The organism is Amycolatopsis mongoliensis, assembly GCF_030285665.1.
Lineage (GTDB): Bacteria > Actinomycetota > Actinomycetes > Mycobacteriales > Pseudonocardiaceae > Amycolatopsis > Amycolatopsis mongoliensis.
The window spans coordinates 2,972,834-3,030,004 of record NZ_CP127295.1; the positions used below are offsets into that span (position 1 = coordinate 2,972,834).

A 57,171-nucleotide genomic window follows, 5' to 3' on the forward strand; every position below is an offset into this window, starting at 1 on the left:
GAGATGAGCGGAGAGCAGGACAGCGTGGCAGGAGCACGGACCAAGAAGACCGGAGCCTCGGCGGACAACGGCGCCGGGCACCGGCGGCTGGTGATCGTCGAGTCCCCGACGAAGGCCCGCAAGATCGCCCCCTACCTGGGCGGCGGTTATGTCGTCGAGTCCTCCGTCGGGCACATCCGCGACCTGCCGCGTGGTGCCGCCGACGTGCCCGCCCAGTACAAGGGCGAGTCCTGGGCGCGCCTCGGCGTCGACGTCGACAACGGCTTCAAGGCCCTCTACGTGGTCACCCCGGACAAGAAGTCCAAGGTCACCGAGCTCAAGAGCCTGCTCAAGGACGTCGACGAGCTCTACCTCGCGACGGACCCCGACCGCGAGGGCGAAGCCATCGCGTGGCACCTGCTCGAGACGCTCAAGCCGAAGGTCCCGGTCCGCCGGATGGTCTTCCACGAGGTCACCGAGCAGGCCATCCGCGCGGCCGCCGACTCGACCCGTGAGCTGGACGCCGACCTCGTCGACGCCCAGGAGACCCGCCGCATCCTCGACCGCCTCTACGGCTACGAGGTCTCGCCGGTGCTGTGGAAGAAGGTCATGCCGAAGCTCTCGGCGGGCCGCGTGCAGTCGGTGGCGACCCGGATCGTCGTCGAGCGGGAGCGCGAGCGGATGCGCTTCACGTCGGCGTCGTACTGGGACATCTCGGCGACGATGGACGCCGGTGAGGAGGCCTCGCCCCGGAACTTCCCGGCCCGGCTGGTCGCCGTGGACGGCGCGCGCCTGGCCACCGGCCGCGACTTCGGCTCCGACGGGCAGCTCAAGGCGTCGAACACCGAGGTCCGCGTGCTGGCCGAGGCCGACGCGCGACGCTTGGCCGAGGGGCTCAAGCAGCGTGACTTCAAGGTCGCGAGCGTCGAGGAGAAGCCGTACACGCGGAAGCCGTACGCGCCGTTCATGACCTCGACGCTGCAGCAGGAGGCGGGCCGCAAGATGCGGTTCACCTCGGAGCGCACGATGCGGATCGCGCAGAAGCTGTACGAGAACGGTTACATCACTTATATGCGTACCGACTCGACGACTCTCTCGGAGTCGGCGATCTCGGCGGCGCGCAGCCAGGCCACGCAGCTGTACGGCAAGGAGTACGTCTCGCCGTCGCCGCGCCAGTACACGCGCAAGGTCAAGAACGCGCAGGAGGCGCACGAGGCGATCCGCCCGTCGGGCGAGGTCTTCCGCACTCCGGGCCAGGTCGCGAGCGAGCTGGACACCGACGAGTACCGCCTCTACGAGATGATCTGGCAGCGCACGATCGCCTCGCAGATGGCCGACGCCAAGGGCACGACGATGTCCGTGCGCATCGTCGGCAACGCGACTTCGGGCGAGGAGTGCACCTTCGCCGCTTCGGGCCGCACGATCACCTTCGCGGGCTTCCTCAAGGCGTACGTCGAAGCGGTCGACACCGAGACCGGTGGCGAGGCCGACGACAAGCAGAGCCGTCTCCCGGTGCTCGAGAAGGACCAGGACCTCACCGCGACCGAGCTGAGCCCGGACGGGCACACCACGTCGCCGCCGGCCCGCTACTCGGAGCCGAGCCTGGTCAGCAAGCTGGAAGAGCTGGGCATCGGCCGTCCGTCGACGTACGCGTCGATCATCAAGACCATCCAGGACCGCGGCTACGTCTGGAAGAAGGGCTCCGCGCTCGTTCCTTCGTGGGTCGCGTTCGCCGTGATCGGCCTGATGGAACGGCACTTCGAGCGGCTCGTCGACTACGACTTCACCGCCGGCATGGAGGACGAGCTCGACCGCATCGCCAACGGCGACGAGCAGCGCGGTCAGTGGCTGTCGAAGTTCTACTTCGGCGGCGACATGGGCGTCGACGGCTCGATCGGCCGGCTGGGCGGGCTGAAGAAGCTCGTCGAAGGCAGTGTCGAGGACATCGACGCACGGGAGATCAACTCGATCCCGCTGTTCAGCGACGCCGACGGGCACACCGTCGTCGTCCGCGTCGGCCGCTACGGGCCGTACCTGGAGCGCGAGGTCGACGGCGAGTCGCAGCGCGCGAACCTGCCCGAGGACCTGCCGCCGGACGAGCTCTCGCAGGAGATCGCGGAGAAGCTGTTCGCGACCCCGCAGGAGGGCCGCACGCTGGGCAACGACCCGGTGAGCGGGCACCCGATCGTCGCGAAGGAAGGCCGCTTCGGGCCGTATGTGACCGAGGTGCTGCCGGAGATCGAGATCCCCGAGGACGCGACGGCAGCGCAGAAGAAGGCCGCCAAGGCGAAGGCGCCGAAGCCGCGTACGGGCTCGCTGTTCAAGTCGATGGACATCGAGACCATCACCCTCGAGGACGCGCTGAAGCTGCTTTCGCTGCCGCGCGTGGTCGGCAAGGACCCGGAGTCCGGTGACGAGATCACGGCGCAGAACGGGCGCTACGGGCCGTACCTGAAGAAGGGCACGGACTCGCGCTCGCTCGCGACCGAGGACCAGCTCTTCTCGATCACCGTCGAAGAGGCGCTGAAGATCTACGCGGAGCCGAAGCAGCGTGGGCGTTCCGCCACGGCGAAGCCGCCGCTCAAGGAACTCGGCGAGGACCCGGTGTCGAAGAAGCCGATGGTGGTCAAGGACGGGCGCTTCGGCCCGTACGTGACCGACGGCGAGTACAACGCGACGCTGCGGAAGGGCGACGAAATCGAGTCGCTGACCGCGGAACGGGCGTCCGAGCTGCTCGCGGAGAAGCGGGCGAAGGGGCCGGCGCCGAAGCGGAAGGCCCCGGCGCGGAAGCCGGCTTCGACGACGGCGAAGACGGTCAAGGCGGGCACGAGCAAGACCGCCAAGGCCGCGGCCGCGAAGTCCACCACGGCGAAGCGCTCCAGCTCGACCGCGACGAAGGCCAAGTAAGACCGCTCGTGAAGGCCCCCGGTGCGCCGGGGGCCTTCACTGCGTCCGGCCACACTTTCGGGTGACACCTCGAACGGATGTTCGGGAAATTGTCGGTGGTCCCGGGTTCCATGAACGCGTGACCACAACACCACGCACCGTGCACACGGTGACCACCAAGATCCTCAAGCCGGTCCGAGCGGCGGCCGCCGGCAGCGCCACCGCCGTGGACCTGTTCGAAACGCTCCCCGGCTTCGCGGGCAGCGGCGGCGTCTGCGGCGTGGCCGTCGCGGTGTTCGACGAGCCGTGGACGTCGGCGTTCTTCGACGACCGGAAGCAGTTCGGCGTCGCCGCGGACGGTCTGCGCCTGTCCGGGCCTTCGCCGGATTCGGTCGCGGAGTTCCTCGCTCTGGCGTTGACGCGGCTGCCGCCTCGCCCGCCGGCGCCGGGCGAAGGGCTGTACCTCGACGCCGATGAGCGCGGCGTGCTCGAGCCCGAACAGGAGTGCCTGGTCTTCGATCTGATGGAGGACCTGCGCCGGAAGCGGCTCGGCACCGTCCAGATCGACATCGCCCGCGACGGCTCGCGGCGGCTGTGGGAGATGCTGGCGTTCGTCGACGACGAGCGCGGCCGGCACCTGGCGGCGCTGGGCAGACGCCGGGGCGGCCACCGTCGGTTCTGGTGGCTGCCCGGTAGCGTGGACAGGCTCGCGGAGTTCGTCGAGGGGCGGGTGCCGGAGCATGCCTGAGCCGCTCGGCGACCACTCGCCGAACGATGTCGCCTACTCGAACATATGTGCGAGAAATTGTCGGTGCCAGGGTGTTCAATCGAAGGGTGAACACTTCAGTCGCCGTCTTCGACGTCATCGACGAGGTCATCGCCCCGCTGTCGGCCGAGGTGCCGGAGCGGCCCTCGGTGATGGAGTTCTACGACCCCGAGTTCGAGATCCCGCCGGTGCTGGCGGACACCGAGCCGCTGCCGGGTCGTCGCTCCTCGCCCGCGCTGAGCCTCGCCGACGAGGTGGAGCAGTACACCCGGTTCGTCGCCGGGATGGCCGCGATCGGTCTCGCCCCGGGCGGCGAGGTCACGGCGGAAGCCGTCGGGCTGTACCGGGCGCTGCGGGGCGGCTTCATCCGCGGCGTGGTCACCGGTGTCTTCCCGGCTCGGCGGGAGCCGTGGGAGGTCCGGTTCTTCGGCGACGAGGACTACACCACGGTGCTGCACAAGCTGGGCAACCGCGCGCGCCTGCGGTCCGGCTTCCTGAGCGAGCTGCCGGGCTGGGTGTTCGACGGCCTGCCCGACCGGCCGCCGGGCCCCGGGCAGCACCTGCGCATCGAGACCGACGAGGGCGGGCTGATCCCGCGCCGGTGCGAGCGGGCGGTCGAGCTGATCCGCGAGTGCGCGGCCCGGCCGCGGCTGGGCACGGTGCTGGTCGACCTCGCGGTGCGCGACGCGATCCTGGCCGAGTACCCGCACGGCGCGTTCGGGCTGGTGGACAACGACCTGGGCCGGTACCAGTTCAGTGCCGCGGTCGGCCGGACCGGGCGCTGGACGGTCACGTGGGGTCCGGCGTCGCGGAGCACGGCCGAGCAGTGGATCGTCGAGGCGGTGCAGAGCCATGCGTGAGCAGGTGTCCCCGGAGGGAGTGGACGAGGAGGCGGAGCCGGCCCGGCTGGACCTCACGGTGCGCGACGCGATCCTCGCCGCGGCCGAGCTGATCAGCGACGTGCCGATCCCGCGAAGCCCGGCGGCGGGGCGCCCGGACGAGGACGGGCGGCGACCGGGAGAGGCGGTGCGACGCCATGGTTGAGCGCACGGCGGCCCGGGAGCTGCTCGAACTGGCTGCCGGCCCGGTGCTGGCCGCGATGCCGGACCGCGAGCCGGTCGACCGGCTGTACAACCCGGAAGTCAGCGACCACGACATCCTGGTTCACGGCCCGGTTTCCGACGATCCTGCCGATCTGGTCGAGGAGGTCGAGCGGCACACGGCGTGGGCCGCGTGGATCGACGGCACGCCGTTCGGCGTGGACGGCGAGCTCAACGAGGTCGGCTTCGAGGTGGTGTCGCTGATGCTGCGCGGTTCGGTCCGGGCGGCGCTGTGCGGCGTGTTCGACGAAGGACCGGAGACGGCGGACATCCGGTGCTACGCGGACGGCGAACGGGCGTTCATGATGGGCTCGCTGCCCGGTCGCACGGCGATCCACCTCGCCGACTTCGAGGAGCTCCCGGAGATGCTGGTGGCAGAGCTGCCGGAGGCCCCGTTCGGCGCTTCACCCCGCGCGATCTGGCTCACGGTGGACAGCGACGGCCTGGTCCACGACGGCCAGGACGACGACGTGGGCGCGATGCGCGAGCTGCTGGCCCGCCCGCGCTCGGGCACGGCGGTGCTGGACATGCTGGCCTTCGGCGGCCTGTGCGCGGAGTTCCCGGACCACGGGTTCGTCCTGGTGGACACGGACCTGGGCCGCTTCGCGCTGGCGGCCCTGGACCGCGGCGACGGCCGCCGCCAGCTGGTCCTGAGCCCCTTCAGCCGCGGCATGCTCCGCGACTGGTGCCGGAAGATGATCGACCTGGGACAGGAGGAGGTGCCCTGAGAAGAGCAGACCGGCGGCGAGGCGAGTAGCTCGGCGAGCGCCGCGGCGGCGTGGGCCGAACGGCGCCAGGCGCGGCTGGTGGCGCCGGTGGGTGGCCGGCTGGCGCCAGGTGGGCCTGTGGCTGCGACGGCTGTCGCCCGCCGCCGCGCAGCCCGGCGGTTCTGGGTTGGTGTCGGGCGGGGCTGCTGGCTCCGGCGGCTGTCGCTGGCCGCCGCGCAGCCCGGTGGTTCTCGGTCGGCGGGGGGCGGGGCTGCTGGCTCCGGCGGCTGGTGCCCGGTGCCGGCGGCCGTGGCACTGGCGGCTGTCGGTGGTGCCGGGAGGGTCGGTGGCTCAGGCGGCTATCGGCCGATGCCAGGCAGCGCGGTCGCGCTGGCGGGTTGTCGGTTGGTGCGCGCTGGGTGGCCGGCGGCATCGGCGGGTTGCTTGTCGGCGTCTGGTGGCTCCGGCGCCTGGTGCCCGCCGCTGGGCAGTCCGGCGGCGCGGTCCTGCAGCCGACGAGCCCTCACCCAAGCCCAACCGCGGTCGTCGCGCTGACTGCGGTCAGTCACCTCGGTCCCGCCGCCGGTGCTCCAACCGGCCCCAACTCGACCGCCGACCGGCGCAGCCCGCCGCCCCGGCGACTCCGGGCGAACCTGTGCCCGACCCGACCGCAAACCGGCGAACTGGTCACCACCGGCCCGCCCCTGGCCAGCGCCCGCCCGGCGCCCCTGTGAGCGGAGTCACTACAATCCGTCACCGTTGGCGGTCGACCGGGCCACCGGCGGACTGGACACTGCAGGGGGTTCGGGCGCGGGCTTGCGCTGCGTGACCGACCCTCCATTACAGACAGAGCCATTGGGCGGATGCGTTATCCGCCATCGTCGCTACCCTGGAAAGGCGAGGACATTTAGTAGTGAGGTGGTCACCATGAGCGCGAACGGTGAGGCTCCCTTCTTCAATGCCCCCGAGCTCACTCAGCGCGACGGCACTTTGTCCGAAGCCCCTGGCGAAATGTTCGCCGACCCCGTCTCAGGACTGGTCACGGCGGCTCCCGAGCCACGTCCCGCGGTCGCCAATGGCCACGAGCCCGCTGCCTTCGAAGTGGCCGGGCCGGTGCCGCACGACGAGGAAGCCGTGCGGCGGATGGTCGAGGAGACCCTCCGTGAGGAGGAGGCCAGGACCCCGAGGGCGATCCCGCCCGCGGGCACCATGAGCAACGTCGGCGAAGACGTGGCGCCGCCTGCCGGGGTGCTTCCGCGGCAGCGGAACCGGCGGCGCACCTGGCCGAACCGGCCGCCGCTGCAACGGCCTGTGCGGCAGAAGGCGCCCGCCGAGGACGACTTCGACGAAGACCTCGAGGTGGTGCCCGTCAAGCGGCGGAGGCTGCCGGCGGTGTCGATGCCGGCGTTCAACCGGCCGTCGTCGAGTGCGGCGGGGGTCATGCTCGCCGTGGCGCTGCTGATCGTGTTCGGTTTCGTCGCCATCGAGCTGGTGTCCAGCCTGGTCAGCAGCGTGACCGGGCTGTTCGACTAGCGTTCGCTCGCTGTTCCGCGCCCCACCGTGACCTCGGGGTCGTCCGCGAGGCAAGGGCCGATCGGGCTACCCTGACTTCACAGTCGGGCGACCTCACGAGGGCGTCTGGCACCGCGGTGACTAGTGGGGTGGGGCGTATCAGCGAGGGCGTGCGATCAGTACCCGGGGCCGGCCCGGGTAACTCGTCGGGCGCCGAGGCGTCCACGATCAACCGGGTCCGGCGGGTACTGGCGATCAAACCGTTCCGGCGCCTGTGGGGCGTCACGTACCTGTGCAGCGTGGCCGACTGGCTGAACATCCTCGCCCTCACCGGCCTGGCCACGAAGCTGACGAACAACTACTTCGCCCAGAACTTCGCGTTCGTCGGCGTCGTGCTGACCGGCCTGGCACCGGGGCTGCTGTTCGCCCCGGTCGGTGGGCTGCTCGCCGACCGGTTCGACCGCCGCAAGGTGATGGTCGTCGCCGACCTGCTGCGGTGCGGCTTCCTGCTTTCCATCGCCCTCATCAGCGCGCCTTGGTGGTTGCTGGTCGGCAACTTCCTGGTCGGTAGCGCGGCGAGCATGTGGATCCCCTCGAAAGAGGCGGCGGTCCCGAACCTGCTCCGCCGCCCCGACCAGGTCGAGACGGCCAACCAGCTCGGCATGGTGATGACCTACGGCCTCGCCGTCATCACCGCGGCCGGCGCGAACGCCATCATCACCGGCGTCAACACGACCTTCCACCTCTTCCCCGGGGAGAGCGCGAGCCTCAGCATCGCGAAGCTGGTTGTCATCATCACCGGCCTGCTCTACCTGGCCAGCGCGATCCTCATCGCCACCCGCATTCCCGAGCTGTCGCTGCGCAACGTCCACGCGCTGCCGGAGCAGAAGGTCAAGCCGGCCGACGAGGAGAAGCTCGGCGTCGGCCGGATGATCGCCGACGGCTTCCGCTTCATCCGCAGCACGCCGCTCGTGCGCGGGCTGCTGATCGGCGCGTTCGGTGCCTTCGCGGCGGGCGGTGCCGTGATCGGCTCGGCCAAGCCGTACTCCTCGAGCCTGCTGGCCGGTGACTCGGCGTTCAGCCTCCTGGTGCTGGCCGTCTTCCTCGGCCTCGCCTCCGGCATGGTCTTCGCGCCCAAGCTTTCCCGGCGGCTCCCGCACGACCGGCTGTTCGGCGTCTCCATCATCGCGGCCGGGCTCTCGCTCGCGCTGGTCGCGTTGTCACCGCACCTGTCGGTCTCGCTGATCACCGTTGTCCTGGTGGGGTTCTGGGCCGGGACGGCGTTCCTCACCGGCGTCACGATCATCGGCTCCCGCGTCGAAGACGCCATCCGGGGCCGGATCAACGCGATCTACCAGCTGATGATGAAGCTGGTGCTGTTCGGCACCACGGTCACCGTCCCGGTCCTGGTCGGCGTGGTGGCGCCGCACACCGTCAACGTCTGGGGCAGCCCGGTCACGATCGACGGCACCCGGCCGATCATGCTCGTCGGCGCCGCGCTCGCGCTGGTCGCCGGGCTCTTCGCCTACCGGCAGATGGACGACAAGCGCACCGAGCCGATCCTCTCCGACCTGCGCAACGCGCTGCGCCGCACGCCGAGGCGTGTCAACGGCTTCCTCATCGCCGTCGAGGGCACCACCGCGATCAACACCGCCATCCAGGCCGTCAACCTCGCCGACTGGATGCGCGGCGGCACCCGGCCCGTCGTGGTCGCCGCCGACCCGGCCCTCGACGACAAGCGGCTCACCGCGCTCGTCTCCGGCGCTTCGCTGACCGGGGCGCGGGCCCAGGCGCTCGCCGCCGCCGCCGTGCGGGCCGACATCGTCGAGCGGCACGTGCAGCCGGCGCTCGACGCCGGTTCGGTCGTGGTGATGGAACGCTTCGTCGACTCGCCGCTGGCGCACCTGTCGGCTGTGGCCGGGCTGGACAGCGACGAGCTCGAGGGTCTCGCCGACTGGGCGACCGGGCGGCTACGGCCGGACTTGACCGTCCTGCTGGACTCCGCTCCGCACGGAGCGCCGGTCGACCGGTCGACGGCGATGAACGACCAGTGGCGCGTCCAGCACCTGCTCACCGAGATGGCCGCGGCCGACCCGGAACGGTACGTCGTGGTCGACGCCGACGGCACCGACGCCGAGGTCGCCGAGCGCATCCGCACCGCACTGCGCGCCGTGTTCGTCGGCCGGTTGTCCGCGCTGGCCCCAGCCGCCGACGCGCCGACTACCGGAAACCCGGCGACCACCGATGGGCCGGCGACGGACCGGCCGTCAATCCTCCCGCTGGACATCGACGATCCCCAGCCCGTCGAAACCCCGGGAGAGCCTCGCGTGGAGGCGAAGTGACGACGACCGAACGCATCGGCGTCTGGAACCAGCTGGTCGGCCAGGACCCCGCGGTCGAAACGCTGAGCTCGGCCGCATCGGCCGCCGCGAAGATCGTCGCCGGCGAGCCCGCGCCGTCCGGCGCGATGACGCACGCGTGGCTGCTCACCGGCCCGCCCGGGTCCGGCCGGTCGGTGGCCGCGCGGACGTTCGCCGCAGCCCTGCAGTGCAGCACCGGCACCGGCTGCGACGCCTGCCCGGGCTGCCACACGACGATGGCCGGCACCCACGCCGACGTCCGGCTGGTGGTGCCCGAAGGGCTGTCTATCTCGGTCGCCGAGATGCGCGCACTGGTACAGGCGGCCGCGCGCCGCCCCACCACCGGCCACTGGCAGGTCGTGATCATCGAGGACGCCGACCGCCTCACCGAAGGCGCGTCGAACGCGCTGCTGAAGGCCGTCGAAGAGCCGCCGGACCGCACGGTCTTCCTGCTCTGCGCGCCGTCGGACCACCCCGACGACGTCTCGGTGACGATCCGTTCGCGCTGCCGCCTGGTGACGCTGCGGACGCCGCCGCCCGAGGCGATCGCGGACGTGCTGATGCGCCGCGACCACGTCGACCCGGAGCGCGCGCAGTGGGCGGCTTCGGTGTGCGGCGGCCACGTCGGCCGCGCGCGCCGGCTGGCCACCGACGAGGCCGCGCGGCAGCGCCGGGCCACCGTGCTGCGCATCCCGCTGGGCCTGCGCCGGCCCGGCGACGTCTTCACCTGCGCCGACCAGCTGATCAGCGCGGCGGAGGCGGACGCGGGCGAGGCGAGCAAGGGCCGCGACGAGGACGAGCGCAACGAACTGCGCACGGCGATGGGCGGCGACGGCATCGGCAAGGGCGTCGCCGGGGCGAAGCGGGCCGCCGAAGCGGCGGTCAAGCAGCTCGAGAAGAAGCAGAAGTCCCGCGCGACGCGCACCCAGCGCGACACGCTCGACCTGGCCCTGATCGACCTGGCCGGCTTCTACCGCGACGTCCTGGTGACGACGACCCGCTCCGGCGCGACGCTCAACCACCCGGACCACGCCGACCAGATCGCCGAAGCTGCTTCGGCGTGGACACCGGAATCGATCCTCCGCCGGCTCGAAGCGGTGCTGGAATGCCGCGAGGCGATCGACCTGAACGTGAAGCCGCGCATCGCCATCGAGGCGATGGTCACGACGCTTCGCCAGGGCTGAGCACAAAGAAACCCGCCAAGAGCCGGAGCTCCTGGCGGGTTCCTTCACTGCCCCCGGGACTGCCCTCGGGTCACTCGCGCGGACGCGGTGACGGCTTGAACGGCTTCTCCTCGACCACGACCGCCAGCGGACGACGTCGTCCACCCGGCATCGCGGCCACCATCACGACGCCCAGCAGCAGCATTGCGGTGCCCGTCCAGAACAGCGGCACGGTGTCGTACGCGCCGCCGGTGTAGGCGAGGTTCTTCACCGGCCCCTTCGGTGCCTGGCCACCCGCGGGCGGCGTCGACGCGGTCCCGCAGACCACGCCGCCGGTCGGCGCGTACGCCCGCGCGACCTGCTCGCCGAGCGACAGCTGGGCCAGCGACGACGGCAGGTTCTTCGCCTGCTCGTCCGGCAGCAGGCTCTTGAGCTTCGTCGTCGGCAGCAGCTGCAGGTCGAACAGCCGCGCCGACGCGCCCAGCTGGAAGCCCTTGAACGGCGTGGACATCTCCGCCGACTTCTGGTCCAACCCGGCGATGCTCAGCCGCAGGACGCCGAGGTCCAGCACGGTGCCCGCCGTGGTGCCGACCTGCTGGATGCCCTTGGTCAGCGTGGAAACCAGCCCGCCGACCACCGGGATGTCGTCGAGCTGCCCGAACTGGTCGCTCAGCCCCTTCAACGGCAGCCCGATCGGGATGTCCTTCGTCGGGTGCGCCGCGTCCAGCGTGTACAGCGTCTTGCCGGCCGCCTCGATGGTCAGCACCGGCGCGGTGTACTCCACTTTGGACGTCTTTGCGTCGCCGGTGGAGGTCACCTTGAGCGTCGGCTGGCTGGCCACCTTGATGCTCAGCGCCAGCGGCGTGCCCTTGAGGACCTCGATGTCCGCGGCCTGCAGCGTCGACGTCGACTGCACGGCCTTGTTCTTCGAGCCGGGCACGTCGACGAGCTTCACCTGCGACCGCGACGAGAGCGTGTTCGGCAGGCTCAGCAGCGAACCATTGCCGTTCGCTGCGGTCTGGCCGCCGCCCTGCAGCAGGCCACCCAGGCTCTGCAGGCCCTTGGTCAGGTCGAAGCCGCTCGCCAGCGCACTCGGGTCGAGCTTCGGCTTGAGCGCGTCCAGGCCCAGGTTCGGCATCGACGGGATGACGTTCAGCAGCGACAGGCTTGCCACCGACGTGCTCGCGTCCGCGATGGTGTCGACGCACGGGCCGAGCGTCGGGCTCCACCGCGCGTGCGCGCTCCCGTTGAGCAGGCCCACGTTCAGCAGCGGGTTCGACGGCGCGTTCAGCCCGCCGCTGATCGGCTGCGGGTTGTCCGGCAACGCCGTCTGCACGACGCTGCCCGGCGTCTGCGGCGCGTTCCCGCCCACCGACAACCCGAACGGCGACGCCTGCGCGATCGCCTTCTCGTAGCTCAGGTAGGCGTCGGAGTTCGCCGAGGCGCTCGACAGGCCCATCCCGGCTTCGAGCGCCGACTGCTTCGGCAGGGTGTCGCCGAACCCGGGCAGGATCGTCTTCGTCGGCACGGCGTTGGGCAGCAACCGGATGATGCCGAGCGCGGTCCCCGCGTCCCCGACGGCCTGCCCCAGCGGCTGCGGCCCGATCGGCGCCGAGATCGGCGCCTGCCCCGGGTTCGCCGGCTGCGGGATCGGCGTCGTCGGATAGGTCGGGTCGGCGTTGGCCGGCGCCGCACTGAACAGGAGCAACGCCGCGGCCGCCGGCAGGGCCACCGAACGGGGCAGTCTTCGCCGCATGTGCCAGAGCCTCCAGATAGGTCGACCGGGGAGTGAGACCGACGTCATAGGGCCCTAACGACGGTCCCCCCGGAAAGTAACGCCGACAGCCTCCGCTACACTTGCTCCCGTCGCCAGCGCGAGCCGGAGACATGCCGCCTTAGCTCAGTCGGCCAGAGCGATTCACTCGTAATGAATAGGTCAGGGGTTCGATTCCCCTAGGCGGCTCGACAAGGTGCGAGGCCTCTGCCCCCAACGGGCGGGGGCCTTTTTCCTTGTCTCGCGTGTCTTGTGGGGCTTCGCTCCACACCCCGTCCGGCGGGCTCCGCCCCCGGCCCCCGCCCCGCTCGCCTTGCGTTGTCGGGTGCCATTTTCTTTTCCAGAACCACCCGGTTGAGGGGACTTCTAGTGGCTTGCTCGTTGGCGGGTTCTCTCCTGGAGGTCTTCGTACCAACGGCTTCCCCGGCGGCCGCAGTTGTCGCGGATGTGGTCTCTCAGCTTGCCCGTCGCCTGGTTGAACCGGGTCAGCTCCGTGTCGCTCCGGTTGATCTCCTGCTGGACCTGGCCCACTCCGCCGGACAGGGCTCGGACAGTTGCGCGCGTTTGCTCCGCGTGGCGGCGGAGGCGGGTTGATCCTTGGGCCGCCCTTGCCAGGTGGTTCTCCAGCTTGCGGACGCCCGCTGCCAGCTCTCTCTTCGAGCCGATCGCCTGGTGTTTGTGGCCGTGCCACTCGTCCGCCAGCTTGCGGGATGTGTGGTGGCGCTGGGTCAGGAGCTGGAAGTTCACCTCGCCGCGCGTGGTGCGGCGCAGCTCGTCCAGCTCCCGGGACTTGCGCTCCAGCACCACCCGGTCCGCGGCCAGCACCTGGATCGCCCGGTCCGAGCGCTTGCGCAGCCGCTCCACCTCGGCTGCCTGCCTGGTGATCGTCGCCATCTCCGCCTGCTCGGCGGATGCGCGCCGGCGGCGGCGGAACAGCAGGTCGATTGCCAGCAGGACCGATACGACCGGGACCAGGTACGGCCATTCGTGGGCCAGGAGCCGGATCACCCCCTCGATCAGGGAGGAAAGCAGGACGAGGGCGAACAACGCGCCCATCAGGCAGCCGAGCAGCTTTTGCACCGGGAGATCGCTTCCGTCAGCGGCGGGAATCCAGGCCGCGCCAGACCGCGATGGCCGTCTTCGTGTCGGCGACCGACAGCGAGTCGCTGAGCCGGACCAGCGTGTCGCCGCTGTTCGCGTGGTGGCCGATGATCTGGCCGGACAGGATCGTCAGCGTGCCCTGCGTCGCGATCCGCTCGTCGGGCGAAACGCGCAGGTCGCAGGCCATCCGGACCATCTCGCGGTAGCCGTGGTGCAGCTCGTCGAGGGACACCTTGATCTGCTCGCTGTCGCGCATCCGCGTGTCGAAGAGCCCGACGATCGCGCGCTGGCGGGTGTGGATCAGCTTCGCCGCGGCGTCCTGCCGGGCCTGCAGCCCGCCCTTCTCCAGCCGGAACCGGCCGATCTCGACCGTGCACGCCCCGACCGTCGCGACGATCTCGGCCGCCGTACCCAGTGGGTTGAGGGCCTTCGCCACGCTGGTGACCGAATCCGCGAGCACGGCCCGCCCGTTCCGCATCCTGATGAGCTCGTTGAGCATGTGACGTCGATCGTGGCCCGACTCCGCTTCGTTACAACTCACCACTCTGAGTGATCAATTGCGGAGCTGAATGCCTTCGAGGTGGAGAGATCACCGCCCGAACGAGCGAAGGCCCCCGGCTTGTGGCCGGGGGCCTTCGGACCAGCGGGGGCTTACTTCGGTGGGGTCACCTTGACCACGGTGGCCTTCGCGTCGCCTCGGGGGGTTCGGTAGGTGATCTGGTCGCCCGCCTTGCGGCCGACCAGGGCCAGGCCCAGGGGGCTGTCGGAGGTGATCGCGTCCGCGTCTTCGCCCGGGACCGTCACCACCTGGAACGTCTCTTCGTCGCCGTCCGAGAAGCGGAGGGCGACCATCGTGCCGTCGGGGAGCTGGGCGTTGCCGTAGCCGCCGTGCTCCATCTTCGCGGCCAGGTCGGCGATCTGGCGGTCGAGCCGGGCCGCGGCCTCCGCGCGGTCGATCACGTCCGCCTGGTCCGCCGCGTCCCCCGTGCGCTCCTGCTCGCCGGGTTGCGGCGCGAGAGCTTCGCGTTGCGCGCGCAAGTTCGCGATTTCCTTCTCCAGCTGGCTGCGCGCGGCCGAGCTGAGCCCCTTGTCCCCTGAGATCACCATGCGCGCATTGTCCGCTGCGCGGACCGGGGTGGCCAATCCGGTTTTTCACCCCGGGGCCACCCGCAGGACGTCTGCCCTAGGATTCGGGGCTGCAGTCCAGGAAGAAGGTAACGAGAATCACCGTGAGCGCAGTCCCCGGTCGCAGCGAGCGGCTCTCTCCCAACCAGTTGGCCAAGCAGGAACAGATCGTCGAAGCCGCGCGCGTCGTCCTCGCGCGCGACGGGCTCGCCGGGTGCACCGTGCGGGCCATCGCCGACGCCGGCCCGCTCACCAAGAGCGCGATCCACTACTACTTCGCCGACATCGACGTCCTCATCGACCGCGCCATGGCCGCGCACATCACCGCCTTCGCCGCCGGCCTGCGCGAGGTCGCCGCCCGGTACGACGACCCGCGCGAGCGGCTGTTCGCCGTCCTCGAGGAGTACCTGAGCGTCTTCGCCGCGAACCCGAACGCGGCGTTCCTCTGGTTCGAGTACTGGATCGCGGCCGGGCGCGCGCAGCATCCGCAGGCCATCGACGTCATGCTCACCTCGCTCACGGAGCTGCTGGCCGAGCTGCTCGCCCCGCTGGACGTCGACGACCCGCGGGCGCGGGCCCGCGCGCTGCTGTCGTACCTGCTGGGCACGGTCGTCCAGCAGCGGGTGCGCCCGCGGCCGTTCGCCACGCTGCGTGCCGACATCGAGGCGCTCTGCTTCGCCAACTACGGCTAGCAACGCCCTTTAGATCCGTAGACGTACGGATTGCGCACTACGTCCGGCTCCGGCCAAGGTCGGGGAACCCCTCGAGAGCAGGAGACGTGATGCGCCCACGAACGTGCCTGACGGCGGCCGCGGCCGCCCTCTTGATGCTCACGGCCGGCGGTCAGGCCGGCGCCGCCCAGCCCGCCGGACCGCAGGTGTACGAGGTGAGCGGCTCCGGCACGGCCCAGCAGCGCACCGAGGTCGCCCGGACCGGCGCCGACGTCCTCGACAGCACGAACGGCACGACGACGGTCATCGCCAACCCCGGCGAAGCGGCCCAGCTGCGCGCGCTCGGCTTCGGCGTCAAGGCGCTCGGCGCGGTCAACCGGCCGCAGAGCACCGCGACCGCCGAGGACTTCCCGGCCGGCTACACCGGCTACCACACCTACGCCGAAACCCAGACCGAGCTGCAGAAGGCTGTCGCGAACTACCCGTCGCTCACGAAGCTCGGCAGCGCCGGCACGTCCTACGAAGGCCGCGCGCTGTCGCTGATCAAGATCTCCGACAACGCCGCGACGGACGAGAACGAGCCCGAGGTGCTCTTCACCTGCAACCAGCACGCGCGCGAGCACCTCACCACCGAGATGTGCCTGCACATCGTGCAGCGGCTGACCAGTGGGTACGCGACGGATCCCGCGATCAAGCGGCTCGTCGACAGCACCGAGATCTGGGTCGTGCCGAGCGTCAACCCGGACGGCTCCGAGTACGACATCTCCGGTGGCACGTTCCACAGCTGGCGCAAGAACCGCCAGGGTCCCGGCACCGACACGAACCGCAACTGGGGCCACAAGTGGGGCTGCTGCGGCGGCTCGTCGGGCTCGACGTCCAGCGAGACCTACCGCGGCACGGCGGCGTTCTCCGCGCCCGAGGCCCGGGCCGTCTCGAACTGGGTGAACTCGCGGGTGGTCGGCGGCGTCCAGCAGATCAAGACGCACATCGACTTCCACACCTACTCCGAGCTGGTGCTCTGGCCGTTCGGCTACACCTACGCCGACACCGCGCCGGGCCTGACCGCGGCCGAGGCGCAGAAGTTCCAGACGCTCGGCAGGCAGATGGCGGCGACCAACGGCTACACGCCGCAGCAGTCCAGCGACCTCTACATCACCGACGGCAGCGTCAACGACTGGATGTGGGCGACGCACAAGATCTGGAGCTTCACCTTCGAGATGTACCCGAAGGGCAGCAGCCCGGGCTTCTACCCGCGCGACACCCAGATCGTCCCGCAGACCACGCGCAACGACCAAGCCGTCGACATCCTGATCAACGCGGCGATCACCGGCTGACGCTCCGGGCGCGGTCTAGGGTGCGGGCATGCCTCTGTTCTCGTTCGAAGGGCTCAGCCCGCAGGTCCACCCGGACGCCTGGATCGCGCCCACCGCCACCCTCGTCGGCGATGTCGTCGTCGAGAAGGGCGCCTCGGTCTGGTACGGCGCCGTGCTGCGCGCCGATTTCGGCAAGATCGTCGTCCGGGAGGGCGCCAACATCCAGGACAACTCCGTCGTGCACGTCAACATCGGCAAGGTGTGCGAGATCGGCAAGAACGCCACCGTCGGCCACCAGTGCCTGGTGCACGACTGCACGGTCGGCGAGCAGGCCCTGATCGGGAACGGGTCCACGATCCTGGACGACGCGAAGATCGGCGAGCGGACGCTGGTCGCGGCCGGGGCCACCGTGACGCCGGGTACCGAGGTGCCGTCCGAGGTCGTCGCGATGGGCAGCCCGGCCAAGAAGTTCGTGCCGCTCACCGACTCCGCACGGATGTGGGTCGAGCACAACGCGCCCGTCTACCAGGACCTGGCGAAACGGCACAAGGCCGGCGTCGAAGCCTTGGATTGACTCTCCAGTAACTGGAGACTCTAGCTTCGGGGCATGGCTCCGAAGACGAAGAAGCAGACCCACCAGGTCACCCTGGAACTCACCGCGGGCAACGCCCCGGTCGTCGACCTCGGCAAGATGCTGGGGCAGACCGGGGTCAACCTCGTCGAGATCAAGAAGGCCTACGACGCGGCGACCGCGGCCCAGCGCGGCGACATCGTGCCCGTGGTCGTCTCGGTGTTCGAAGACCGCTCGTTCGCGCTGCGGCTCAAGACGCCGCCGACCTCGTTCCTCATCAAGAAGGCGTTGGGGGACAAGGGTTCGTCGCGGCCCGGGCACGAGGTCGCCGGCAAGATCACGCGCGACCAGTTGCGCGAGATCGCCGAGCGCAAGCTGCCGGACCTCAACACCTCCGACGTCGAGATGGCGATGCGCACGATCGCGGGCACGGCCCGCTCCATGGGCGTCGTGGTCGTCGACTGACGTGCGCAAGCACGCGGTCGTGCCGCCGTTCCGCGCGCTGGACCCCGAGCTCGGGGTGGCGGAACGGTTGCTGCGCAAGGGAAATCCGGAACTGTGCGGGATCGCCGCGCAGCTCCCCGACGAACAAGCGGCCGCGCGCCGCCTCAACGCCGTACTGGCGGAGGCCGGGGCGCGGCCGCGGCTCGTCGGCACGGGCGCGGCGTGGCGGATCGTCTACGTGACGCCGCGGGCGGAGGCCGGCGAGCTGGCGGCCGGGGCCGCGGGACTCGCGGAGCTCGTCACGGTCGGCGGCTGGCGGCGGGTGAAGCGCTGCGCGACCTGCGCCCGGCCGTTCTGCGACCGCACCTCGGGCTGCACCCGCAAGTGGTGCGCCGAACACCGTCGAGCCTCGAGCGCGGTGGACTAGGCTGCTTCCCGCAGCAGCGACTGGCGCCATCGAGGTGGAGCACCACCGGGAAGCGACGACGAGGCCGGCACCGCGCGCCTGGGTGAAGGCCACTCCAGAGCCGGAGTACGCCATGACACACCAGCCGAAACTGAACGCACTCGCCGCCGCCGACCCCGTGATCGCCGGGCTCGTGGAGGACGAGGCGAAGCGCCAGCACGACAAGATCCGCCTGATCGCGTCGGAGAACTACGTCTCGCAGGCCGTGCTCGAGGCGACCGGCACCGTGCTCACCAACAAGTACTCCGAGGGGTACGCGGGCAAGCGCTACTACGAGGGCCAGCAGTTCATCGACCAGGTCGAGCTGCTCGCCATCGAGCGGGCGAAGGCCGTCTTCGGCGCGGACCACGTGAACGTCCAGCCGTACTCCGGGTCCCCGGCGAACTTGGCCGTGTATCTGGCCTTCGCGCAGCCTGGCGACACCGTGCTCGGCATGGCGCTGCCGGACGGCGGGCACCTCACGCACGGCTGGAGCGTGTCCGCGACGGGCAAGTGGTTCAACCCGGTGCGCTACGGCGTCGCGAAGGAGACCGGCCGCGTCGACCTCGACCAGGTCCGCGACCTGGCCCGGCAGCACCGGCCGAAGCTGATCTTCGCCGGTGGCACGGCCATCCCGCGCACGATCGACTTCCCGGCGTTCGCCGAGATCGCCCGCGAGGTGGACGCGGTGCTCGTCGCCGACATCGCGCACATCGCGGGGCTGGTCGCGGGCGGCGCCCACCCGTCGCCGGTCGGCCACGCGCAGGTGATCACGACGACGACGCACAAGACGCTGCGCGGCCCGCGCGGCGCGATGATCCTTTCGGACGCTTCGCATGCGAAGGCTGTCGACAAAGCGGTGTTCCCGGGTCTGCAGGGCGGCCCGCACAACCACACGACCGCGGCGATCGCCGTCGCGCTCGGTGAGGCGCAGCAGCCGTCGTTCAGCGACTACGCGCACACGATCGTCGCGAACGCCCGTGCGCTGGCCGACGCGCTGCTCGCGCGCGGCTACGACCTCGTGTCCGGCGGCACGGACAACCACCTGCTGCTGATCGACCTGACGAACAAGGCGGTCGCGGGCAAGCCGGCCGCGCAGGCGCTGGACCGCGCGGGCATCGAGCTGAACTACAACACGGTGCCGTTCGACCCGCGCAAGCCGTTCGACCCGTCCGGCATCCGGCTCGGCACGTCCGCGATCACGACGCGCGGCCTGAAGCCGGAGCACCAGGTCCAGGTGGCGGAGTGGATCGACCGCACGGTGACCGCGGCCGCGGCGGCCGACGAGTCCTCGCTGGACTCGATCGCCGCGGAGATCCGCGAGTTCCTGGCGCCGTTCCCGATCCCGGGTTACTCCGCCTGACACCTGAGCCGTGAAGGACTCCTTACCGGCCATAAGCGCCGGTAAGGAGTCCTTCACGGCTTTTCGGACCGGGGAGACCGGGCTCACAGAAAAGTTGATTGCACCATACAAGCTTCCGAGGAATACTTGGCCGAGGCAAGTAGTTGACGGGTACAAGCAACTACGGCGAAGGCTTACCAAGGGAGACCACCATGAGCGACACCACCACGGCGGAAGGAGCGGCCGCTACGAACGGCAAACTGTCCCACCGCCAGATCCTGACCGTCCTGTCCGGGCTGATGCTCGGCATGTTCCTCGCCGCGCTCGACCAGACCATCGTGTCTTCGTCGATGCGCACCATCGCCGACGAGCTCCACGGCCTGTCCCTGCAGGCCTGGGCCACCACGGCGTACCTCATCACCGCGACGCTCTCGACGCCGCTCTACGGCAAGCTGTCCGACCTCTACGGCCGCAAGCCCATGTACCTCACGGCGATCTCGCTGTTCCTGGTCGGCTCGCTGGCCAGCGGCATGGCGACGTCGATGTACGAGCTCGCCGCGTTCCGCGCGTTCCAGGGCCTCGGTGCCGGTGGCCTGATGTCGCTGGCGCTGGCGATCATCACCGACATCACCGCGCCGCGTGAGCGCAGCCGCTACCAGGGCTACTTCATGGCGGTGTTCGGCATCTCGAGCGTCGCCGGCCCGGTCGTCGGCGGGTTCTTCGCCGGCATCGACACCTTCGCCGGCATCACCGGCTGGCGCTGGGTCTTCCTGGTCAACGTCCCGATCGCGCTCGCCGCGCTGGTCGTCGTCACCAAGGTGCTGAACCTCCCGCACACCCGCGTGGACCAGAAGGTCGACTACTGGGGTGCCGTCGCGCTGGCCACCGGCCTGGTGCCGCTGCTGATCGTCGCCGAGCAGGGCCGTGAGTGGGGCTGGGGTTCGGCCGCTTCGATCGCGATGTACGTCGTCGGCGCGCTGGGCGTGACCGCCTTCGTCTGGATCGAACGCCGGATGGGTGACGCCGCCCTGCTGCCGCTGCGGCTGTTCAGGCGGCCCGTGTTCCGGATGGCCACGCTGGTCACCGTCGTGCAGGGCGCCGGGATGTTCGGCGCGATGATGTCGCTGCCGCTGTACCTGCAGATCGTCAAGGGCGCGACGCCGACCCAGGCCGGCCTGCAGATGCTCCCGCTGACGCTGGGCATCATGGTCGCCAGCCTGACCAGCGGCCGCCTGATCTCGAAGACCGGGCGCTACAAGATGTTCGCGGTGGCCGGGATCGGCCTGATGGCGGCGGCGCTGTTCGCGCTGTCCACGATCACCGTCGACAGCTCGCTGGCCCTGGTCATGGTGATCGCCTTCGTGATCGGCCTCGGCCTGGGCGCCTCGATGCAGACGCTGGTGCTGGCCGCGACCAACGACGTCCGCCCGCAGGACATCGGCGTCGCCACCTCGGCGGCGACGTTCTTCCGGCAGATCGGCGGCACGGCGGGCACCGCGGTGTTCCTGTCCATCCTGTTCGGGACGGTCGGCGACAAGATCGCGAACGCCGTCCGCTCGGCGATGACCACGCCGGCCTACGTGTCGGCGCTGGCCCGGCACCCGGAGTTCGCGCAGCAGATGAAGAGCGGCCTGGACGTCAACGACACGTCGTTCCTGTCCACGCTCGACCCGACGCTGGCCCGGCCGATCCTGCAGGGCTTCGCCGAGTCGATGAGCACGGTGTTCCTGGTCGGCGGGATCGTGCTGACCGTCGGCTTCGCCCTGGTGTGGTTCCTCAAGGAGAAGCCGCTGTCGGACAAGTCGGCGATGGAGCAGCGCGCCGACGCCGAGGCGGATGCCGCTCCGGCCCTCGCCCTGGCGCACTGACCGCCTGAAAGCCGTGAAGGCCTCCTTACCGGCCATAAGAGCCGGTAAGGAGGCCTTCACGGCTTCGGAGTCTTAGTGAGCCGAGCCGCCGTTGGCCGCTTCCTTGGCCAGGCGGTCGGTCTCGCGCTCGTACGAGCGGGCGATCTCGGCCTCGGCCTCGGTGCGGCCGACCCAGGACGAGCCCTCGACGCTCTTGCCGGGCTCGAGGTCCTTGTACACCTCGAAGAAGTGCTGGATCTCCAGGCGGTGGAACTCGTTCATGTGGTGGATGTCGCGCAGGTGCTCGAGACGCGGGTCGTTCGACGGAACGGCGATGACCTTGTCGTCCGGGCCCTTCTCGTCGGTCATCCGGAACATGCCGATCGCGCGGCAACGGATCAGGCAACCCGGGAAGGTGGGCTCCTGGACGAGCACCATCACGTCCAGGGGGTCGCCGTCCTGGCCGAGGGTGTCGTCGATGAAGCCGTAGTCGGCCGGGTACTGCGTGGCCGTGAACAGGGTCCGGTCCAGCTTGATGCGGCCGGTCTTGTGGTCGACCTCGTACTTGTTGCGCTCCCCTTTGGGGATTTCGATCGTGACGTCGAACTCCACGGCGTCCTCGCTGCTTCTTCTCGAATCCGGGCATGCCCACGCGTCGCGGGCGGCAACCTCAATGACTGTCTTGACGTCTCCTAGTGTGGACTACGCCCTGCCTCGCGGTCGCATCGATGTCGGCCACCTGGCATGTGAGCTTGGCCCCTCCCGGGGCAGGTGAGAAGGAGTGGTGGGTGCCGCAAAACGACCAGCCGATGTGGCCTTCGTCGGACGAAGACCGCTCGTCGTCCGGCGCGCGGGAGACCACACCCATGTCGCTGCCCGACTCGCCGGCGGCCCCTCCGGAGGGGGCCGGCGTGCCCAAGGTCACAGGCAGTGAGGCGCCGAAGGGATCCTGGTTCGCGCCGAACGTCGAGCCCGAGCCGATCCCGGGCCTGAACGTGCCCGCCGAGGAGCCGCCGCCCCCGCCGCCCACCCCGGCCAAGCAGGACCTGGCCGACCGGCTGGGCTCACGCGAGCCGAAGCCGAAGCCGGCCGAGCCCGGGCCCCAGCCCGCCGAGGCCCCGGCCGCGGAGTCCACCCAGTACATCGAGGTGAAGCGGAAGCTCGAGACGCCGGCCGCGGAGAGCACTCAGTACATCGAGGCGAAGCCGCCCGAAGAGAAGCCCGCCGAGCCGAAGCCCGACGCCCAGAGCACGCAGCAGATGGCGCCGCAGCCCTCGAAGACGCCGTGGGTGCCGGTCGAGCGCAACGTCTGGCCCGGCGAGCAGCCGGATCGCCCCGCCGAGCCCCAGCCCGACAAGCCCGAAGCGCAGCCGTGGCGGGAAGAGTTGCAGCAGTGGCGCGAGGAACAGCAGCGCCGCGAGGAGCAGCTGAAGCGTTCGGAGTCCCAGCAGCACCAGCGCGCCGACGCGCCCTGGGCGCAGCGCCTCGACGTGCCGGACGACCGCCGGCCCGCGCTGCCGCCGGAGCCGCCGCGCGGGGTCGTCCCGCCGGCGTCCGCCGGGTCGCTGGCCCGGCCGATGCGGATCGAGCCGGACGGGCAGCGCTTCGACGCCGAGGCGACCGTCGGGATCGAGCGGCCCACCCAGTTCCCCGGGGCGTTCCAGCAGCAGCCGCAGCCGCGCACCGAGCCGCCCGCGGAGCCGCCGCGCCCGGCCGAGCCCGCCGCCGCCGAGGAGCCGCCGAAGAAGCGGCGCAAGGGCAAGATCATCGCGCTCGTCGTGGTCGTCCTGCTGGTGCTGGCCGGCGGCGGGGTCGCCGCCGCGATGCCGAAGGTGTCGAACCGCCTCGGCCTGCCGTGGGCGCCGAACGCGCCGAAGGGCGACAGCCCGGATCCGGCCGCGGCCACGCGCCAGCTGGCGGGGCCGGACACGTCCGGGAAGGCGCCGACCGCGAACGGCGTCAAGGCGGCGCTGGCCGCCGCGGCCGGGAACAGCGCGCTCGGCCAGCTCACCGGCAGCGTCGTCGACCCGGTGAGCGGCACCGCGCTCTGGGACCACAGCGCGGCGTCGGCGGTCACCCCCGCGTCGACGACGAAGGTGCTGACCACCGCGGCCGCGCTGCTCGCGCTGGACCCGAACACGCGCCTGTCCACGAAGATCGTCCAGGGCGCCGACCCGGGCACGGTGATCCTGGTCGGCGGCGGCGACGTCACCCTCACCGCGCTGCCGCTGGGCACCGAGTCGCCGCTGTACCCGGGTGCCGCGCACGTCGACGACCTCGTCGCGCAGGTGAAGAAGGCCAACCCGAACGTGAAGAAGGTGCAGGTCGACCTGAGCCTCTTCAAGGGCGCGACGACCGCGCCGGGCTGGGCCGCGGGCGACGCGCCGTCGACGTTCGCCACGCAGATCGGGTCGGTGATGGCCGACGCCGGGCGCCAGGACCCGAAGAACAACAACTCGATGCGCGTGCCCAACGCGGGCAGTGTGCTGGCGTCGACGATCGCGTCGAAGCTCAGCGCCTCGCCCGGTGGCCAGGCGGCCGCGCCGAAGGACGCGAAGGTTCTCGCCGAGGTCAAGTCGGCGCCGCTGACCGAGCTGGTCTCCGACACGATGGAGCTGTCCGACGACGTCCTCGCCGAGGCCCTCGCCCGGCAGGTGGCGCTGGCCACCGGCCAGGAGGCGACCTTCGCGGGCGGCGCCGCGGCGACCATCAAGGTGCTCAAGGACCACGGCTTCGACACCACCGGCGTCAAGCTGTCCGACGGCAGCGGCATCTCGACGGAGAACAAGATCCCGGCAAAGCTGCTGACCCAGCTCATGGCGGCCGCGGCGGCCCCGGACGGCAAGAACCCGAACACCGCCAAGCTGCGCGCCATGCTGGCCGGGCTCCCGGTGGCCGGCGGTTCCGGCACCCTCGCCGACAAGCGGTTCGAAACGCCCGCGTCGCAGGCCGGCCGGGGCTGGGTGCGGGCGAAGACGGGCACGCTCACCGGCGTCAACACGCTCGCCGGCCTGGTCCTCGACCAGGACGGCCGGGTGCTGGTGTTCGCGTTCATGTCCAACGGCTCCGACCAGCAGCCGGGCCGCGACGCCATCGACGCACTGGCCACGAGCCTCCGCAAGTGCGGGTGCGCGTAGCCGGGGACACCGAACCGTACGAAGATCGTGGCCGGAAACCCGTCCGGGGCAGGTAGCGTCGGAAGGGTGAGTCAGGAAACCGAGACCCGGTCCATGGTCGACTGGGCGCTCGCCGCGCAGACCGGCGCGCTGCTCGTGCGCGGCGGTCCGCAGGTTCCGCGCGTCGAGGCCGAGGCGGCCGTCACCGATCTGCGCGAGCTGACCGTCGAGGCCGAAGGGCACGTCCGGCAGCTGACGAACCTGGGCGCCGACCTGCCGCTGCTGCCCGGCGAGGTCGTCGACCGTCCCGGCTGGGTGCGTTCGGCCGCGGCCGGGCTCGACGCGCTGACCGGGCGCGCGCTGCCGCAGCAGGGCGGTCCGTTCGGGCCGATCCTGGCCGGTGGCGCCGGCGTGCAGACCGGGCTGGTGCTGGCCTTCCTGGCCAGCCGCGTGCTCGGCCAGTACGACCCCTTCGGCGGCCCCGACAAGGCCGGTCAGCTGCTGCTGGTCGCGCCGAACGTCGTCGCCGCCGAGCGCGCGATGGACGTCCCGGGCCACGACTTCCGGCTCTGGGTCTGCCTGCACGAGTGCACCCACCGGCTTCAGTTCACCGCGGTCACCTGGCTGCGCGACTACTTCGCCGACGAGGTCGAGCGGCTGGTCGCCGGGCTCGCGGGCGGCGGCACCGACAGCCTGGCCGACCTGGTCGGCCGGCTGCCCGAGGCGATCAAGCAGGGGCCGAAGCTCAACCTCGCGGAGCTGCTCCAGTCGCCGAAGGAGCGCGCGGTCTTCGACCGGCTGCTGGCGCTCTCGACGCTCCTGGAAGGCCACGCCGACTTCGTGATGGACGCCGTCGGCCCGCAGGTCGTCCCCAGTGTCGACACGATCCGCGCGCGGTTCACCGCCCGGCGCAAGGGCGGCGGCGTCTTCGACCGGCTGCTGCGCGCGCTGCTCGGCGTCGACGCGAAGATCCGTCAGTACGAAGAAGGCGCGAAGTTCACGAAGCACGTCGTGGACGCCGTCGGCATGGCGGGGTTCAACGCCGTCTGGCGGTCGCCGAACACCCTGCCCTCGCGCGCCGAGATCGCCGACCCGGCCGCGTGGGTCCGGCGCCTGCACGGATGACCGGGACGGCGGTCGCGGCCGTCCGCCGGGCCGTCCGCGGGTTCCTGGACAGCGTCGAGGTGCCGCCCGAACTCTGCGTCGCGGTCTCCGGCGGCGCCGACTCCCTCGCGCTGTGCGAGGCCACGGCGTACGTCGGGCACCACCGCGGCCACCGCGTCCGCGCGCTGGTCGTCGACCACGGCCTGCAGGAGGGCTCGGCGAAGATCGCGGGGGACGCGGCCGCCGCCGCGAAGTCGCTTGGCGCCGACGAAGCCGAGGTGCGCCGCGTCGACGTCACCGGCCCTGGCGGCCCGGAAGCCGCCGCGCGCAAGGCCCGCTACCGCGCGCTGGCCGGCCACGACCTCGTCCTGCTCGGCCACACCCTCGACGACCAGGCCGAAACGGTCCTGCTCGGGCTCGGCCGCGGCTCCGGCCCGCGCAGCCTCGCCGGGATGCGGCCGCACGACCCGCCGTGGGGCCGTCCGCTGCTCGCCGTCCCGCGGGCCACCACGCGCGCCGCCTGCGCCGAGCTCGGCGTCGAGCCCTGGGACGACCCGCACAACGCCGAGCCGCGCTTCACCCGGGTCCGGTTGCGCACCGAAGTCCTGCCGTTGCTGGAAGACGTCCTCAACGGCGGAGTCTCCGGCGCACTCGCCCGCACAGCCTCGCAGCTGCGTGAGGACAGCGAGGCGTTGGACACAATGGCGGACATGATCTTCACCCGCGCGGGCGGCTCCGAAGGGCTGGACGCAGGCGTCCTCGCGGCCGAGCCCGCGGCGATCCGACGGCGGGTTATCCGCAGGTGGTTGCTGCAATCGGGTGTGCGCGAGCTCACCGACGCGCACCTGCGGGCGGTCGACGACCTCGTCGCCCGGTGGCGTGGTCAGGGCGGTGTCTGGTTGCCGGGCAACTTGGAGGCACGGCGGGCGCATGGCAGGCTCTGCGTCATCTCCCAACCCACCACCCGAGGGGAATGACCCGTGTACGAGGGCGAAATCGCCTCCGTGCTCGTCACCGAGCAGCAGATCCAGGACAAGATCACGGAGCTGTCGGCGCAGATCGCCGCCGACTATCCGGCCAACGGGCAGGGTGAACTCCTGCTGGTGGGTGTCCTGAAGGGCGCGGTCATGTTCATGACCGACTTCGCCCGCGCGCTGCCGCTGCCGACGCAGCTGGAATTCATGGCCGTCTCCTCCTACGGCTCGTCGACGTCGTCGTCCGGCGTCGTGCGCATCCTCAAGGACCTCGACCGCGACATCGCGGGCCGCGACGTGCTGATCGTCGAGGACATCGTCGACTCCGGCCTGACGCTCTCGTGGCTGCTGAAGAACCTCGCCAGCCGCAACCCCGCGTCGCTCGAGGTCGTGTCGCTGCTCCGCAAGCCGGAGGCGGTCAAGGTGGACGTCCCGGTGAAGTACATCGGCTTCGACATCCCCAACGAGTTCGTCGTGGGCTACGGCCTGGACTACGCCGAGCGGTACCGGGACCTGCCCTACATCGGGACGCTGGACCCGAAGGTCTACACGGCGTAGTTCACCGACCGTTCACCGCAACTACCGGATCTGCGGAACCCCGGCTTCGCGGATTGCGTCATAGGCTCTGATCACGTGCGTTAACCTATGCGAAGACCATTCGTGCCCGCGGTGACCGGGTCGGGGGAACGGGAGAGAGCTCAGATGGGGAACAGCAGCGCTGCCGACGCGAACGCCTTCAAGGCCGCGGCCGCGGCGGGTCAGGTCGGAATCGACCCCGACGCCGCGCAGACCGTGCTGAACAAGATCCGCACCGGCAAGGACGCGGTCGAGGCCCTGCTCAGCGGAGCGGGCACGCTCGCGCAGCCGCCGAAGCTCGGGGACAACCCGGTCGGCAACGCGATGGCCGCCAAGTTCGTCCAGCGCGCCGACGGCGGGAACGACTCCTACGCCTCCGCGCTGCAGAACCTGCTCGACCAGTACACCGCCGCCGAGGAGGGCATCGTCACGGCGATGTCCCGGTACCACGAGATCGACCAGGCCGCGGCCGACCCGTTCCGCAACGCCTGAGCCCAGAGGGGGACTCGAAATCATGGCTCCGAACCACAGCGACCAGCCGTCGGCCACCGACCCGGGCTCGCTGGTCCCGCTCGGCGACAACTCGGCGTCGCAGAACATCGTCGACAACGCGCGCGGCAGTGCCGGCGGCTTCGACATGGGCAGCGACCGCGCGATCGCCAACCCGCCGAACTGGAACGCGCAGGCCAGCCAGCAGCTGTACGAGGGCGCGGTCAACAACAACGAGCCCGGCACGGCCGAGGCGACCGGGCACGCCTGGGCGCACCACGGCACCGAGCTGAAGGCGGCCTCCGACCACCTGTACAACGCGATCTCCGAGCTGGGCAACGCGTGGGTCGGCCGGGGTGCCGCGGGCGCGCAGGGCGCGCTGGTGGCCATCGCCAACTCGGGCTCGCAGGCCTCCGAGGCCGCGCACACGATGTCCGACCGGCTCGCCCGGCAGGCCGCCGCGGCCGCCGAGGTCAAGAAGATGCCGGCCCCCAAGGACTACGACCCCAAGCAGGCGATGGCGGCCGCGCTGGCCGGCGGCCCGGCGGCGCTGATCGCCGACCAGAAGGCCCAGGCGGACGCGGCCAACGACGTCAAGGCGCAGCAGGTCGCGTTCTTCAACGCCTACACGAAGTCGATGAGCGAGGTCGACAGCTCGACCCCGAGCTTCGGCCCGGAGTCGCTCGGCATGAAGCCGACGGGCTCGCACAACTCCGTGTCGTTCACCGCGATCAACACCGTCGGCAGCGCGGGCCCGGTCCAGGGCCTGTCCGGTGCGGGCGGCGCGGTGTTCGCCTCCGGCGCCTCGGGCTTCGGCGGCCACGGCGGCGCGTTCGACGCGCAGCACGCGGCGGTCGGCCCGAACGGCGGCCACGGTGCCGGCGTCGGCGGCTACGGCCAGGACGCGGCGACGCTCGGCAGCGACGGTGCCGGCGGCTCCGTCACGGGCGCGGGTGCGGGCTCCGGCGCGGGCCACGTCTCTTCGGGCGCCGGGCAGCCGGGTGGCAGCAACCCGCTGAGCAAGATCGGCATGGGCCTCGGCCTCGGCGGTGCCGCCGGTGGCCTCGGTGCGCTGGCTTCCCGCGCGCTGGGCAAGGGCAACCGGTCCGGCGCGAAGGCCGAGAACGAGACGACGCTGGCCTCGGCCGAGGGCCAGGGGCAGAGCGCCGCGTCGGCCCAGGCGCCGCAGCAGGGCCTCGTCTCGTCGGCGGGCACCATCGGCGGGCAGACTCCGCCGCCGATGAACCCGGGTGGCATGGGCGGCATGGCCCCGCACGGCGCCCAGCAGGAGCAGGACGAGGAGCACACGCACGCGTCCTTCCTCATCGAGGCGGACCCGGACGAGGCCTTCGGCGCGAACCAGGCGACCCCGCCGCCGGTCATCGGCGCGTGGTCCGAGGACGACGAAGACCGCTGATCCTTTCGGCCGGGCACGCCGACGGCGTGCCCGGCCGGTTTCTCCTGGGGGTGGCTCGATGCCGAACGCTGAGCTGCTCACCCCGGTCGAGGTGGACTTCCTGTGGGAATCCGCCGGACTGGGCGAGCTGCCGTACCCACTGCGCATCCGCTCGCACGGCGAGACCGTGGACGAGCGGTCGCTGCTGCGCCGGCGCACGCTGGAAGGGCTGGCCGCGCGCGGGCTGGCCGACGGCCGCGGCCGGCCGGAACCGCACGTCGAGGACTACTTCGGCGTGCTGGCGCAGTCCGAGCTGAGCCTGGACGCGATCCAGCTGATCGCCCCGGACGCCGAACCGCTGCTGGCGGTCGCCGGCGTGCTGGGCGGGCAGGGGCTGCTGGCGGTGCAGGACACGCGTGGCCTGCACCTGCAGCCGTGCCCGGTGGACGGGCTGGCGAGCGCGATCGTCTCGCTGCTCCCCGGCGCCCCGCGAGGCTCGGAGAAGTCGATCACCGTCCCGCTGGAGCAGCTGGTCGGCGCCCACGGCGTCGACTTCATGTCGCGCCGCGGCAACGGCGACGAGCGCGCGTCGGCCGACGAGGACCGCAAGGCGCTGGCGAAGCTGCACGCCCAGCCGCGGCTGCGCGGGGGCCAGATCGCGGCGAACGCGCGTTCGCGCATGGGCAGCCGCACGCGGACGCCGGTGCTGAGCTGGTTCGACACGGAGACGGGCCGCTACTTCACCCAGGCGACCCGTGGCCACGACGGCCGCGACTGGATCACGATCGCCCCGGCCGACGCGGCGACGCTGCGCCACCGGCTCGGCGAGATGCTCGCGGGAGCGGCGACGACCAGCACGGTCTGACGCCGTCGCTCCCGCCTACCGCGGCGCGCGGTGTCCGCGCTCTCTGCCAAGATCGGGCTCCGGCTTCTCCGAGCGTGCTCGGCCGATGGTCACTTTTTGTCGGTGGTGCGGGCTACGCTGAGCAAGAGTCCGATCCGGGAGAGTAGTGATGCAAGAGTTCTTCTCGCCGCTGGCGTTCGACTTCCTCTGGGAGTCGGCGCAGGTCGGGGAGCTGCCGTACCCGCTGCTGGTCCGGTCGCACGGCGCGACCGAAGACGAGCGCGTCTCGCTGCGCCACCGCGTCGACGCCGAGCTGAAGGCTCGCGGCATCCGCGAACCGCGCGGCAGGCTCGCGCCGCCGATCGAGGACGCGCTGCACCTGCTGGCCTTCGCCCCGCTGACCATCGACGCCCTGCACATCCCGCAGTTCGAGGCGCCCACCGTCGGCGTCCTCGCGGCGGCCGACGACACCAAGGGTGTCCTCGCGGTCCAGGACGCCGACGGCATCTGGCTGCGGGACGTCCCGCCGGACGGCCTGGTCTCCGCCGTCGTCGGGGTGCTCCCGGCCGGGCCGCGCGGGAGCGAGGCGTCGGTCACACTTCCGCTGGACGACGCGCTGCGGACCGCCCCGATCCGGGTGCCCGTGTCCCTGCCGTCGAACCCGGGCGAAGAGCGCGGGAAGGCGCGCCGGACGCCGCTGAGCGAGCGCGTCACGGCCGATCCGCGGGAGGCGTACGGCCGCATCTCCGGGCAACCGCGGCAGCGGGGCGGTCAGCTGGCAGCGAACAGCCGGTCGCAGGTCGGGGCCAAGCAACGGTCCCGGGTGCTGGCCTGGTTCGACACCGCGACCGGGCGCTACCTCAGCCTCTCCCGCGCAGGTACGGACGGTCGTGAGTGGGTCACGGTCGCCCCGGCCGATCCGGCGACGCTGCGGACCCGGCTGGGCGAGATGGTGAGCAGTGTGTCCGACGGCACGCGCTAGCGTGACCGGCGCGGACGCCGAGCGGGAACCCGGGCGCGGTATCGCCCGTTGACCTGCGAGAGGCTCACAGGGGATGAACGCGGCAGCGGACGGTACCCTGATGGGACGGGTGTCCAGGCACCACGGGTTGTCAAGATCGTGATGGCGGGTATCACAGGAGCCGCCCAACCAGGGAGGGTCGAGGCCACCAGGGCCGAGTCGTATGAACCGGAAGAGCGTGCTCAGGAACCCACTGCTGTGGATCGTCGCGGGGTTGCTGGCGTTGTTCGCGTACAACACGATCTTCGACAGTGATCGTGGGTACACCCAGGCACCCATCTCGGTGGCGAACTCCCAGATCTCGTCGAACAACGTCAAGGAAGCCAGCCTCGAGGACAAGGAACAGCAGCTCAAACTGCTGCTGGCCAAGCCCATCGACGTCGACGGCCAGCAGGTCACCCAGATCATTTCGCAGTATCCGGCGGATGCCACCCGCCCGATCTACGACTCGCTGACGCAGGCGAAGGCCGGCGGCCAGCCGATCAAGTTCACCACCAAGGTGACCCAGCAGGGCGTGCTGACGCAGATCCTCATCTTCGCCATCCCGCTCGCCCTCGTGCTGGGCCTGCTGATGTGGATGATGAACAACGCGCAGGGCGGCGGCAACCGCGTCCTCAACTTCGGCAAGTCCAAGGCCAAGCAGCTGAACAAGGACATGCCCAAGACGACCTTCGGGGACGTCGCGGGTGCCGACGAGGCCGTCGAAGAGCTGTACGAGATCAAGGACTTCCTGCAGAACCCGGCGCGCTACCAGGCGCTCGGCGCGAAGATCCCGAAGGGCGTGCTGCTCTACGGGCCGCCCGGTACCGGCAAGACGCTGCTCGCGCGAGCCGTCGCCGGCGAGGCGGGCGTGCCGTTCTACACGATCTCCGGTTCGGACTTCGTCGAGATGTTCGTCGGTGTCGGTGCCTCGCGAGTGCGTGATCTGTTCGAGCAGGCCAAGCAGAACGCGCCCTGCATCATCTTCGTCGACGAGATCGACGCGGTCGGCCGCCAGCGCGGCGCCGGCCTCGGCGGCGGGCACGACGAGCGCGAGCAGACGCTGAACCAGCTGCTCGTCGAGATGGACGGCTTCGACGCCCGCGGCGGCATCATCCTGATCGCGGCCACCAACCGGCCCGACATCCTCGACCCGGCGCTGCTGCGCCCCGGCCGGTTCGACCGGCAGATCCCGGTGTCCGCGCCCGACCTGCGCGGCCGCAAGGCGATCCTCGAGGTGCACGCCAAGGGCAAGCCGATCGCCCAGGGCACCGACCTGACCAGCCTGGCCAAGCGGACCGTCGGCATGTCCGGCGCCGACCTGGCGAACGTGCTGAACGAGGCCGCGCTGCTCACCGCCCGCAAGAACGGGCACGTGATCGGTGACGTCGAGCTGGAGGAGTCCGTCGACCGCGTCGTCGGCGGCCCCGCCCGCAAGAGCCGGATCATCTCCGAAAAGGAGAAGAAGATCACGGCCTACCACGAGGGCGGGCACGCGCTCGCCGCGTGGGCGATGCCGGACATCGAACCGGTCTACAAGCTGACGATCCTGCCGCGCGGCCGCACGGGCGGGCACGCGCTGCTCGTCCCGGAGGACGACAAGGACCTGATGACCCGCTCCGAGATGATCGGGCGGCTGGTCTTCGCGATGGGTGGCCGCACGGCGGAGGAGCTCGTCTTCCACGAGCCCACCACCGGCGCGTCCTCGGACATCGAGCAGGCGACGAAGATCGCCCGCGCGATGGTCACCGAGTACGGCATGAGCGCCCGGCTCGGCGCGGTCAAGTACGGCCAGGAGCAGGGCGACCCGTTCCTCGGCCGGTCGGCCGGCCGCCAGGCGGACTACTCGCTCGAGGTGGCGCACGAGATCGACGAGGAGGTGCGCAAGCTCATCGAGACGGCGCACACCGAGGCGTGGCACGTGCTCAACACCTACCGCGACGTGCTCGACGAGCTGGTCATCGAGCTCCTGGAGAAGGAGACGCTGACCCGCAAGGACCTGGAACGGATCTTCGCGACGGTCGAGAAGCGCCCGCACATCACCGTGTTCAACGAGTTCGGTGAGCGGACGCCGTCGGACAAGCCGCCGATCAAGACCCCGGGCGAGCTGGCGATGGAGCGCGGCGAGCCGTGGCCGCCGCCGGAGAAGGAGAAGCCGGTCCTGAAGCCGGAGCCGACCCCGGTCGGCACCGCCCAGGGCGCGGGCGAGCTGCCCGGCGGCCCGCCGTACCCGGCGCCGGCCGACCCCAACGCCAACCCGTACGCCCCGCCGCAGCCGGGCGCCTACCCGAACGGCGGCCGTCCCTACGGCGGCCCGAACGGTGGTCCCAACGGCACGGCGCACTGGCCGCAGAACCACGGCGGCCAGCAGGCCGGCGGCTACCCGGGTGGCCCGGTGGGCCAGAGCGGCCCCCCGAACTACGGTGCTCCTCCGGGCTGGACGCCCGCGACCTCGCCGGGCGGTCAGCCGGGCCAGTCGTGGCGGCCCGGTGGTGAAGAACGCCCTCGTGAGCACGGCTGGTTCGCCGACCAAGCCGGCAACCAGCAGAGCGAGGGGGAGCGTCGTGACGTGGACGGACCAGAGAAGTCCCAGTGATGCCGACCGCCCGGTCTTCGACCAGGACCGGGCGGAGAAGGCGATCCGCGAGCTCCTCCTGGCGTGCGGCGAAGACCCGGAGCGGGACGGTCTGAAGGAGACACCCGCCCGGGTGGCCCGGGCGTACCACGAGATGTTCGCCGGGCTGTACACCGAGCCGGACTCGGTGCTGGACCGCACTTTCGACGAGTCCCACGAAGAACTGGTGCTGGTCACGGACATCCCGATGTTCAGCCAGTGCGTGCCGAGCAAGCAGACGGTGAACGCCGTGGGCGGCCGCAAGCAGGCCGCCGACGTGCAGGTGGGCGACAAGCTGTGGACGCTCGTCGGTGGCAACGTCGAGGAGACCGAGGTCACCGAGATCAGCTCGCACCAAACGCGTGAGCTGGTCGAGGTGAAGACCTCGGTGGGCAAGTTCCAGGTCACCCCGGACCATCCTCTGGCGACTCCCGAAGGCTGGAAGGAAGCCAAGGACGTCGAGGGCACCTTCATCGAGTGGACGCACGCCAAGAAGCTCTGCCGCAACCGGTGGCGGCCGACCCTCGGGTACGACTTCGGCTACGTGGTCGGAACCGTCTGTGCCGATGGCACGGTCGCCGACCGGTATGTGTCCCTCGTGGTCAACGACCGGGACTACGCGAAGAAGTTCGCCGAGTCGCTGTACCGTGCGTTCGGCATCGACGCGAAGGTTGAGCCGACCTCCCGGCCGTCGGGCTATCTGGGGCACCTGCCCGGCTTCCGGGTCCGGGTGGTGTCGTCCTTCCTCGCCGACCTGATGCGGCAGTACGTCGGCGGCGACGCGCACCACATGCGTCAGCGGTTCCCGATGGTGGTCCTCAACGACTTGTCGACGTTCAACGGCTTCCTCGACGGATACGTCGACGGCGACGGGCACCGCAGCAAGTTTTCGGCGGGACGCATCATCGCGAGTGCCAACACGCCGTTCCTCGAGGACTTGGCGACGGTCATCGGCGCCCGGTTCACGGCCAACACCGGTGACGCTGCGTCCCGCCTGTACGTGGCGGACAGCTGGTTCCGCAAGCACGGCTTCCCCCAAGACGACTATGCGACCGACCTCATCGAGTCCGAGTACGTGCAGGTCGAGTCGGTGACGCCCGTGACGGCATCGGGAACAAAGCCTTATACGGTTTACAGTTTCAAATGCGAACCGCATCCGACGTTTTTGATCGCGGGACATTTGACTCATAACTGTGAGCACCACCTGGTGCCCTTCCACGGCGTCGCGCACGTCGGGTACATCCCGAACGCCGCCGGGAAGGTCACCGGGCTCTCGAAGCTCGCCCGGCTCGTCGACCTCTACGCCAAGCGACCCCAGGTCCAGGAGCGCCTGACCTCCCAGGTCGCCGACGCCATCGTGCGGAAGCTCGAGCCGCGCGGCGTCATCGTCGTGATCGAGGCCGAGCACCTGTGCATGGCCATGCGCGGCATCCGGAAGCCCGGCGCTCGCACGACCACCTCGGCGGTCCGCGGGCAGCTGAAGAACTCCGCGTCGTCCCGGGCGGAGGCGCTCGACCTGATCAGGGCGCGCCGGTGAGCGTGGGGCTTCCCGCTCCCGGCCGGTGCGTCGTGATGGGCGTGCTGAACGTGACGCCCGATTCCTTTTCGGACGGTGGCCGGTACCTCGGGCTCGACCAGGCGCTGGAACACGCCCGCGAGATGTGGACGCGCGGGGCCGACCTGATCGACGTCGGCGGCGAGTCGACCCGGCCGGGCGCGGCCCGGGTGGACGCCGACACCGAACTGCAGCGCATCATCCCGGTGATCCGCACCCTCGCCGGCGAAGGCATCCAGCTGTCGGTCGACACGACACGGGCCTCCGTCGCCGCCGCGGCGCTCGAAGCCGGGGCGAAGGTGATCAACGACGTCTCGGGCGGGCTGGCCGACCCGGGCATGGCGCGCGTCGCGGCCGACTCCGGGGCGCCGTGGGTGCTGATGCACTGGCGCGGGCACAGCAAGGACATGCAGGCCCTCGCGAAGTACGAAGACGTGGTCGCCGACGTCCGCGCCGAGCTGCTGTCCAGAGTGGACGAAGCGCTCGCGGCGGGTGTCGCCGAGAGCGCGATCGTGCTGGACCCCGGGCTGGGCTTCGCGAAGAACGCCGAGCACGACTGGGCGTTGCTGCGCGGGCTGGATTCGTTGCTCTCCCTGGGTTTCCCGGTACTCGTCGGCGCTTCGCGAAAACGGTTTCTCGGCCGCCTGCTGTCCGGCAAGGACGGCACGCCGCGTCCGCCGGACGGCCGTGAGGACGCCACCGCCGCGATCTCCGCGCTCGCCGCGGCCGCGGGCGCGTGGGGCGTGCGGGTGCACGAGGTCGGGGCGTCGCTGGACGCGGTCGCCGTGGCCGCCGCTTGGTGGAAGGGTTCGCCGGATGTCTGACCGGATCACGCTGACCGGCCTGCGCGTGTTCGGCCGCCACGGCGTGTTCGAGCACGAGAAGCGGGACGGGCAGGAGTTCGTCGTCGACATCACGGTGTGGCTGGACCTCGGGCCGGCCGCCGCGTCGGACGACCTGACCAAGACCCTGCACTACGGCGAGCTAGCCGAGCTGGCGGCGGGAATCGTCGCGGGCGAGCCGTACGACCTCATCGAGAGCGTCGCGGGCAAGATCGCCGACGAGGTGCTGCGCGACGAGCGGCTGGACGCGGTCGAGGTGACGGTGCACAAGCCGTCCGCGCCGATCCCGCTGACCTTCGACGACGTCGCGGTGACGGTGCGGCGGGACCGGTGAGCCGCGCGGTGCTTTCGCTGGGCTCGAACCTCGGCGACCGGCTCGGCTTCCTGGAGCTGGCACTGGACGCCGTGCGGCCCGCGCTGGTCGCGGTGTCGAGCGTGTACGAAACCAAGGCGTGGGGCGTCGAGGACCAGCCGGACTTCCTGAACGCGGTGTGCGTGGTCGACGACCCGGAGCGCGACCACTGGGCGTGGCTGCGCACGGGCCAGGCGGCCGAGCGGGCGGCGGGCCGGGTGCGCGAGCTGCGCTGGGGCCCGCGGACGCTGGACGTCGACGTGGTCACGGTGGACGGCGTCACGTCCGACGACCCGGAGCTGCTGCTGCCGCACCCGGGAACGCCGGACCGCGCGAGCGTGCTGGTGCCGTGGGCGGAGATCGAGCCGGCCGCGGTGCTGCCGGGGCACGGCCCGATCGCCGGGCTGCTCGCCGCGCGCCCGGCGGACGAGATCGCTACGGTCCGTCGTACCGACCTCGCCCTGCGCTGAGCAAGTCAAGACCCCGGCGCCCGGTGATCGCCGAGTTGCGCTCGCAGGTCGGCGATCGGACCGGGTCAGCCGCGCAGGGCGGCGATCATGAAGCCGACCGCCGGCCGGGTCGTCGGGAACGGGGGCCAGCCGTTGATGATCCCCAGCAGCTTCCAGTAGTGCTCGGCCCGCGGGTCGCCGCCCGCGGCGAAGCGGTCGGCCAGCTCGTGGCGGAACTCCGCCGACGCCGGGTCCTGGTCCGGCCGGGCCGAAGCCGCCGCGATCTCCGCCGCAAGCGTTTGCCCTGCCTCGGACGTCGGGCTTTCCTCCGCGTCGACGGCCTCCTGGGCGCGCGCCATCCACGCGTTCCAGTTCTCCCGCCAGGCCGAAGACGGCTGCTCGAACTCCCCTTCGCGGATCTGCCGCGCCTGGGTTTCGCTCATGCCGCGGATCAGGGCCCGGAAGTCCGGGTCCTGCACCAGCTCGGCGAACTCGATCCAGGCCTCGAGCTGCTCCGGCGTCGGGTCGTCGGGCAGCTCCGGCTTGCCCGCGCGCATGCGCCGGTAGAACTCCTCGTCGATCTCCAGCCCGGAGACCATCTCGTCCCAGAACTCGTCGACCAGCCGTTTGCGCTCTTCGTCGGACATCGACGCGAGACGGTTCATCAGGTTCACTTCCTCCAGCTCGGAATCACGCTTGGCCACCGCGCGCAGCACCGCCCGGCGCAGCCGGAGCCGCCGGATCTGCTCGTCCAGCGCCTCGACGTGCCGGGTCGCCAGCTCGCCGACCGTCGCCGACTGCGTCAACGCCGCCGAGACGTCGGCGAGGCCCAGGCCCAGCTCCCGCAGCGTGCGGACGAGCTCGAGCCGGGCCATCGCCGCCGCGTCGTAGAGCCGGTAGCCGGCGTCCGTCCGGTCGGTCGGGGGCAGCAGGCCCTCGTCCGAGTAGAAGCGGATGGTCTTGACCGGCAGGCCGGTCCGCCGGGCCAGCTCGCCGATGGTGAAGGTCGCGGTGGTGCCCACAAGACGCATGATGAACTCTCCAGTAAGGGGAGAGTCAACCTTAGGCTTCCGGGGCCCGGCTGGCGAAGCCCCGGCCGGGTGCGAAGCACCGGATGTCCCAGCTCGGTACGGTTGAGTCATGCACTTCACCCGGCCCCGTGACCTGGTGGTGGCCGGGCTGCTCGGCCTGGTCCTCGGCTACCTGCTCTTCCTGGTCGCGTACGGCTCACTGCCCCAGTTGCCGACGCTCGCCGGCGTCACCTTCGCCGTGCTGGCCGTGATCGAGGCCGGGCTCGCGTTTTCCATTCGCTCCCGGATCAAGAACGGCCGCGTCGTTGCCGCTATCGGGATCGCTCGATCGGTGGCGCTCGCCAAGGCTTCGTCACTCGCCGGAGCGTTCATGGGCGGTGCCTGGCTGGCCGCGCTCGCCTACGTTCTGCCGCGACGTGACGAATTCGTCGCGGCGGTGCTCGACACCCGCGCCGGCGTGGTCGGCGTGGTGTCCTCGGCGGCCCTGGTAGCTGCGGGTTTGTGGCTCGAGCACTGCTGCCGGACCCCTCGTGACCAAGACCGGGAACACACCCGCGGGACGACCGGTTAGCGCTGGAATCCCACCGCTCGCGGGACCGAGTAGGTCTCGTTCGGATTACGAGCAGGTACGGTGTCAGGCATGACCGGCGTGGGTGACGACTCGCGCGGCCGCCTACTGGGCAGGCCGTGGCTCGTCGTCGGATTCGTCCTCGCCATCGGAGCCACCCTCGCACTGGTGCTCAGCGACGATCTCCGCTATCTCCGGCTCGGGATCGTCGCGGCCCTCTGGGCTGCCCTGATCGGCGCTTTCCTCGCCGTGAAGTACCGCAAGCACGCGGCACAGAGCGAGGACGCGGTCGCCGAGGCGCAGGCTGTGTACGAGCTGGAGCTGGAACGCGAGATCGCGGCCCGGCGTGAATTCGAGCTGGAGGTGGAGGCGGAGAACCGCAGCGAGTCCGACTCCCGCGGCCGCGAGGAGCTGGAGGCGCTGCGCGCCGAGGTGTCCGCGCTGCGCGACAGCCTCCAGTCGCTGTTCGGCGGCGAGGTGCTGCTCGAACGCGTCGCGCTGACCGCGCAGGCGACCCGGATGCGCAAGCTGTCCGACGAGAACCGCATGATTCCCGACGCCGCGCCGAAGAAGAAGCCGGCCCAGCTGATGGCCGGGAAGAAGCCGGCCGAGGCGGGCGAGCGGCCGACCGAGCTGATCGACCGGGTGCTCGACGAGCGCCGCCGCAAGGCGTCGGGCGGGAAGCCCGCGAACGGCAAGGGGCTCGGCAAGGGCAAGGGCTTCGGCGGAAAGCCGGCCCCGAAGGCCCCGGCCAACGTCAACGCCCAGAGCACCCAGCAGATCGCCCGGCCGAAGCCGCTGAGCGAACGCCGTCCGCCGGTGCCGGCCGTCGACCCGGCCCTCAACGCCGCGCAGCGCGAGCTGAAGGCCGCCGAGCTGCGCGCCGAGGCGGCCCGCCGCCAGGCCGAGTCGCAGCCCATGCGGCTGCCGAACGCGGAAGAAGCCGCGAAACAGCCCGAGCGCCGTCCCGAGGCCGCCGCCGAGCCGACGCGCCAGGTGCCGCGGCCCGAGCCCAAGACCGAGATCCGCCGCGCCCCGGAGCCGAAGACGGAGATCCGCCGTCCCGAGCCGCCGCCCGCGCGCCGGGCGGAGCTGTCGCGTCCGGCGATGCGGCCCGCCGAGGTGTCGCGGTCGGACATCCCGCGCGTGGAGCGGTCGATGCCGGCCATTCCGCGGGTGGAGATGTCGCGTCCGGACATTCCTCGGGTCGAGATGTCTCGCCCGGACATCCCGCGGGTCGAGCGGTCCATGCCCGACATCCCGCGCGTGGAGCGGTCGATGCCCGCGATTCCGCGGGTGGAGATGTCGCGTCCGGACATTCCCCGCGTGGAGATGTCGCGGCCGGACATCCCGCGCGTGGAGATGTCCCGCCCCGACCTCCCGCGCGTCGAGCGGTCCCGGACGGACTTGCCCCGCGTCGGCGGCCAGCCGAACGGTGCGCGTCCCGAGCCGCGCAAGGCGCCCGAGCCGCCGCGGCCGGCGCCGCCCCGGCCCGCTCCGCCGGTGAAGCCGTCGGAGATGTCCCGATCGGACATCCGGCCGGTGACCGACCTGAGCGCGGCCTTCCAGAACCGGGACGACTTCGCCGAGCGGCAGCGGCCGAACCGGCCGAAGCCGCCCGAGCCGAAGGCCCCGCCGATGCCGAGGGACGCCTCGGCCTCGCGCCGCGACCTTCCGCCGGTCGTCCCGCCGACGACGCCCGTGCCGAACACCGGCCCGGCCGCGCGGCAGCCGTCGCGCACGAACCTGCCGCCGGTGGTGCCGCCGACCACGCCGGTCCCGGCCGCCGACGGCCGCCGTCCGTCGCGGCTGGAGCAGTTCTCGCGGGCGGACATGTCGCCGATCCTCGACGAGCCGGCCTCCCGGCACGGGGGTTCGCACCGCGCGCCCGCCGAGGCCGCGAAGGCCGACGCGCCGGTGGTGAACCCGACACTCCCGGAGTCGGTCCGCAACTTCCAGGGCCGCTCGGGTGGCCGTCGCCGCAAGCCGGACGAGTCGCAGCAGATGCCGGCGGTGCCCGCACCGGAGCCCACCGGCGGCGGCCGTCGCCGTCGCCCGGACGGCGAGCCCCCGGCGTGGGAGGGCATGGTCGCCGAGCGGGCGTCGATGTCGCGCCGCAACATGGCCCCGGTCGACCCGGCCGACGTGGAGCAGAACGGCAACGGCCACAACGGCGCGAGCAACGGCCACGCCCGCAACGGCCACCGGTCGGCCGAGGTGCCGGGCAGCGGTTCGCACACGGCGGGCCGCTCGGTGAGCGAACTGCTGGCGGCGAACGGCGGCACCGGCTCCACCCCGCGCCGCCGCCGCCGCGCAGAGGACTGAGCCCGGCTCGATCTCCCAGCGCCCCAATGTGGCGTTCGGTGCGTGGGACGCACCGAAGGCCACATTGGGTGCGCTGGACGCACCGAAGGCCGCCTTGGGTGCGCTGGACGCACCGAAGGCCACATTGGGGCGCTCGGGAAACGGCTGACATGCGGGACGCGCCGTGTGTGCCAGGTGGCGTTCCGGTTCCTGTCCGGTCTGCGTAGGGTGACCGGCTGTGAGCGGAACCCTCTCGCCCGCGACGGGACTCGATCGTGGACGGCGGCCTCGCCGGATCACCGTGCTGCTGCCGGTGCTCGGGCTGATCGTGGTCGCCCTGTGCGGCCTGTTCCTGTTCGGTCTGGCCACCGCGCGGGTCGGCCCCCTTGCCGTCACCATCGGGGTCCTCGCCGCGCTCGTGCCGGTCGCCGGCGTGGTCGCCGGGTTCCTCTGGGTCGACCGCTGGGAGCCCGAACCGGCGAAGTTCCTGCTCCTCGCCTTCGCCTGGGGTGCCTGCATCGCGACGATCACCGCGCTGCTCATCAACACCACCGCCGAGGCCGTCGGGGACGAGCTGCTCGGCAAGGGCAGCGGCAACACCATCGCCGCGCTCGTGTCCGCGCCCGTCGTCGAAGAGGCCGCCAAGGCCCTGTTCGTCGTGCTCATCCTGTGGCGCCGGTCCAGCGAGTTCGACGGCGTCGTGGACGGCGTCGTCTACGCCGGGTTCAGCGCCGCCGGGTTCGCGTTCACCGAGAACATCTACTACTTCGGCCGCGCGTTCGCCGACTACGGCTTCGGCGACGGGCACAGCCAGGGCGTCATCACGGCGTTCTTCCTCCGCGGTGTCCTCGCGCCGTTCACGCACCCGCTCTTCGCCGTGCTCACCGGGATCGGGATCGGCATCGCCGCGCGGACGACCACGAAGGCGATGAAGGTCCTGGCGCCGCTCGCCGGCTACCTCGCCGCCGTCAGCCTGCACGCGCTGTGGAACAGCGCCGCGCTGCTCGGCGGGTCGAAGTTCCTGACCGTCTACTTCCTGATCATGCTGCCGCTGTTCCTCGGCGTGGTCTACCTGGTCGTCCTCCAGCGACGGCGCGAGCAGCGGATCATCGCCACCGCCCTGCCGCACATGGCCGCGGCCCGCTGGATCGCGCCGTCGGAGGTCGACCTGCTGGCCAGCCTGCCCGGCCGCCGGGCCTGGCGGCGGCAGGCGAAACGCCAGTCCGGCAAGCGGGCGGCAAAGGCCGTCGCCGTCTACCAGGCGAGCGTGACGGAGCTCGCGTTCCTGGACCGGCGGGCGCTCACCTCCGACGCCGACCGGCAGCGCCAGCAGGAGCTGCTGCGCACGCTGAAGGCCGCGCGGGCGGAGGCGACGCGCCTCGCCGACGAGGCCTCCCGAGGGTGACCCGGTCCGGGTGAAGCTGGTCACCCGGGCTCAACGCTTCGCGCTTGACCGAGTTAGTCTCGCGCCGTTCGTCCGGTACCCGGAGCGGGACTGGAACGAGAGCAGAGGGAGTCTGCCAACCATGAGCGTCCACAGGCGCACGCCATGATGAGGCCCGCCCGCCTCGCGGTCGGGGTCGTCTCCGCCGGCCGGGTGGGCAGCGTGCTCGGCGCCGCGCTGGCCCGGGCGGGGCACACCGTGGTCGCCGCGTCGGGACTGTCGGCCGCGTCGCTGGCCCGTGCCGAACGCCTCCTCCCCGACGTGCCCCTGCTGCCGCCCGACGAAACCGTCCGCCGGGCGGACCTGGTGCTGCTCGCCCTCCCCGACGACGCGCTGGCCGGCATGGTCCGCGGGCTCGTCGCGACCGGGTCGCTGCGGCCCGGGCAGATCGTCGTGCACACCTCCGGCGCGCAGGGCATCGACGTGCTGGCACCCGCCGCCGAGGCCGGGGCGCTGGCGCTCGCGCTGCACCCGGTGATGACGTTCACCGGCCGCGAGGAGGACCTCGAGCGGCTGGCGGCGTGCAGCATCGGCGTCACCGCGGCGGCGGACGACGAAGCCGGGTGGAGCGTCGGCGAGGCCCTCGCGGTCGAGATGGGTGCCGAGCCGGTGCGCATCCCCGACTCCGCGCGAGCGCTCTACCACGCTGCGTTGACCCACGGCGCGAACCACCTGATGACACTGGTCGCCGACTGCGCGGAAGTCTTGCGGGAAGCGGGAATCGCGCACTCCGAACGCCTGGTGGCGCCACTGCTTTCGGCGGCGTTGGATAATGTGCTCAGACACGGCGACCGCGCGCTCACCGGCCCGGTCGCCCGTGGCGACGTCGGCACCGTCCGCAAGCACCTCGAAGTGCTGGCGGATCGGGCGCCGGACGTGGCGCCGGCCTACCGCGCGCTGGCCAAGCGCACGGTGGCGCGTTCGTCGGCTGCCGGGCTGCTGGACACCGCGGCCGCCAAAGACCTCACCGAACTCCTCGACGATCCCGCCGAAGGGCACCAAGACCAGTGACCACACCGAAATTCAGCCGCGGCACGCTGAACACGTTCACGTCGCCCGAGCAGATGAGCCAGGTCAGCCGGGCTCTGCACGGCGTCGGCCGCAAGCTGGCGCTCGTGCCGACCATGGGCGCGCTGCACGCCGGGCACCGCGAGCTGATCCGCCGTGCGAAGCGGCTGCCGAACAACGTCGTCGCCACCTCGATCTTCGTCAACCCGCTGCAGTTCGGCGAGGGCGAGGACTTCGAGGCGTACCCGCGGCCGCTGGAGAACGACCTCGCCGTGCTGACCGAGGACGGCGTCGAAATCGCGTTCACGCCCAGCGCCGACGCGCTCTACGCCGAAGGCGCCGCGGTCACCGTGCACCCCGGCCCGCTCGGCGGGGAACTGGAGGGCGCCGTCCGGCCCGGCCACTTCGCCGGCGTGCTCACCGTCGTGGCGAAGCTGTTCAACCTGCTCCGCCCGGACTACGCGCTCTTCGGCGAAAAGGACTACCAGCAACTGGTCCTGATCAAGCGGATGGTGCGGGACCTGAACATCGACACGCACGTCATCGGCGTGCCGACCGTGCGGGAGCGCGACGGGCTGGCGCTGTCGTCGCGCAACGTCTACCTGACGCCCGAGCAGCGTGAAGACGCCATCGTCCTGTCGGCCGCCCTCACCGCGGGGGGGTTCGTCGGGCGCGACGGCGCGGACGCGGTCCTCGAGACCGCGTGGAAGACCCTCGCCGCGCGGCCGGCGGTCGAGGTGGATTACCTGGAGTTGAGGGGAACCGACCTCGGGCCGGCGCCCGTCGATGGGGAAGCACGACTGTTGATCGCGGCCCGGGTGGGGAGTACCCGGCTGATCGACAACGTTCCGGTTCTGCTCGGCGCTGCCGTCGAGCACCCGGAGCGGCTGGACGCAGGGGAATAGGAGTCCACGATGTACCGCACCATGCTCAAGTCGAAGATCCACCGGGTCACCGTGACCCAGGCCGACCTGCACTACGTGGGTTCGGTGACGGTCGACGAGGACCTGATGGAGGCCGCGGACCTGCTGCCGGGGGAACAGGTGTCCATTGTGGACGTCACCAACGGGGCGCGGCTGGAGACCTACGTCATCAAGGGCGAACGCGGCAGCGGCGTGCTCGGCATCAACGGCGCCGCGGCGCACCTGGTGCACCCGGGTGACCTGGTCATCCTCATTTCGTACGGCCAGATGGACGACGCCGAAGCCGCGACGTACGAGCCGCGCGTGGTGTTCGTCGACGCGGACAACCGGATCGTCCACCGGCACACCGACCCCGGCCACGCGCCGGAGGGGTCCGGGCTGCTGTCCGGCACGGTGACCCTGCCGCCGGAGGAGGAGACGGCGGTGTTCCCGGTCGCGGAGACGGCGGACGCCCGCCGCCTCGACGCGCTGCTGCACGCGGAAAGCTGACCCGCTTGCTGCTCGCGATCGACGTCGGCAACACGAACATCGTGCTGGGGCTGTACTCCGGCAGTGAACTGGTCGGCGACTGGCGCATGCGCACGGACGCGCGCATCACCGCCGACGAGCTGGCGTTGACGGTGCGCGGCCTGCTGGGCCCGCACGCGGACGCGGTGACCGGCATCAGTGCACTGTCGACGGTGCCGGCGGTGCTGCGCGAGCTGCGGGTGATGCTCAGCCGGTACTACGACCGGCTCCCGAAGATCGTGGTGGAGCCGGGGGTCCGCACGGGCGTCGCCCTGCTGGTGGACAACCCGAAGGAGGTGGGCGCGGACCGGCTGGTGAACACGCTGGCCGCGCACCACCTCCACAGCACGGCGTGCGTGGTGGTCGACTTCGGGACCTCCACGAACGTGGACGCGATTTCCGCCAGGGGCGAGTTCCTCGGCGGGGCGTTCGCGCCGGGGATCGAGATTTCGGTGGACGCGCTGGCGTTGCGCGCGGCGGCGTTGCGGAAGGTCGAGCTGGTCCCGCCCCGGTCGGTGATCGGGAAGAACACTGTGGAGTGCCTGCAGTCGGGGATCCTGTACGGCTTCGCCGGGCAGGTGGACGGGCTGGTCCGGCGGATCGTCCGGGAGCTGGCGCCGAGCGGGACGGAACCGGTGGCGGTGCTGGCGACCGGCGGCCTGGCGCCGCTGGTGATCAGCGAGTCGGAGACGATCACCGACCACGTGCCGGATCTGACGCTGCTCGGGTTGCGGCTGGTCTTCGAGCGCAACAACCGCCCCTAGTGTCGCGCGTTGCCAGTTGTTGCCGTTCGAGGTGTCGGGAGCCTGCGCCACGAGGCCCCGGCCCATGCAGCCCCTCCCGCGACGACATGAATGAGTCATTCACCTCGTCCGGCGACATGAATGACTCATTCATGTCGCCGGACCAGCCGCCGCGCCCCTAGCCGCGCGCCAGGCGCCGGCGTTCGAGGACGTACCCCAGCGCCGTCAGGGCCAGGGCCGGGAAGGCCACCTTCGCCTGGGGGAACTTCGCCGTCCCCGGCGGGTCCACCGCCTTCGACCCGGGGTAGGCCAGCGCCGAGATCTGCGTCAGCCAGTACAGGGACGCCAGGGTCGCGCCCGCGTCGAGACCCTCCCGGGCCGAGGGAGCTCGCCAGAGCTGCCACAGACTGGTCGCCCCCAGCGCCAGCCCGAGGCTCATCGTCTGGCCGTTGTGGAACTTCGCGTGTGGCGGCCAGGCAGGGTTCTTGACGTGGGTCTCGTTCCAGTCGGCGCGGTACGGGCCCACCGCCGTCACCACCGACACCAGCGAGATCACGGCCCGCCCCAAGGATTTCCTGCGCATGAACGCAGTATCGAACCTCCAGTTCGCTGGAGGTCAATGCCGGAGTCTCAGCGGCGCAAAGCGCGGAACGTCCAGGTGCGCAGCGGCAGGTCGAACTCGCCGGACGCGGTGTGCGGATTCGCGGCGAGGAACTGCCGGATCTCCGCCAGTGCGGCGGCCGCCTCCGCCGGATCCGCGACGATCATGTGCGAATGCGTGGCGATCGTTTCGACGAGGCTTTCCGCGGTGCGCCGTTGCCCATGGTGGAACGTGCGGCTCTCGAAAGGCTCGAACGCGGGGTGCGTGGCCGGTTCCCGGCTGCCGTCGGTCCAGGCGCGGCTCACTCCGGTCCGGCCGAGATTCCCGAACTCCGCGACCCACGGCACCGAATCGTCTTCGTAGTTCCACATCGGCACCAGCACGCCGCCCGGGCGCAGTACGCGCGCGATCTCCGTCATCGCCGCCGGAACGTCGAACCAATGGAACGCCTGGCCGACGAAAACCGCGTCGACTTCGCCGTCGGGCAACGGGATCCGTTCCGCCTGACCCGCCAATGACGTCACCGACGGTACGGTCCGGCCCAGTTCGGCGCGCATTTCCGGGTCGGGTTCGACAGCCGTGACGTCGAGGCCGAGTTCGGCCAGGCCGAGGGTGAGCTTGCCGGTTCCGGCGGCCAGATCGAGTACCCGTCGCGGGGTTCCGCTCGCGCCCGAAAGGCCCCATTCGAGCGCTTCCCGCGGGTAGTCGGGCCGGTGCTCGGCGTACGCGGCCGCTCGGCTGCCGAAGGAAGAAGCTCGCTGCGCGCGTGTGGGATCACTCACCGGCCCAGGTTAATGGACGGAAAGGAAAGGTAATCCGGTTGGCGTAGTGCTCAGCCGGGTTCGTACCCTATGGGCCATGACCGAAAAGCCCCCTCCCACCAGCGAGCCCGCCGAAGACGAACTGCCCGAGCAGATGCGGGTGCGCCGGGAGAAGCGCGACCGGATCCTCGCGGAGGGTATCGATCCCTACCCGGTCGAGGTCCCCCGCACGCACCTGCTCGCCGAGGTGCGCGCGGCTCATTCCGGTCTGCCCGCCGACACCGCCACCGGCGAGATCGTCGGCGTCACCGGCCGGGTGATGTTCCTGCGCAACACGGGCAAGCTGTGCTTCGCCAGCCTCCGCGAGGGCGACGGCACCGAGTTGCAGGCCATGATCAGCCTGGCGAAGGTCGGCGAGGACGCCCTGGCGGCGTGGAAGTCCGACGTCGACCTCGGCGACCACGTGTTCGTGCAGGGTGAGGTCATCACGTCCAAGCGCGGCGAGCTGTCCGTGATGGCCGACGCCTGGCGTCTTACGTCGAAGGCGCTGCGCCCGCTGCCGGTGGCGCACAAGGAGCTCGCCGAGGAGACGCGGATCCGCCAGCGCTACGTCGACCTCATCCTGCGCCCGCGCGCGCGGGACGTCGTGCGCACGCGCGCCGGCGTGGTCCGGGCGCTGCGGGACTCGTTCCACCGCCGCGGCTTCACCGAGGTCGAGACGCCGATGCTGCAGACGCTGCACGGCGGCGCCGCGGCCCGGCCGTTCGTCACGCACTCGAACGCGTTCGACCTGGAGCTGTTCCTGCGGATCGCGCCGGAGCTCTACCTCAAGCGCTGCGTCGTCGGCGGTATCGAGAAGGTTTTCGAGATCAACCGCAACTTCCGGAACGAGGGCAGCGACTCCTCGCACTCGCCGGAGTTCGCGATGCTCGAGTACTACGAGGCCTACGCCACGTACGACACGAACGCGGTGATGACCCGGGAGCTGGTCCAGGAGGCCGCGCAGGCGGTGCTGGACACCCAGGTCGTCACCCTGCCCGACGGTTCGGAGTACGACCTGTCCGGCGAATGGACCACACTCGGAATGTACGAGTCGTTGTCGGATTCCCTCGGCGAAGAGGTGACACCGGAGACGCCCGCCGCCAAACTGCACGGATTCGCGCAGGCCAGGGGCCTGGAAGTGGATCCGAAGCTCGGTCACGGGAAGCTGGTCGAGGAACTGTGGGAACACCTCGTCGGAGATCACCTGCACGCCCCGACGTTTGTCCGTGATTTTCCGCTGGAGACGTCGCCATTGACGAGGCAGCACCGCTCGCGGGCCGGTGTGGCCGAGAAGTGGGACCTCTACGTGCGCGGATTCGAACTCGCCACCGGATACTCCGAGCTGGTCGATCCGGTCGTCGAACGGGAACGGCTCACCGAACAGTCCCGGCTGGCCGCGCAGGGCGATAGCGAAGCCATGCGGCTCGACGAGGATTTCCTCCGGGCCCTGGAGTACGGAATGCCACCGAGCGGCGGCGTCGGAATGGGGATCGACCGCCTCCTCATGGCGCTGACCGGTCTCGGTATCCGGGAGACGATCCTCTTCCCGCTCGTGCGTCCCGAATAACCCGGCCGTGTGGGATAGCCGCCAGTTATCCATATGAGATTTGCGCTGTCCTCCAGAAGCGGGTACTAATGTTCTAGACAAAGACTTCTGTCCCGGGGCTCGCCCCGTAACCAGATCATTGAGCAAGTCCCCGCAGGAGGAATCGGATGGCACAGAAGGTGCTCGTCTCGCTGGTCGACGACCTCGACGGCAGTGAGGCGGAAGAGACCGTCGAGTTCGGTTTGGACGGCGTCAGCTACCAGATCGACCTCTCCTCGGATAACGCCGAGGAGTTGCGGGACGCCCTTGCCCAGTATGTCGAGCACGCGCGTCGCGCGGGTGGCCGCAAGCGCGCTTCGGTGCGCCCGGTCGCGGGCAAGGGCTCGGCTAGGCCCGCCGCCGTCGACCGCGAGCAGAACCAGGCCATTCGGTCGTGGGCGCGCAAGAACGGTTACGCCGTTTCGGACCGCGGCCGGATCCCGTCCGAGGTCGTCGAGGCCTACCACAAGAAGAACTGAGGATCCTTCAGCTGTCCGGGTGCCCGCAGGTCACCGGGGACTGCTGGGGAAACTCCTCGAAGCGGGGTTCCAGTCGAGGCCGCCGGGCGAATTCGCCCGGCGGCTTTCTTCATGTCCGATCGCTGTCCGGTGCCCGTTCGGTGTCCGCCCGGGCGGCCCGGGCGTACTCGGCGGGCGGCTGACCCGTCACCGCGCGGAAATCGCGGATGAAGTGCGACTGGTCGCTATAGCCCAGTCGAACCGCCAGACCGGCGTAATCCGGCTCTCCTTCCGCGGCGATCCGCTGCGCCGCGTCGTTGAGGCGGTATATCCGGATCGCCCACTTGGGCGTGCACCCGACGTGTTCGGCGAACAACCGCTGCAAGGACCGGGTGGTCAGTCCAGTATCCGCGCAGAGTTGCGCCACCCGGGTAATTCCCGGATCCCGCGCGATTGATTCCACCACCTCGGCGGCCCGGCGCGCGGTCGCCGACAGCCGGACGGGATTTGCGATCAGCAAGTTGTCGATCGCGCGGACCATTTGCGCGTCACCGGCGGCGGACCGCACCGATTCGGCGGCTTCGATCGCCTTCGGCCCGAAAACGTCCGTGAGCGGGACAGCGCGGTCGGCGATGTCACTCACCGGGGCGCCGAGGAACGCGCGGAAGCACCCGGGCCGGAAACGCACGCCCAAGCCCTGGACGCGGCCTTCGAGGCGGTGGGAAAAGACGTCGTGGGCGGGGCCGTACACACCGGACGCGCCGGGGAAGAACGTCACGTGCACCGCGAGGTTCGGCAGCACGCGCTGTTCGTGGGGCGGTTCGCCGCGCCGGTCCCAGCGCAGCACCCAGTGGTAGTCGACGAACTGCGCCAGCTCGGGCGCAGGGGCGTGCCTGGTCAGCGTGAACATCGTGCGCGCGGTGGCCTCGGCCACGATGCCGCGCGGGATCCGGTGCTCCACGCCGCCCACGGTAGCTGTCGCGTTCCTTCAAGACAGCTCGTCGGCCGGCGGTTTGGATCGCGGCATGACTGCCGAGCTCATGCGGCCCGCCGCGGCCGAGTTCCTCCGGATCGCCCACGCGGTGGCCGACCTTTCCGCCCCGACGCCGTGCGCCGGCTACGACGTCCGCGGGCTGCTCAACCACCTCTTCTACTGGGGCCCGTGGCTCGTCGCCGCGGGACGGCGGGAGGACCCGCCGTCGCCGTCCGCCACCGAGGCCGAGGCGGCACTCGTCACCGAGGACTGGCGCGCGGCGCTGGAGAAGCAGACGGAGACGCTCGTGGACGTCTTCGGGACGCCGTCGGCGTGGACGGGCACGACGGCGCTGGGCACGGCGCGGCTGCCGGCGTCGGTGGTCGGCGACATGGTGCTGGGCGAGTTCGTCCTGCACGGCTGGGACCTGGCCCGGGCGAGCGGCCAGGAGCTCCGCTGCGCCCCGGAGGCGGCGACGGCGGTGTACGAGTCCGCGGTGGCCATGGGCGAGCAGGCGCGCTCGATGGGGGTCTACGGACCCGCGGTGGAGGTGGCCGAGGACGCGTCGCCGCTGGAACGGGCTCTGGGAGCGTCGGGCCGCGACCCGCGCTGGACGCCCTGACCGCTCAGCGGGAGCAGGTGCGCGGGCAGCCGTCGCACTCCGACTCCGCCGGGAGCAGGTACGAGAAGCAGCAGCTCTCGCGGCGTCGCGTCCACTCGCGGTGGCCGTCGGGGCCCTCAACCAGGCGCAACGTCGAGGCCGACGTCAGCGGCGGGTACGTCGCGTCGAGCACCAGGGCCGCGTCGGCGACGCCCGCGCCCTCCGACTCCGGCGTCCCGCCCTGGCGGCCGGCCCACCACAGCGAGTTCTCCAGCGCGTCGGTCGCCGCGGCCCAGAGCATGCGGCGGCCGAGCCTGCTGACCGGTGCGTAAGCGCGGACGAACCGGGCCGCGTGGGCCAGGTAGCGGGCCCGCAGGACCGCCGCCAGCGCGCGCTCGTCGCGCACGACCGTCGCCTCCGGGCGGGCCGAGCCCGGGTCGGTCGGCAGGCAGTGGAACGCGTCACCCAGGACGGCCATGCCGTCGGGGTGGGGGCGGTCGTCGGCCAGCCGGAACGCCAGCTCCTCCGGCTTCAGCGACGGCACGCGCCGCTCGTGGTGCAGCAGCAGGGCGCCGACGTACGCCGGGACGTGCAGGTACCACGTCATGACGTAGCTGGCCGTGGTCCGCGCCGGCGCCGCGTCGTGCTCGCGCAGCAGCCAGTCGCCGAGCAGGGCGCGCCACTCGTCGAAGTACGCGGGTGTCTCCAGCAGCTCCGAGCAGCGGATCCAGCCCACCGGGACGTCCCGGCGCAGCTCGCTGCGTTCCTGCAGGCCGGAGACCCGCAGGAGCGACGACGCGAGGCCGTCGCCGACCTCGCGCGCGTCACGGAAGGACCGCTGCTGGTTCAACCGCGGCCCTCCTCGAGCCGTAGGTATTAGGACTGCCTAACCTTACAGGCACGGCGCGACTGCGCCAATCGGGTGGTGGTCCGTCCGGGTACTCCCGGCTTGCGGACTGTTCGCGGTGAGCGGACACCGCGCGGATGGCGGAATCCGGGCGGCCGCCCGCACGTTGGGGTTGACGTAAAGGTGCAGGGCAACCTGATGATGGAAGTACCCGGAAGACCGCACGTCCGGGTGCGGAAAAGGCCACGAAGAGCCGTAGTGGTACGCCAGCGCGACCAGTTGGCTACTAGAGTGGTCTCACGGTGCTGAATCCATCGCGGTGAAAGCACGATGGATAACGGGCCGCCGGCGCAGCAGTCGAGGGAGTGCACATGTTTGAGAGGTTCACCGACCGCGCGAGGCGGGTGGTCGTCCTGGCTCAAGAAGAGGCCAGGATGCTCAACCACAACTACATCGGCACCGAGCACATCCTCCTGGGTCTGATCCACGAGGGTGAGGGTGTCGCCGCCAAGGCGCTGGAGTCGCTGGGCATCGCCCTGGAGGGCGTGCGCCAGCAGGTCGAAGAGATCATCGGCCAGGGCCAGCAGGCGCCGAGCGGGCACATCCCGTTCACGCCGCGGGCGAAGAAGGTGCTGGAGCTGTCGCTGCGCGAAGCGCTGCAGCTCGGCCACAACTACATCGGCACCGAGCACATCCTGCTCGGCCTGATCCGCGAGGGCGAGGGCGTCGCCGCGCAGGTGCTGGTCAAGCTGGGTGCGGACCTGAACCGGGTCCGCCAGCAGGTGCTGCAGCTGCTCTCGGGCTACCAGGGCAAGGAATCCACCGAAACCGGTTCCGGCGGCCGTGGTGAAGGCACCCCGTCGTCGTCGCTGGTGCTGGACCAGTTCGGCCGCAACATGACCGTGCTCGCCCGCGAGGGCAAGCTCGACCCGGTCATCGGGCGCGGCAAGGAGATCGAGCGGGTCATGCAGGTGCTGTCCCGCCGGACCAAGAACAACCCGGTGCTCATCGGCGAGCCCGGCGTCGGCAAGACCGCCGTCGTCGAGGGCCTGGCCCAGAGCATCGTCAAGGGCGAGGTGCCCGAGACGCTCAAGGACAAGCAGCTCTACACGCTGGACCTGGGCTCGCTGGTCGCCGGCTCCCGCTACCGCGGTGACTTCGAAGAGCGCCTGAAGAAGGTGCTCAAGGAGATCAAGACCCGCGGCGACATCATCCTGTTCATCGACGAGCTGCACACGCTGGTCGGGGCGGGTGCCGCCGAGGGTGCGATCGACGCGGCTTCGATCCTGAAGCCGATGCTCGCCCGCGGTGAGCTGCAGACGATCGGCGCGACCACGCTCGAGGAGTACCGCAAGTACATCGAGAAGGACGCCGCCCTCGAGCGCCGGTTCCAGCCGATCCAGGTCGGCGAGCCGTCGCTGGAGCACACCATCGAGATCCTCAAGGGCCTGCGTGACCGGTACGAGGCGCACCACCGCGTCTCGATCACCGACTCGGCGCTGGTCGCCGCCGCGACCCTGGCGGACCGGTACATCAACGACCGGTTCCTGCCGGACAAGGCGATCGACCTGATCGACGAGGCCGGCGCCCGGATGCGCATCCGCCGGATGACCGCGCCGCCGGACCTGCGCGAGTTCGACGAGAAGATCGCGAACGTCCGCCGGGACAAGGAGTCCGCGATCGACGCGCAGGACTTCGAGCGGGCCGCCCGCCTGCGTGACGAGGAGAAGACGCTCCTCGGGCAGAAGGGCGAGCGGGAGAAGCAGTGGAAGGACGGCGACCTCGACGTCGTCGCCGAGGTCGACGACGAGCAGATCGCGGAGGTGCTGGCCAACTGGACCGGCATCCCGGTGTTCAAGCTGACCGAGGAGGAGACCACCCGGCTGCTGCGCATGGAGGACGAGCTCCACAAGCGCATCATCGGCCAGGAGGACGCGGTCAAGGCCGTCTCGCAGGCGATCCGCCGTACGCGGGCCGGGTTGAAGGACCCGAAGCGCCCCTCGGGCTCGTTCATCTTCGCCGGCCCGTCGGGTGTCGGTAAGACCGAGCTGTCGAAGGCACTGGCGGCGTTCCTGTTCGGCGAGGACGACGCGCTCATCCAGATCGACATGGGCGAGTTCCACGACCGCTACACCGCGTCGCGGCTCTTCGGTGCCCCTCCGGGCTACGTGGGCTACGAAGAGGGTGGCCAGCTGACGGAGAAGGTGCGTCGCAAGCCGTTCTCGGTGGTCCTGTTCGACGAGATCGAGAAGGCGCACCAGGAGATCTACAACACGCTCCTGCAGGTGCTGGAGGACGGCCGCCTGACCGACGGTCAGGGCCGCACGGTCGACTTCAAGAACACGGTCCTCATCTTCACGTCCAACCTGGGCACGTCGGACATCTCGAAGTCCGTCTCGCTCGGGTTCGCCGGGTCCAACGACACCGGCACCCGGTACGAGAAGATGAAGCAGAAGGTCAACGAGGAAATGAAGAAGCATTTCCGCCCGGAGTTCCTGAACCGGATCGATGACATCATCGTGTTCCACCAGCTGACGCAGGAACAGATCATCATGATGGTCGACCTGATGATCGGCCGCGTGGAGAAGCAGCTCAAGGCCAAGGACATGGAGCTGGAGCTGACGGCGAAGGCCAAGTCCCTGCTGGCCAAGCGTGGCTTCGACCCCGTGCTCGGTGCCCGGCCGCTGCGCCGGACCATCCAGCGCGAGATCGAGGACCAGCTGTCGGAGAAGATCCTCTTCGGCGAGGTCGAGCCCGGCCAGATCATCCTGGTCGACGTCGAGGGCTGGAGCGGCAACCCCGAGGACAAGGACGACCAGGCCCGGTTCACCTTCCGCGGTGAGCGCAAGCCGTCGTCGGTCCCGGACGCCCCGCCGGTCAGCATCGGCGCGGGCCACGAGGAGAACAGCGGCGAAGCCGAGAACGAGTGATCGGCTGAAGTAGCACCTGAGAAGGGCGGTTCCCCACGGGAGCCGCCCTTCTCGCTGTCCGTGGTCCCGAGCGCCCCAATGTGGCGTTGGTTGCGTCCCACGCACCGAACGCCACATTGGGTGCGCCTGACGCACCGAACGCCACATTGGGGCGCATGAGACGATGCCCGCGGGCCTTGGGAGGGGAATCCGCGTGGACGTGCTGTCGATCGACTTCGGGACTTCCAGCACCGTCGGTGTCCTCTCCGCCTCCGGGCGCGGGCCGCGGGCGATCGAGGTCGACGGGTCCGTCACCATGTCCTCCGCCGTCTTCGTCAACGACGACGGCCTGCTCGTCGTCGGGCAGGACGCCGAACGGCGGGCGCGGCTCGACCCCAGCCGGTTCGAGCCCAACCCCAAGCGGCGCATCGACGAAGGCACCCTGCGGCTCGGCGAGACCACTGTGGACATCACCGACGCCTTCGCCGCCGTGCTGCGCCGGATGGGCGAGGAAGCCGAACGGCAGCTCGGCCGCCCGCCCGGGCAGACGCGGATCTCGCACCCGGCCGGCTGGGGCGCCACCCGGCAGGACGCCATCCGCACCGCCGCCGCCAAGGCCGGGTTCACCGATGTCCGGCTGATTCCCGAGCCCGTGGCCGCGGCCGCGCACTACGCGAGCACCGGCCACCGCAACACCGGCCCCATCGGCGTCTACGACCTCGGGGCCGGCACCTTCGACTGCGCCGTCGTCGGCGTGTCCCAGCAGGGCTTCGCCGTGCTCGCCGAAGGCGGCCTGCCCGACCTCGGCAGCCTCGACATCGACCAGGCGCTGCTCGTGCACATCGGCCGCTCGGTCTCGCACGCCGATCCGGCGCAGTGGCAACGGCTTCTCCGCCCGCAGTCCACCGCCGACCGCCGCACCCGGCGCGCGCTGCTGCAGGACGTCCGGGACGCCAAGGAAAGCCTCTCCCGCCACGCGCAGACCCACGTGCCGATGCCCGAGCCGTTCGGTGACGTCCTGGTCAGCCGCGACGAGCTCGAAGCGCTGGTGCGGCCGAGCCTGCTGCGCAGCGCCGAGCTGCTCGCCGCGACGATCCACCGGGCCGGGTTGAACCCCGCGCAGCTCGCCGGCGTCTACCTCGTCGGCGGGCCGAGCCGGATGCCGCTGCTGGCCACGCTGCTCGGGCGCCAGCTCGGCGTCTCGCCCACCACCCAGAACCAGCCCGAGACGGCTGTCGCGTTCGGCCTCCACCACGTTCCACTGGGGACCACCACCGACCTCACCGTGCCCGCCTTCGCGCCGGTGCGACCACCCGTGCCGCCGCCGCGGCCGCAGCCCTGGCAGCAGCAGCAGCAGCCCGTCCGGCCTCCCCGGTACGCGCCGCCACCGCCACCGGAAGAGCGCCGGAACGCCAAGTCGTGGCTGATCGCGCTCGCGGTGCTCGTGGTCGTCGCGATCGTGGTCACCGTCGTCGTTCTCGCGACCTGAGCCGCCGGCAAGTCCACAGTGGACTGTCCGACGGCTCACCAGGCCTTGTCGAACCGCATGCCCTCGCCGTACCAGTCGTCGTCCGCGACCGGCCCGGACGGCGGCGCGGCGGCCGGGGCGTCCGAAGAACGGTCCTTCAACACGGCGTCGCCGCCTTCCGCGCGAGGCGGCGCCGCGGCGGGCGGCGGTGTGGGAGGAGTCGGCTCGAACTGCACCCGCCAGCGCAGCCGGTCCATCAGGTAACCGCCGGAGCCCAGGGGCGCCAGCAGTTGCGCGGTCCGCTTCGCCGATTCGCGCTGCGCCTCGACGTAGGTCCGCAGCACGGCGTCGGCGATCTCGTCCGGCGACATCCGCGAGACGGCGTCGGTGAGCCGCAGCCGGGTCAGCACGCCGTCGGTGTTGACCGACAGCGAGACGGCGCCCTCGGCGGACGTCGCCGTCGCCGACAGTGCGGACAGCTCGCCCAGGAGGGCTTCGCGGTCCGGTTTCGCCGGGTGGTCAGCCATCCAGCCGCTCCAGGTGGCCGCCGTCGGAGACCCGGCCGTCGGGGGCGATGTCGACGTTCGCGTCGCGGACGTTCTTCTCGGTCCGGCGCGAGGTGTGGTCGGTTTCGAAGTTCGACGGGTCGAAGCTCGAGCCCGGGCTGACGTCCGGCGCGTCGGGGATCGTCGGCAGGTCGACGGCTTCGTCTCCGATGCGGTCGGCCAGCGCCTGAGCCGCTTCGCCGGCGCCGTCGCGGATCTTGCCCGCGCTGTCGACGAAGCTCTGGTAGAGGTCGAAAGCGTTGTCGCCCTTGATCTCCGCCTGGTTGGCCACCATCGCGGTGATCGCACCGCCGGCGGCGTTGCCGGCGACGAGCGCGCCGTTGGCCGCGGTGAACACCGTCGCGCCCGCCACGGCACCGGCTCCGGCGGTGGCCACGGTCAGCAGCCCGGCGACCGCGCCCGCGAACGTCGCCGCCAGCACCTTCGACATGGCGGCTTCCCGCTTGCGGGACTGGTCTTCCTTGTACTGCTTCGCGGTTTCCAGGAACGTGGTGCCGAGGTTGCTGAGGTCCTGCCGGGCCGACGCGATGGCTTCGCGCGCCGCGACGAGGTCGCTCTCCAGCACGGTGATCTTGGTTTCGACCTCGGTGAAGGCGTCGGCCAGCTGGTTCAGGTACGCCTTGACGGCGTTCGCCGCGGAGCCGCGCCACACGTCGAGGAACTGCCGGGCGTCGTCGAGCTTCGGCTTCGAGTCGCGCTGCAGCTGCTTCCAGACGGCGTCGTGCTTCATGATCAGGCTCTGCAGCCCCGAGGTCGACTCGTGGTCGATGTCGGCGTCGGAGAACTCGCGGTAGATCCCGGAGATCTCGTCCTGCATCTTCCGGACGTTCTCGTTGGAGTCGTCGAAGCCGAACATCAGGAAGTCGGTCTGGCGGAGCACGTCGATGGCGTCCAGCGCGTCGTTCGCGCCGTCCTCGAGGTCCTCGGAGATGCCCTCGAGGAGCTCGGCGCGGCGGTCTTCGCCGCTGGACAGGGGTTCGGCGTCGAGGCCGGTGTCGAAGTAGCCGTCCACGGTTCCCTCAGTTCGCTTCCAGGCCCGCGGCCGCGCGGTTGACGTGCTGCTTCGAGTCTTCGTCGGCCTTTTCGTACAGCTCCGCGACCCGCATCAGCGCGTGGCTGGTGTCCGCGGTCGTCTGGTGCAGCTGCGCGACCAGCCGCTGGATCTTCGCCAGGTGGTCGTCGTAGGCCACGGCGACCGCCGGCATCCCCAGTGAGCGGCCGAAAGCGTTGTCCACGGGCAGCATCCCGGCGATGCCGCCGAGGAAGCCGCTGCCACCGCCCGAGGAGACGGGGACGTCGGTTCCGCGCAGGCCGGTCGACGCGGCTTCCGCGGCGTCGGCGGCGTCCTGGAGGGCTCGGGCCGAGTCCCGCAGGTCCTGCAGGTCGGTCTCGAATCCGATCATCACTCACACCTC

General features: G+C 71.0%; 51 protein-coding genes, 1 tRNA gene, 3 pseudogenes and 1 riboswitch. Of the genes and pseudogenes, 42 read left to right on the top strand and 13 right to left on the bottom strand.

All coding sequences use genetic code 11. The features are described from left to right. The first annotated feature begins 3 nt into the window (after positions 1 to 3). From topA to QRX60_RS14550, 8 genes are all read left to right on the top strand, one after another. Positions 4 to 2,886: a type I DNA topoisomerase gene (gene topA, locus QRX60_RS14515; RefSeq protein ID WP_286001297.1), complete on the top strand. Its 2,883-nt coding sequence runs from the start codon at positions 4 to 6 to the stop codon at positions 2,884 to 2,886. 148 nt (positions 2,887 to 3,034) lie between these two features. Then, positions 3,035 to 3,613, top strand: a complete 579-nt coding sequence (locus QRX60_RS14520) for a hypothetical protein (RefSeq protein ID WP_286001298.1) — start codon at positions 3,035 to 3,037, stop codon at positions 3,611 to 3,613. 86 nt (positions 3,614 to 3,699) lie between these two features. Beyond that, positions 3,700 to 4,491 (top strand): ESX secretion-associated protein EspG, encoded by a 792-nt coding sequence (locus tag QRX60_RS14525; RefSeq protein WP_286001299.1) that lies wholly within the window; start codon positions 3,700 to 3,702, stop codon positions 4,489 to 4,491. Continuing rightward, a complete protein-coding gene (locus QRX60_RS14530; RefSeq protein ID WP_286001300.1) occupies positions 4,484 to 4,675 on the top strand; it encodes a hypothetical protein in 192 nt (63 codons plus the stop codon). Before QRX60_RS14525 ends, QRX60_RS14530 begins: the two co-directional genes overlap by 8 nt. Next, positions 4,668 to 5,459 carry a hypothetical protein gene (locus QRX60_RS14535; RefSeq protein WP_286001301.1) on the top strand — a complete coding sequence of 264 codons (792 nt, stop codon included), beginning with the start codon at positions 4,668 to 4,670 and terminating at the stop codon, positions 5,457 to 5,459. Before QRX60_RS14530 ends, QRX60_RS14535 begins: the two co-directional genes overlap by 8 nt. Before the next feature lie 906 nt (positions 5,460 to 6,365). Continuing rightward, positions 6,366 to 6,971, top strand: a complete 606-nt coding sequence (locus QRX60_RS14540) for a hypothetical protein (protein ID WP_286001302.1) — start codon at positions 6,366 to 6,368, stop codon at positions 6,969 to 6,971. A gap of 149 nt (positions 6,972 to 7,120) precedes the next feature. Beyond that, positions 7,121 to 9,292 (top strand): bifunctional MFS transporter/dTMP kinase, encoded by a 2,172-nt coding sequence (locus QRX60_RS14545; protein WP_286001303.1) that lies wholly within the window; start codon positions 7,121 to 7,123, stop codon positions 9,290 to 9,292. After that, complete coding sequence (locus QRX60_RS14550; protein WP_286001304.1) at positions 9,289 to 10,494, top strand: DNA polymerase III subunit delta'; 1,206 nt, start codon at positions 9,289 to 9,291, stop codon at positions 10,492 to 10,494. Before QRX60_RS14545 ends, QRX60_RS14550 begins: the two co-directional genes overlap by 4 nt. A 70-nt stretch (positions 10,495 to 10,564) precedes the next feature. On the opposite strand, the gene QRX60_RS14555 is transcribed toward QRX60_RS14550, so the two are convergent. Next, positions 10,565 to 12,229 carry a hypothetical protein gene (locus QRX60_RS14555; RefSeq protein ID WP_286001305.1) on the bottom strand — a complete coding sequence of 555 codons (1,665 nt, stop codon included), beginning with the start codon at positions 12,227 to 12,229 and terminating at the stop codon, positions 10,565 to 10,567. A 133-nt stretch (positions 12,230 to 12,362) separates the two neighbouring features. Here QRX60_RS14555 and QRX60_RS14560 point away from each other — a divergent pair. Continuing rightward, a tRNA-Thr gene (locus tag QRX60_RS14560) sits at positions 12,363 to 12,436 on the top strand. Between the two features lie 177 nt (positions 12,437 to 12,613). Here the strand turns inward: QRX60_RS14560 and QRX60_RS14565 are convergent. The 3 genes from QRX60_RS14565 to QRX60_RS14575 all read right to left on the bottom strand — a co-directional run bounded on the left by QRX60_RS14565 (position 12,614) and on the right by QRX60_RS14575 (position 14,455). Continuing rightward, positions 12,614 to 13,327, bottom strand: a complete 714-nt coding sequence (locus QRX60_RS14565; RefSeq protein ID WP_286001306.1) for a hypothetical protein — start codon at positions 13,325 to 13,327, stop codon at positions 12,614 to 12,616. Positions 13,328 to 13,343: 16 nt separating this feature from the next. Continuing rightward, the gene (locus QRX60_RS14570; RefSeq protein WP_286001307.1) at positions 13,344 to 13,847 is read right to left on the bottom strand and encodes a hypothetical protein; all 504 of its coding nucleotides are present in this window, start codon (positions 13,845 to 13,847) and stop codon (positions 13,344 to 13,346) included. Between the two features lie 152 nt (positions 13,848 to 13,999). After that, on the bottom strand, positions 14,000 to 14,455 hold the full coding sequence (locus tag QRX60_RS14575) for a GreA/GreB family elongation factor (RefSeq protein WP_286001308.1): 456 nt from the start codon (positions 14,453 to 14,455) through the stop codon (positions 14,000 to 14,002). 122 nt (positions 14,456 to 14,577) lie between these two features. Between QRX60_RS14575 and QRX60_RS14580 the strand changes: the two genes are divergently transcribed. The 7 genes from QRX60_RS14580 (at position 14,578) to QRX60_RS14610 (ending at position 21,127) form a co-directional block, all read left to right on the top strand. Further along, positions 14,578 to 15,165: a TetR/AcrR family transcriptional regulator gene (locus QRX60_RS14580; RefSeq protein ID WP_286001309.1), complete on the top strand. Its 588-nt coding sequence runs from the start codon at positions 14,578 to 14,580 to the stop codon at positions 15,163 to 15,165. Between the two features lie 107 nt (positions 15,166 to 15,272). Then, positions 15,273 to 16,478 (top strand): M14 family metallopeptidase, encoded by a 1,206-nt coding sequence (locus tag QRX60_RS14585; RefSeq protein WP_286003597.1) that lies wholly within the window; start codon positions 15,273 to 15,275, stop codon positions 16,476 to 16,478. Between the two features lie 28 nt (positions 16,479 to 16,506). Next, positions 16,507 to 17,031, top strand: coding sequence for a gamma carbonic anhydrase family protein (locus QRX60_RS14590; protein ID WP_286001310.1), 525 nt, complete (start codon positions 16,507 to 16,509; stop codon positions 17,029 to 17,031). Positions 17,032 to 17,064: 33 nt separating this feature from the next. Then, positions 17,065 to 17,493 carry a 50S ribosomal protein L11 gene (gene rplK / locus QRX60_RS14595; RefSeq protein WP_286001311.1) on the top strand — a complete coding sequence of 143 codons (429 nt, stop codon included), beginning with the start codon at positions 17,065 to 17,067 and terminating at the stop codon, positions 17,491 to 17,493. Position 17,494: 1 nt separating this feature from the next. Next, a complete protein-coding gene (locus QRX60_RS14600) occupies positions 17,495 to 17,899 on the top strand; it encodes a hypothetical protein (protein ID WP_286001312.1) in 405 nt (134 codons plus the stop codon). Between the two features lie 6 nt (positions 17,900 to 17,905). Continuing rightward, a riboswitch (ZMP/ZTP riboswitch) is annotated at positions 17,906 to 17,990 on the top strand. Between the two features lie 21 nt (positions 17,991 to 18,011). Next, positions 18,012 to 19,280 carry a serine hydroxymethyltransferase gene (locus QRX60_RS14605; RefSeq protein ID WP_286001313.1) on the top strand — a complete coding sequence of 423 codons (1,269 nt, stop codon included), beginning with the start codon at positions 18,012 to 18,014 and terminating at the stop codon, positions 19,278 to 19,280. A 191-nt stretch (positions 19,281 to 19,471) separates the two neighbouring features. Next, complete coding sequence (locus QRX60_RS14610) at positions 19,472 to 21,127, top strand: MDR family MFS transporter (RefSeq protein ID WP_286001314.1); 1,656 nt, start codon at positions 19,472 to 19,474, stop codon at positions 21,125 to 21,127. Between the two features lie 72 nt (positions 21,128 to 21,199). Here the strand turns inward: QRX60_RS14610 and QRX60_RS14615 are convergent, their stop codons facing one another. Next, positions 21,200 to 21,718, bottom strand: a complete 519-nt coding sequence (locus QRX60_RS14615) for an inorganic diphosphatase (RefSeq protein WP_286001315.1) — start codon at positions 21,716 to 21,718, stop codon at positions 21,200 to 21,202. Between the two features lie 176 nt (positions 21,719 to 21,894). On the opposite strand from QRX60_RS14615, the gene dacB reads away from it, so the two are divergent. From dacB to folK, 14 genes and pseudogenes are all read left to right on the top strand, one after another. Further along, the gene (dacB, locus tag QRX60_RS14620) at positions 21,895 to 24,243 is read left to right on the top strand and encodes a D-alanyl-D-alanine carboxypeptidase/D-alanyl-D-alanine endopeptidase (RefSeq protein WP_456298887.1); all 2,349 of its coding nucleotides are present in this window, start codon (positions 21,895 to 21,897) and stop codon (positions 24,241 to 24,243) included. Between the two features lie 93 nt (positions 24,244 to 24,336). Then, on the top strand, positions 24,337 to 25,347 hold the full coding sequence (locus QRX60_RS14625) for a zinc-dependent metalloprotease (RefSeq protein WP_286003598.1): 1,011 nt from the start codon (positions 24,337 to 24,339) through the stop codon (positions 25,345 to 25,347). Next, the gene (tilS, locus tag QRX60_RS14630; RefSeq protein WP_286001317.1) at positions 25,344 to 26,303 is read left to right on the top strand and encodes a tRNA lysidine(34) synthetase TilS; all 960 of its coding nucleotides are present in this window, start codon (positions 25,344 to 25,346) and stop codon (positions 26,301 to 26,303) included. Before QRX60_RS14625 ends, tilS begins: the two co-directional genes overlap by 4 nt. Positions 26,304 to 26,306: 3 nt before the next feature. Beyond that, a complete protein-coding gene (gene hpt / locus QRX60_RS14635) occupies positions 26,307 to 26,858 on the top strand; it encodes a hypoxanthine phosphoribosyltransferase (RefSeq protein WP_286001318.1) in 552 nt (183 codons plus the stop codon). 144 nt (positions 26,859 to 27,002) lie between these two features. Continuing rightward, entirely contained in the window at positions 27,003 to 27,368 is a 366-nt protein-coding gene (locus QRX60_RS14640) for a hypothetical protein (protein WP_155547787.1), read from the top strand. Between the two features lie 22 nt (positions 27,369 to 27,390). Further along, positions 27,391 to 28,782: a hypothetical protein gene (locus tag QRX60_RS14645; protein WP_286001319.1), complete on the top strand. Its 1,392-nt coding sequence runs from the start codon at positions 27,391 to 27,393 to the stop codon at positions 28,780 to 28,782. A 58-nt stretch (positions 28,783 to 28,840) separates the two neighbouring features. Next, complete coding sequence (locus QRX60_RS14650) at positions 28,841 to 29,626, top strand: ESX secretion-associated protein EspG (protein WP_286001320.1); 786 nt, start codon at positions 28,841 to 28,843, stop codon at positions 29,624 to 29,626. 145 nt (positions 29,627 to 29,771) lie between these two features. Next, on the top strand, positions 29,772 to 30,587 hold the full coding sequence (locus tag QRX60_RS14655; protein WP_286001321.1) for an ESX secretion-associated protein EspG: 816 nt from the start codon (positions 29,772 to 29,774) through the stop codon (positions 30,585 to 30,587). A 202-nt stretch (positions 30,588 to 30,789) separates the two neighbouring features. Beyond that, positions 30,790 to 33,201, top strand: a complete 2,412-nt coding sequence (gene ftsH, locus QRX60_RS14660; protein ID WP_286001322.1) for an ATP-dependent zinc metalloprotease FtsH — start codon at positions 30,790 to 30,792, stop codon at positions 33,199 to 33,201. Then, positions 33,170 to 33,442, top strand: a pseudogene (locus tag QRX60_RS14665) (GTP cyclohydrolase I); the annotation flags it as partial. The gene ftsH and the pseudogene QRX60_RS14665, both read left to right, overlap by 32 nt. Before the next feature lie 969 nt (positions 33,443 to 34,411). After that, positions 34,412 to 34,756 (top strand): annotated as a pseudogene (gene folE, locus QRX60_RS14670) (GTP cyclohydrolase I); the annotation flags it as partial. 35 nt (positions 34,757 to 34,791) lie between these two features. Next, complete coding sequence (gene folP / locus QRX60_RS14675; protein WP_286003599.1) at positions 34,792 to 35,598, top strand: dihydropteroate synthase; 807 nt, start codon at positions 34,792 to 34,794, stop codon at positions 35,596 to 35,598. Then, on the top strand, positions 35,591 to 35,950 hold the full coding sequence (gene folB, locus QRX60_RS14680) for a dihydroneopterin aldolase (protein ID WP_286001323.1): 360 nt from the start codon (positions 35,591 to 35,593) through the stop codon (positions 35,948 to 35,950). The genes folP and folB overlap by 8 nt, the downstream gene beginning before the upstream one ends. Continuing rightward, positions 35,947 to 36,438 carry a 2-amino-4-hydroxy-6-hydroxymethyldihydropteridine diphosphokinase gene (folK, locus tag QRX60_RS14685; protein WP_286001324.1) on the top strand — a complete coding sequence of 164 codons (492 nt, stop codon included), beginning with the start codon at positions 35,947 to 35,949 and terminating at the stop codon, positions 36,436 to 36,438. Before folB ends, folK begins: the two co-directional genes overlap by 4 nt. Before the next feature lie 65 nt (positions 36,439 to 36,503). Here the strand turns inward: folK and QRX60_RS14690 are convergent, their stop codons facing one another. After that, positions 36,504 to 37,439: a MerR family transcriptional regulator gene (locus tag QRX60_RS14690; RefSeq protein ID WP_286001325.1), complete on the bottom strand. Its 936-nt coding sequence runs from the start codon at positions 37,437 to 37,439 to the stop codon at positions 36,504 to 36,506. Positions 37,440 to 37,557: 118 nt separating this feature from the next. Here QRX60_RS14690 and QRX60_RS14695 point away from each other — a divergent pair, with 118 nt between their 5' ends. From QRX60_RS14695 to QRX60_RS14725, 7 genes are all read left to right on the top strand, one after another. Further along, on the top strand, positions 37,558 to 38,019 hold the full coding sequence (locus QRX60_RS14695) for a DUF3180 domain-containing protein (RefSeq protein ID WP_286001326.1): 462 nt from the start codon (positions 37,558 to 37,560) through the stop codon (positions 38,017 to 38,019). Between the two features lie 69 nt (positions 38,020 to 38,088). After that, positions 38,089 to 40,341, top strand: a complete 2,253-nt coding sequence (locus tag QRX60_RS14700) for a DUF6779 domain-containing protein (RefSeq protein ID WP_286001327.1) — start codon at positions 38,089 to 38,091, stop codon at positions 40,339 to 40,341. 280 nt (positions 40,342 to 40,621) lie between these two features. Continuing rightward, positions 40,622 to 41,725: a PrsW family intramembrane metalloprotease gene (locus QRX60_RS14705; RefSeq protein WP_286003600.1), complete on the top strand. Its 1,104-nt coding sequence runs from the start codon at positions 40,622 to 40,624 to the stop codon at positions 41,723 to 41,725. A 90-nt stretch (positions 41,726 to 41,815) separates the two neighbouring features. Continuing rightward, positions 41,816 to 42,775, top strand: coding sequence for a Rossmann-like and DUF2520 domain-containing protein (locus tag QRX60_RS14710; RefSeq protein ID WP_408630267.1), 960 nt, complete (start codon positions 41,816 to 41,818; stop codon positions 42,773 to 42,775). Further along, complete coding sequence (panC, locus tag QRX60_RS14715) at positions 42,772 to 43,677, top strand: pantoate--beta-alanine ligase (protein ID WP_286001329.1); 906 nt, start codon at positions 42,772 to 42,774, stop codon at positions 43,675 to 43,677. Before QRX60_RS14710 ends, panC begins: the two co-directional genes overlap by 4 nt. A gap of 9 nt (positions 43,678 to 43,686) precedes the next feature. Beyond that, on the top strand, positions 43,687 to 44,184 hold the full coding sequence (panD, locus tag QRX60_RS14720) for an aspartate 1-decarboxylase (protein ID WP_286001330.1): 498 nt from the start codon (positions 43,687 to 43,689) through the stop codon (positions 44,182 to 44,184). Between the two features lie 5 nt (positions 44,185 to 44,189). After that, positions 44,190 to 44,966, top strand: coding sequence for a type III pantothenate kinase (locus QRX60_RS14725; protein WP_286001331.1), 777 nt, complete (start codon positions 44,190 to 44,192; stop codon positions 44,964 to 44,966). Positions 44,967 to 45,123: 157 nt separating this feature from the next. Here the strand turns inward: QRX60_RS14725 and QRX60_RS14730 are convergent, their stop codons facing one another. Both QRX60_RS14730 and QRX60_RS14735 read right to left on the bottom strand, forming a co-directional pair. Then, positions 45,124 to 45,528, bottom strand: coding sequence for a DUF6640 family protein (locus tag QRX60_RS14730; RefSeq protein ID WP_286001332.1), 405 nt, complete (start codon positions 45,526 to 45,528; stop codon positions 45,124 to 45,126). Between the two features lie 47 nt (positions 45,529 to 45,575). Continuing rightward, positions 45,576 to 46,328: a class I SAM-dependent methyltransferase gene (locus tag QRX60_RS14735; protein WP_286001333.1), complete on the bottom strand. Its 753-nt coding sequence runs from the start codon at positions 46,326 to 46,328 to the stop codon at positions 45,576 to 45,578. Positions 46,329 to 46,404: 76 nt separating this feature from the next. Between QRX60_RS14735 and lysS the strand changes: the two genes are divergently transcribed. Together lysS and QRX60_RS14745 are read left to right on the top strand one after the other, a co-directional pair. Continuing rightward, positions 46,405 to 47,916: a lysine--tRNA ligase gene (gene lysS, locus QRX60_RS14740; protein ID WP_286001334.1), complete on the top strand. Its 1,512-nt coding sequence runs from the start codon at positions 46,405 to 46,407 to the stop codon at positions 47,914 to 47,916. A gap of 146 nt (positions 47,917 to 48,062) precedes the next feature. Continuing rightward, positions 48,063 to 48,413 carry a histone-like nucleoid-structuring protein Lsr2 gene (locus QRX60_RS14745; protein ID WP_155547769.1) on the top strand — a complete coding sequence of 117 codons (351 nt, stop codon included), beginning with the start codon at positions 48,063 to 48,065 and terminating at the stop codon, positions 48,411 to 48,413. 109 nt (positions 48,414 to 48,522) lie between these two features. On the opposite strand, the gene QRX60_RS14750 is transcribed toward QRX60_RS14745, so the two are convergent. Next, positions 48,523 to 49,353 carry a helix-turn-helix domain-containing protein gene (locus tag QRX60_RS14750; RefSeq protein WP_286001335.1) on the bottom strand — a complete coding sequence of 277 codons (831 nt, stop codon included), beginning with the start codon at positions 49,351 to 49,353 and terminating at the stop codon, positions 48,523 to 48,525. Positions 49,354 to 49,417: 64 nt separating this feature from the next. Here QRX60_RS14750 and QRX60_RS14755 point away from each other — a divergent pair, with 64 nt between their 5' ends. Further along, the gene (locus QRX60_RS14755) at positions 49,418 to 49,987 is read left to right on the top strand and encodes a TIGR03086 family metal-binding protein (RefSeq protein ID WP_286001336.1); all 570 of its coding nucleotides are present in this window, start codon (positions 49,418 to 49,420) and stop codon (positions 49,985 to 49,987) included. A 4-nt stretch (positions 49,988 to 49,991) separates the two neighbouring features. Here the strand turns inward: QRX60_RS14755 and QRX60_RS14760 are convergent, their stop codons facing one another. Continuing rightward, entirely contained in the window at positions 49,992 to 50,816 is an 825-nt protein-coding gene (locus QRX60_RS14760) for a (2Fe-2S)-binding protein (RefSeq protein ID WP_286001337.1), read from the bottom strand. Positions 50,817 to 51,184: 368 nt separating this feature from the next. Here QRX60_RS14760 and QRX60_RS14765 point away from each other — a divergent pair, with 368 nt between their 5' ends. Continuing rightward, positions 51,185 to 53,743: an ATP-dependent Clp protease ATP-binding subunit gene (locus QRX60_RS14765; protein WP_286001338.1), complete on the top strand. Its 2,559-nt coding sequence runs from the start codon at positions 51,185 to 51,187 to the stop codon at positions 53,741 to 53,743. 193 nt (positions 53,744 to 53,936) lie between these two features. Next, positions 53,937 to 55,202: pseudogene (locus tag QRX60_RS14770) on the top strand (Hsp70 family protein); the annotation flags it as partial. Positions 55,203 to 55,246: 44 nt separating this feature from the next. Here QRX60_RS14770 and QRX60_RS14775 read toward each other — a convergent pair. The 3 genes from QRX60_RS14775 to QRX60_RS14785 are packed head-to-tail and all read right to left on the bottom strand — an operon-like array spanning position 55,247 to position 57,159. Continuing rightward, positions 55,247 to 55,717, bottom strand: coding sequence for a YbaB/EbfC family nucleoid-associated protein (locus QRX60_RS14775; protein ID WP_286001339.1), 471 nt, complete (start codon positions 55,715 to 55,717; stop codon positions 55,247 to 55,249). After that, entirely contained in the window at positions 55,710 to 56,768 is a 1,059-nt protein-coding gene (locus QRX60_RS14780) for a hypothetical protein (RefSeq protein WP_286001340.1), read from the bottom strand. The genes QRX60_RS14775 and QRX60_RS14780 overlap by 8 nt, the downstream gene beginning before the upstream one ends. A gap of 7 nt (positions 56,769 to 56,775) precedes the next feature. Continuing rightward, positions 56,776 to 57,159 carry a hypothetical protein gene (locus QRX60_RS14785; protein ID WP_286001341.1) on the bottom strand — a complete coding sequence of 128 codons (384 nt, stop codon included), beginning with the start codon at positions 57,157 to 57,159 and terminating at the stop codon, positions 56,776 to 56,778. Positions 57,160 to 57,171 lie beyond the last annotated feature (12 nt).

Coding starts and splice junctions, on each gene's coding strand:
- tilS (WP_286001317.1), top strand. CDS start 25,344: ATGACCGGGACGGCGGTCGCGGCCGTCCGCCGGGCCGTCCGCGGGTTC.
- ftsH (WP_286001322.1), top strand. CDS start 30,790: ATGAACCGGAAGAGCGTGCTCAGGAACCCACTGCTGTGGATCGTCGCG.
- QRX60_RS14650 (WP_286001320.1), top strand. CDS start 28,841: ATGCCGAACGCTGAGCTGCTCACCCCGGTCGAGGTGGACTTCCTGTGG.
- QRX60_RS14535 (WP_286001301.1), top strand. CDS start 4,668: ATGGTTGAGCGCACGGCGGCCCGGGAGCTGCTCGAACTGGCTGCCGGC.
- panD (WP_286001330.1), top strand. CDS start 43,687: ATGTACCGCACCATGCTCAAGTCGAAGATCCACCGGGTCACCGTGACC.
- QRX60_RS14540 (WP_286001302.1), top strand. CDS start 6,366: ATGAGCGCGAACGGTGAGGCTCCCTTCTTCAATGCCCCCGAGCTCACT.
- QRX60_RS14555 (WP_286001305.1), bottom strand. CDS start 12,229: ATGCGGCGAAGACTGCCCCGTTCGGTGGCCCTGCCGGCGGCCGCGGCG.
- QRX60_RS14700 (WP_286001327.1), top strand. CDS start 38,089: ATGACCGGCGTGGGTGACGACTCGCGCGGCCGCCTACTGGGCAGGCCG.
- QRX60_RS14575 (WP_286001308.1), bottom strand. CDS start 14,455: ATGGTGATCTCAGGGGACAAGGGGCTCAGCTCGGCCGCGCGCAGCCAG.
- QRX60_RS14625 (WP_286003598.1), top strand. CDS start 24,337: ATGGTCGACTGGGCGCTCGCCGCGCAGACCGGCGCGCTGCTCGTGCGC.
- topA (WP_286001297.1), top strand. CDS start 4: ATGAGCGGAGAGCAGGACAGCGTGGCAGGAGCACGGACCAAGAAGACC.
- QRX60_RS14765 (WP_286001338.1), top strand. CDS start 51,185: ATGTTTGAGAGGTTCACCGACCGCGCGAGGCGGGTGGTCGTCCTGGCT.
- QRX60_RS14640 (WP_155547787.1), top strand. CDS start 27,003: ATGGGGAACAGCAGCGCTGCCGACGCGAACGCCTTCAAGGCCGCGGCC.
- QRX60_RS14530 (WP_286001300.1), top strand. CDS start 4,484: ATGCGTGAGCAGGTGTCCCCGGAGGGAGTGGACGAGGAGGCGGAGCCG.
- folB (WP_286001323.1), top strand. CDS start 35,591: ATGTCTGACCGGATCACGCTGACCGGCCTGCGCGTGTTCGGCCGCCAC.
- QRX60_RS14695 (WP_286001326.1), top strand. CDS start 37,558: ATGCACTTCACCCGGCCCCGTGACCTGGTGGTGGCCGGGCTGCTCGGC.
- QRX60_RS14775 (WP_286001339.1), bottom strand. CDS start 55,717: ATGGCTGACCACCCGGCGAAACCGGACCGCGAAGCCCTCCTGGGCGAG.
- folP (WP_286003599.1), top strand. CDS start 34,792: ATGGGCGTGCTGAACGTGACGCCCGATTCCTTTTCGGACGGTGGCCGG.
- QRX60_RS14610 (WP_286001314.1), top strand. CDS start 19,472: ATGAGCGACACCACCACGGCGGAAGGAGCGGCCGCTACGAACGGCAAA.
- QRX60_RS14605 (WP_286001313.1), top strand. CDS start 18,012: ATGACACACCAGCCGAAACTGAACGCACTCGCCGCCGCCGACCCCGTG.
- QRX60_RS14645 (WP_286001319.1), top strand. CDS start 27,391: ATGGCTCCGAACCACAGCGACCAGCCGTCGGCCACCGACCCGGGCTCG.
- QRX60_RS14745 (WP_155547769.1), top strand. CDS start 48,063: ATGGCACAGAAGGTGCTCGTCTCGCTGGTCGACGACCTCGACGGCAGT.
- QRX60_RS14755 (WP_286001336.1), top strand. CDS start 49,418: ATGACTGCCGAGCTCATGCGGCCCGCCGCGGCCGAGTTCCTCCGGATC.
- QRX60_RS14570 (WP_286001307.1), bottom strand. CDS start 13,847: ATGCTCAACGAGCTCATCAGGATGCGGAACGGGCGGGCCGTGCTCGCG.
- QRX60_RS14785 (WP_286001341.1), bottom strand. CDS start 57,159: ATGATCGGATTCGAGACCGACCTGCAGGACCTGCGGGACTCGGCCCGA.
- rplK (WP_286001311.1), top strand. CDS start 17,065: ATGGCTCCGAAGACGAAGAAGCAGACCCACCAGGTCACCCTGGAACTC.
- QRX60_RS14590 (WP_286001310.1), top strand. CDS start 16,507: ATGCCTCTGTTCTCGTTCGAAGGGCTCAGCCCGCAGGTCCACCCGGAC.
- lysS (WP_286001334.1), top strand. CDS start 46,405: ATGACCGAAAAGCCCCCTCCCACCAGCGAGCCCGCCGAAGACGAACTG.
- QRX60_RS14730 (WP_286001332.1), bottom strand. CDS start 45,528: ATGCGCAGGAAATCCTTGGGGCGGGCCGTGATCTCGCTGGTGTCGGTG.